Here is a 55,875-nt window from a genome sequence, read left to right on the forward strand (position 1 = left end):
CGCGCGCTGAACGCCTCCGGCCCCCTCCCCCCGCTGCTCCTGTGCCACGCGGCCGGCGGCACCGGTGACGTCTACCGCCCGCTCGCCGAACGCCTGGGCGCCGACCGGCCGGTGTACGCGCTGGAGCGGATCGAGGACGCCCGTACCGTCGCCGACAAGGCGCGCCGCCATGCCGACGCCGTGCGTGACCGGTGGCCCGACGGGCCCGTGCTGCTGGGCGGTTGGTCCTTCGGCGGGTTCGTCGCCCAGGAGACCGCCCGCCTGCTCGCCGCGGCCGGGCGCCCGGTGGAGCTGGTCGTCCTCATCGACGCCGTACGGCCGTTGCTGCCGGCCGGTGCGGGCGCCGACCGCGTCCGCGGCCATCTCGAAGGCTTCGCGGCGCATGTCGCCGAGACCTACGGGGTGCGGCTGCGGCTGCCGTACGACGAACTCGTCGCGCTCGAGGACGACGGCGCGCGGGTGGACGCCGTGCTGCGGCCGCTGCGCGAGTCCGGCGTCGTACCGCACGCGGCGCTCGCGCATCAGCGCGCCTCCTACCTGGACCTGCGGGCGGGCGAGGCCCATCGGCCGGGTCGGTACGACGGGCGGGTGGTGCTGTACCGGGCGGCCGAGCCCGCGCCGCACACCGTGCGCGACCCGGCCTACGAACGGCACGACGGCGCGCTCGGCTGGGACGGGCTCTGCCCGCGCCTGGAGGTCGTCGAGGTCCCGGGCCACCATCTGTCCCTGCTCGACCCGCCGCACGTGGACACCCTCGCCGCCCGTCTGCGCCAGGCACTGGGCACCACGGCCACCTTCTAGACCCCCACTGGAGCCGCCATGTCCGAGCCCACCCCCGCCGTGTCCCGCCGCGCCGTCACCCGGACCGCGGCCGCCACCGGTCTCGCGCTGCTGTTCGGCGCGGCCGCCACGGGCCGCGCGGGAGCCGCCACGCGGATCGACGCGCGGACCGTGGACGTGTCCGTGCCGTCGGCCGCGCTGGGCGCCGCCGCCCCGGTCCGGCTGATCCTGCCGTCCACCTACGACGACCACCCCGAGCGGACCTACCCCGTGCTGTACCTGCTGCACGGCGCCCACGACGACTACACCTCCTGGACCCGGGAGACGGACATCGAGGCGCTCACCGAGGGCCGCGACCTGATCGTGGCGATGCCCGACGGCGGCCCCACCGGGATCCCCACCACCTGGCGCAGCGGCCCCGACTACGAGACCTTCCAGCTCACCGAGGTGCCGGCGGTCCTCGCCCGGGACTGGCGCGCCTCCTCGGTGCGGGCCGTCGCGGGGATCTCGACCGGCGGCTACGGCGCCATGGCCCACGCGGCGCGCCACCCCGGCCTGTTCACCGCCGCCGCCTCCTACAGCGGGATCCTCGACACCACCGCCGCGGGCGTGCCCGCCGTGGTGGACGCGATCGTGGCCCGGGAGGACCTGCTGCCGTACTCGCTGTGGGGCAGCGCTGTCCTCGACTTCCTCACCTGGAACGACCACAACCCGAGGGCTCGCGCCACCGGCCTGCGCGGCACCCCGCTGTACCTCTCCAGCGGCAGCGGACTGGCCGGAGGCACCGGCTCGCTGCTGCCCGAGGCGCTGGAGAGCACCCTGTGGCTGTCCGCACACACTTTCGCCGCGACGCTGGCCGTGCTAGGCATCTCCGCGACCACCCATTTCTATGCGGGAGGTGAGCACAGCTGGGCGTACTGGACGCGGGAGTTCACCACGTCATGGCCGATGCTCGCCCACGCGCTGGGGGTGCCCGAGTGATGCCGGTGCCGCCGGGGCGCGGAACGGAGCGCACGGGTCGTGCGTCCCACCCCAGGACCCTCCCGCGCCGCACGGGCGGCGGTTCGCGGACGAGCCGCCCCGGGGCGAAAGGAGTGCCTGTGACGGCCTTGCCCACACCGCGCGGGGGAGCGGACGCGTCCGGTGGGGCGCCGCTGCTGCCGCCCGCGCTCGCCGCGCTGCTGCGCGAGCGGATCGAGCCGGTCGCCGACGAGGTGGAGGCGGTGGTGCGCGGGCAGGTGCCCGAGTACGCCCGCCCGGACAACGAGACCTACGGACGCAATCTGCGGGCGGGGGTGGTGCAGGCCCTGACCCTCTTCGTCGACCACATCGCCGACGCGCACGGACGGGGCGACGCGATCACGACGACGTACTACGAACTCGGCCGCGGAGAGGCGCTGGTGGGCCGCAGCCTGGACGCCCTCCAGTCGGCGGTGCGGATCGGCGGGCTGCACGCCTGGCGGGCCATGAGCCGTACGGCGGAGGAACTGGGCCTGGACTCCGGGGTGGTCGCCGCGCTGGGCGAACTGGCCTTCCGCACCGTGCACGAGGTCGCGGAGGCCGCCGCGGCCGGCTACGCGGAGACCCAGCTGCGCAGCACGCAGGAGCTGGAGCGGCGCCGGCGGCGGCTGCTGCACCTGCTGCTCGACGACCCTCCGGTCGCCCGGGAGGTCGTACGGGACCTGGCGCACAGCGCGCGGTGGACGGTGCCGCGCCAGGTGGCCGTGGTGGCGCTCGTGGCCACGACGCGGCAGGGCGCGCAGGACCGGCCGCTCGTGGCGGCCGGTGTGCTCGTCGACATGGACTCCCGGCCGCCGCGGATGCTGCTGCCCGACCCGGACGGCACCGGTCCGACCGGCGGACGCACCCTCGCGCTCGCGCTGCGCGGCCGTCCGGCGGCCGTCGGGCCGACCGTGCCGCTCGCCGAGGCCGCGCAGTCGCTGCGCTGGGCGACCCGGGCGCTGGGCCTGATGGGCCGCGGCGTCCTGCCCCGGCACGGGGTGGTGCGCTGCGCGGACCACCTGGCGACGCTGCTGCTGTACGGCGACGAGCCGTTGCACGGTCAGTTGTCGGCGCGTGCCCTGGCGCCGCTGGAGACGGTCACCGAGGGGCAGCGGGCGCGGCTGGCGGAGACGCTGCTCGCGTGGCTGCTCGGTGGCAGCAACGTGCCCGAGGTGGCCGCGCGGCTGGCGGTCCACCCGCAGACGGTGCGCTACCGGCTGCGCCAGCTGGAGCGGCTGTTCGGGGACGCGCTGCACGACCCCGGCGCCCGCCTCGATCTCATCCTGGCCTTGCGGGCCAGGGAGTTGAGGGAGGGCGCCGGGGAGGAGGGCTGAGGCACGGGGCCCCGGGTCAGCCGGTGGGGGAGGCGTGACGAGGGGCCGGGCGTCCGGTCACTGCCAGTCGTGCGGGCGGGGCGCGCCCGCGGACTGGTGCTGCCCGTAGCCGGCGTCGGGGGCCGGCGCGTAGGTGCCGGTCGCGGCGTCGGAGGGGTGGGCGGCCGGCGGGAACGGGTCGTTCGCGGCGCCGCCGGCGTTCGGGGCCGGGGCGTACCGCCCGGTGCCGAGACCGACGGACGGGGCGGACGGCGGGTACTGGCCGATGGTCGGCCGGGTCACCGGGGCGTCGAAGACGTCGAGGGCGGGCATGACCGGCCGGGCGGGCGCCTGGTCCTGCCAGTCGTCGTGGCCCAGCACGGTGTCCGGGTCGAACATGACGACCACGGCCGCGACGATCAGCACGACCACCGGGCCGGCGAGCATGACGAGCAGGAAGGAGAGCTGGTCGGCGGAGGACTGCCGGGCCAGCGAGACGTGGTCGACGTCGACGCTCACGGCGGCCATGCCGGTGTAGTGCATGAGCGACACGGCGGCACCCATCACGAGGCTCGCGCCGATGCTCGCCCAGAGGCCGTTGATGGACACGGCGGCCCACAGGGCGGCGGTCGCCGCGACGACGGCGATCACCACGGAGACCGCGACGACCGCGACGCTGTAGTGCAGGGTGGCGTCGATCCGGAGGGCGGCCATGCCGAGGTAGTGCATGGCGGCGACGCCGATGCCCGTGAGGGTGCCGGCCAGGGCGAGGTTCTTGGTGCCGGAGCCGCGGTAGCCCACCAGGAAGACGCCGACGGCGACCACGACGATGGCGACCAGGAGGCTCAACAGCGTCTCGGCGGTGTCGTAGTTGACGGCGGCGCCCTCGACGTTGAACCCGATCATCGCGATGAAGTGCATGGTCCAGATGCCGCAGCCCAGCGCCACGGAGCCGAGGGCGAGCCAGCCCGCGCGCCGCTGGCCGGAGCCGCGGCGCAGGGAACGGGTGGTGCAGCGCAGGCCGAGGGCGGCACCCATGCACGCCATGGCGAAGGCGGCTATGGGCGTGACCGCCCCATAGTGGAATTCGGACACGGTTGCGGACAAGACGACGCCCTTCTGCATAAGGATCGGACCGACCCGGCTACCGCCGTCGGCGGAGGCCGGATCATCAGGGGAGGCGGTGGGGGGCGTCACCCGAGGTCCGTGCGTCGTACACCGGGAGAGGCGGGCCGAATGCGTCGGCCTGTCCCGGAAACCGGGCCCTGCTGATAGTGAAAGCGAGCCACTTTGCTGGCTTCTTCACCAATAAATCACACGCGTTTCGCTGCCCCTCTCCAAAGGGGTGGCGATTCGAACCTTCCGTGATCGAATCGAGACGCCCTGGTCCCGATTCGATCACGGAAGGCAGTACTCCGGACGGTTGTTCCGGATAGCCTCCGAGCTGGGGTGATTTGGCCCTTCGGCCGGGTGCGCTACTCCGCCGGTCCGGTCTCCACCGGCTCGCTCTCCACCGGCTCGTTCCCCGCCGACGGGGCTTCCGTCGGCTGGGCGAGGTCGAGGTCGACGCCCGGGCTCTCGGAACCGCCGAGGGTGACGGTCCTCGACACCGGCGGATAGCCCACGGCGACGACGGTGTAGTCACCCGGCGTCAGGTCCGTCAGCGTGTACGTGCCGTCGGACGACGTGGTGGCCGTGGCCGCGGGCGTGCCGTCGGCCGACAGCAGGGTGATCCGGGCCTCGGCGACCGGCAGGCCGGTGGTGCCGTGCCGGACCGTGCCGGTGAGCGCGCCGGCCGGCTGGAGCGTCACGTCGTACCGGGTGACACCGTCGTCCCCGACCTCCACCGACGTGGCGTCCGGGCGGTGCCCGTCGGCGCTCACCTGCACGGTGAAGCGGCCGGGCGGCACGACGGGCAGCGAGTAGGAGCCGTCCGCGCCGCTCGTCGCGGAGGCGACGACCTCGCCGCGCGCGTCGATGACCACGACCGCCGCCTCGGCGGGCGTCGACCCGTCCGCCGCCCGCACCGTGCCGCGCAGACCCGGCGCGCCCGCGAGCGTCACCGTGCGCACAGCCGGCTCGTCGCCGACCTGGAGGTCGAGCGCCTGCGGCTGATGTCCTACGGCCGAGACGACGAGGATGTACGACCCCGGGGCGGGCCGCGGCAGGGTGTAGGAGCCGTCGTCCCTGGTGCGGGCGCGGGCCGTCTGGTGACCGCTCTGGTCGATGAGGGTGAGCGTGGCGCGGGCGACGGGGCCGTGCGCGGAGTTCTCGACCCGGCCGGACAGGACGGGCCCGTCGGGGGCCGCCCCGGTGGTGCCGGCCTCCTCGTCCACGGCCGCGGTGGCACCGGCGGTGGTGCCGCCGGAGACGGTGGCGCCGGCCGCGGTGGCGGCGGGCGTCGTGCCCGCGGCGGAGCCGGAAGCGGGGGACGCGCCGGCGAGCGCCACGGCCCCCGCCCGCGTGCGGCCGCGGATCAGCGAGGCGGCCGCCGCGGCCAGGGACATCGCGATCGCCAGCGAGAACACGACCATCAGGCCGTCGTGGAAGGGCTGCGAGATCAGGTGCGGGAAGAACTCCCGGCCGGTGAGCCTCGCGGCGTTGGCCGACGGAAGATGGCTGAGGATGTCCGAGCCCAGCAGGTGCTGGATCGGGTTGTAGCCGAGGAACGCGGCGAACAGGACACCGACCGGCGGGATCGCGGCGACCGCGTGCGCCGCCTGCGCCGGGACGCCCTGCGCGGTGAGGCCCGTGGTGAGGGTGGAGGGCAGCGAGCCGGAGAGGCCCGCGACCATGAGCGAGAAGAACACGCCCATGGACAGCACCATGCCCGCGTTCTGGAAGGTGGCCCGCATCCCGGACGCGGCGCCGCGGGCGTCCGCCGGGACGCTCGACATGATGATCGACGTGTTGGGCGCGGCGAACAGGCCGCCGCCCAGGCCGTTGAGGAAGATCAGCCCCGCGAAGATCCAGTAGTTGAAGTCGGTGGGCAGCACGAGCAGGCCCGCGAACGACAGGCCCATCACCAGGAATCCCGCGGCGGCGAACAGCCGCGCCCCGTACTTGTCCGACAGATGGCCCGAGACGGGCCCGGCGACCAGGAAGCCGACGGTCAGCGGAAGCATGTAGATGCCCGCCCACAGCGGGGTGTCCGCGTAGTCGTAGCCGTGCAGCGGCAGCCAGATGCCCTGGAGCCAGATGATGAGCATGAACTGGAGGCCACCACGGGCGATGGCGCCGAGCAGGGTGGCCGCGTTGCCGCCCGCGAAGGCCGGATCGCGGAACAGCCGCATCGGGAACATCGGTTCACTGATCTTCGACTCGATCACGCAGAAGGCGGCGAGGACGAGCGTGCCGCCGATCAGCCCGGCGAGCACCCAGGGATTGGTCCAGCCCATGGTGTGGCCGCCGTAGGGCTGGATGCCGTAGGTGATGCCCGCCAGCAGCGCGGTCAGGCCGACGGCGAAGGTCAGGTTGCCCCACCAGTCCATCCTGCCGGGCCTGCGCACCCCGGTCTCGTGCAGCGACTTGTACGCCCACACCGTGCCGATCAGGCCGATCGGCACGTTCACCCAGAACACCGAGCGCCAGTTCCACGTCACCAGCGCGCCGCCGAGGACCAGGCCGATGAACGAGCCCGCGATGCCCGCGACCATGTTGACGCCGAGCGCCATGCCGCGCTGCCGGGCCGGGAACGCGTCGGTCAGGATGGCCGCGGAGTTCGCCATCAGCATGGCGCCGCCGACGGCCTGCGGTATCCGCCAGCCGATCAGCCACAGCGCTCCCGCGCCCCCGTGGAAGGGGTCGAGGGAGAGGATCACCGAGGTGACCGTGAAGATCATGAAGCCCGCGTTGTAGATGCGCACGCGGCCCCACATGTCGCCGAGCCGGCCGAGCGCGACCACCAGCACGGCGGTGACGAGCATGTAGCCCATCAGCATCCACAGCAGATAGCTGACGTTGGACGGTTCGAGCGGGTCGAGCCGGATGCCGGTGAAGATGCCCGGCAGGGAGATCAGGACGATCGAGCTGTTGATCGTCGCGAGCAGGATGCCGAGCGTGGTGTTGGTCAGCGCCACCCACTTGTAGCGGGGGTGATCGACGCCGATCCACACGCTGCGCCCGCGTCGGCGGGCGCCGCCCGGATCGGCTGCGCGGTGGGTGGTTTCCTCGGTGGCCATGAAGTGCTCTCTCTGGTGCCTTTACGGGAGCGTGGGGCTGGTGCCTGTCACAGGGGTGTGGGGCCGGTGTCTGTCACAGGGGTGTGGGGGCTGGTGCCTGTCACAGGGGTGCGGGAGCCGGCGTCGCTCACGCGGGCCGGGACGCGGCGCGGCCGGCGCCGGTGCGGGCCGGTTCCTGGACCATCCGCCGCACCAGCGGCAGGGCGGTGTCCACGGCGGATCCGAGCGCCTGGCGCTCGTCCTCGGTCAGGGCGGCCATGAACTGGACGAGCCGTTCCTTACGGGCGTGACGCAGTTCTGTCAGCACCTCCCGACCGGCGTCGGTGACGGCGACGAGGGTGACCCGTCCGTCGTCGGGGTCGCTGATCCGCGCGGCCAGGCCCTGGTTCTCCAGGCGCTGGACCAGCTGTGTCATCGAGGGCTGCGCGACGCCCTCGGCCGCCGCCAGCGCGGTGATGCGCACGGGACCCTCGCGCTCCAGGCGGCCCAGCGTGGCGGCGGCGGTGAAGCTCATCCCGCGCCGGTCCGCAAGGCTGCGGACCACGATCCCCGCCACTTCGGCCAATGCCTGGGCGATCTCACCCGGCTCCATCTCGGACACATGTCCTGTGTATCACGCGCCTATATAGTTGACCTATTAAAAATTGAGTAAGAGCCACCCGTGACACCCGCCCGCACATGGCCGCACACGGCCGGTCCCCCCGGGCGGGCGGGTGTCCGAGGTCGGCGTCAGTCCGCGGCGCGCACCGCGGGGTCGGGCAGGGCGACGAGGCCGCCGGCGCTCTTGCAGGAGTCGTGACAGTCCTTCTCCAGGCTGCAGCACAGCGAGCACACGGCACCCGAGTGGAACGTGCAGTTCGCCACGTCGGGCCGCTCGAACTCGGTGACGCACACCGTGCAGTTCAGGGTCACCGCCGAGGGCAGGCCGTCCGCGGTCAGCAGGGGTTCCGCCAGGTCGTCCGTTCGCGCGATGTAGTAGCGGCCCTTGGTGGCCTTGGCGAACAGCGGTGACAGCACCATGGCCAGGAACAGGGCGATGAAGGGGGAGTACGCCTTGCCGTAGTCCCCGAACGCCTTGAAGTACGCCGCGATGGAGACGGCCGACGCGATCAGCATCGAGCCGAAGCCGACCGGGTTGAAGTTGTGGAGGTGTGCGCGCTTGAACTCGATGTACGAAGGGCTCAGCCCCAGCGGCTTGTTGACGACGAGGTCGGCCACGACCGCGCCGATCCACGCGATCGCCACATTGGAGTAGAAGCCGAGCACGGTGTTCAGGAAGCCGAAGACGCCCCCCTCCATCAGGGCCAGCGCGATGCCGACGTTCAGGAAGATGTAGACCACCCGCCCGGGGTGACGGTGGGTCAGTCGGGAGAAGAAGTTCGACCAGGACAGCGAACCGGAGTACGCGTTCGTCGAGTTGATCTTCACCTGCGACAGGATCACGAAGAAGGTCGCCAGGCCCAGGGCGACCGGCGCGGCGAACGTCTTGAAGCCCTGGACGTACTGCTGGATGGGCTCGTTGGCCTTGGTCAGGCCCACGCTGCCGGCGATGTAGAAGGCCAGGAACGCGCCGCCGATCTGCTTGGCCGCGCCGAGCACCACCCAGCCGGGGCCCGCGGAGAGCACGGCTCCCCACCACTTCCGCGCGTTCTCCGGGGTCTTGTCCGGCATGAAGCGCAGGTAGTCGACCTGCTCACCGATCTGCGCGATCAACGACAGGGCCACGCCCGCGCCCGCGCCCACACCGAGCATGCTGATGCCCGACCCGGTGGGGGAGTTGCCCGCGAAGTGCGTGAACTGCGAGAACGTGCCGGGCTCCTGGACGGCGATGGAGACGAAGGGCGCGACCATCAGCACCAGCCAGACCGGCTGGGTCCACACCTGCATCTTCGACAGCGCGGTCATGCCGTAGATCACCAGCGGCAGGATGATCAGGGAGCAGATCAGGTAGCCGACGGCCAGCGGGATGTGCAGGCCCAGTTCGAGGGCCTGGGCCATGATCGAGCCCTCCAGGGCGAAGAAGATGAACGTGAAGCTGGCGTAGATCACCGACGTGAGCGTCGAGCCCAGGTAGCCGAAGCCTGCTCCCCGGGTCAACAGGTCCATGTCGATGGAGTACTTGGCCGAGTAGTACGAGATCGGGATGCCGGTCAGGAAGATGACGACCGCCGCGGCGAGGATGGCCACCATGGCGCTGGAGAAGCCGTTGGAGATCGCGATCGAACCTCCGATGGCGAAGTCCGCGAGATAGGCGATGCCGCCGAGGGCGGTGGTGGCGACCACGTAGGGGGTCCAGCGCCGGAACGACTTGGGCGCGTACCGCAGCGAATAGTCCTCCAGGGTGTCGTTCTTGGTCCAGCCGTTGTACGTCCGTCCGGTCGCCGCGGTGTCCGGCGCCTCCGTGTCGACGATGTCCGTCACGACGCTTCCCTTCTCCGTGCGCAGGGTCACCGTCGGGTGACTCCCGGTGTGTACACGGAAGGGTCGCGGCGGGCTGTTTCCCGGCCGTTTCCCGGCTTTTACGGGACCCGCCCTTCACAGAACCCGTCCTTGGCGAACCCGGCCTTCGCGGGAACCCGGTTGCACCGCCCGCACCCGTGTGGAACTCTCATCGGGTCCCCCTGTCGGCGCGTCCACGCCGGCCGACACGTTCACGATGCAAGGACTGAGGTCCATGACCCCGGCGTCCCGAAGCGGCCGCCGACCGCGCTGAACCGCCCCCGCTCCGACGGGTGCCCGTCCTCGCGACGGCGACGGTTCGGCACGCGACGCCTCTCCTCACGGCGGCCCGACGATCCGGTGCCCACCGCACCGCTCCCGCCACCCGTGCGCCGGAACAAGCGCACCCTCTCATCGACGTGAGGTCATCACCATCGTGGACATCGCCGTCCAGAGCTTCACCGCCGCCCATCTGCGCCGCCGCCCCGCGGCCCTGGAGATCGGCGGATTCGTCGCGGGCTTCGACCCGACGACGACCAGTCCGTACGTCAACTACGCGACCCCCGTGCCCGGAGCCCGCCTCGACGACAGGGACGTACGCGCCCTGGTGGCGGCGTTCCGCGAGCGCGGGCTCGTCCCCCGGCTGGAGTTCGCCCCCGACGCCGCGCCCGGCGCGGAAGCGGCCCTGCGCCGGGCCGGATTCACCACCGAGGCCGAGCACACGTATCTGGTGTGCACTCCGGCCACGCTCACCGCGCCGACGCCGCGGAGCCCGGCCGGCCGCGAGACGTGCGTCGAAATCCCCTCCACGGACGCGGAGTTCGCCGCGATCGACGCCGCCCTGGCCGAGGCGTTCGGCGGCGAGTTCCCGGCGTCCACCGAGGGCGCCGCCCGCCTGCGCCGCATCCAGGACGGCGGCGGCGCGGTGCGCTACGTCCGCGCGCCCGGGGGCGGTTGCGCGGGGGCGGCCACCTGCTCCGCGCCCGCCGCCGGCACGTCGGAGCTGGCGGGGGTCGGCACCCGCCCCGCCTTCCGCGGCCGGGGCATCGCCGGCGCCGTGACCGCCGCGCTGGCGCGGGCCGCATTCACGCGGGGGGCGGAGTCGGTCTGGCTGGAGTACTCGGGCGAGGGCTCACGCCGGGTGTACGAACGCGTCGGCTTCACGCCCCGCGGGACCCGGCTGTACGTACGGCTCACCGAGTAGCGGGCGGCCGTCGAGGCGGCGAGCGCGTCCGGTCACTCGTACCAGACACCGCCCAGTGGGCCTCGTTCGGTGACCGCCTTGGCACCCGAGGGCAGTCGGGCCAGGTCCGGGTCCCCGCGCACGTGCTGGTACAGCGTCGGGGTGGGCAGACCGGCGGTCTGGATCCAGCCACGGCCGTGCACATGCCCCGCCGCGATCATCGCCTCGTGCAGTCCGGGTGGCGCGAGCTTGCGCGCGTACGTCTGGCTGATGGTCTGGTCGGTGTCCGCGAACGCGAAGCGCGCCGCGTAGGCGTAGCTCTCGTCGTTGAGCCAGACGTACAGCACGACAGGTTTGCGCAGGACGGCCTCGAACCACCGCGCGGACCGCTCGGCCAGCTCCTCGACCGTGCCGCTCGCCTCCAGCGCCCAGGGCGACGGCCGGTCGGTCAGCGTCTGGGACTGGTTGTGCAGGCGGTCCCCGTGCACGCGGTCGCCGTAGAAGTGCACACCGACGTCGATGAGATGACGGGGCGCCTCCGGGTCGGAGATGTCCAGGTAGGCCACGATCGAGTCCCACTCGTCCGCGCGCCAGGCGAAACTGTCCACCCGGGCGTCGGCGGCCCACGAGGCCGCCCGCTCCCGCAGAGCGCTCACGAACTCCCGGTCCGCGGCGGTGTATTCCCAGGTCTCGTCCTCGTCAGGCTCGTCCGTCTCGAACCATGTGTGCTCGGGCATGGTGGAAGGCTAGGGACGGAACCGCAGCACGGACCAGCGAATATCGTCGCCACGAGCCTGCCGTACGGTTGCCTGGTGGATGCGCGCACTCCCGACCGCCGATCCGTCGACCGAGCCGTGGCCGGGATGCTGGAGGTGCTCGGGCCGCACGCCGGCGCGGACTGGTCGGTTCCGGCCGGTTCGCTGGAGTGGGACTGCCGGGCGACGGCGGCCCATGTCGCGCACGATCTGCTGGCGTACGCGGCGCAGGTGGCCGGGCGGCCCGACGACGCCTATCTGCCGCTCGACCTGGTCGTACGGCCGGGGACCGGGCCCGCCGACGTGCTGCGGGTCGTCGCCGCCTGCGGGGGACTGCTGAGCGGTGCCCTCGCCGCGGCCGGGCCCGGGATGCGGGCCTGGCACTGGGGGCCGTGCGACGCGGCGGGGTTCGCCGCGATGGGCACGGCCGAGACGCTGGTGCACACCTACGACATCACGCGGGGACTCGGCGTGCCCTGGCTGCCGTCCGGCCCGCTGAGCGCGGGCGTGCTGCGGCGCCTGTTCCCCGACGCCCCACCGGGCGATCCCGCCCGTGTGCTGCTGTGGTGCACCGGGCGCGGAGACCTCGCGGGGCACCGCCGGGTCACGTCCTGGCACTGGACGGCGGCCGTCGCGGACTGAAGGGCGGCGAGGGCGAGCAGGACGGGCCCTCGCCCGGCGCCCCGCCCGCCGCCCCCCGTCCGCCGGTCACTTGAGGTGTGCGAACACCACCAGGTTGTCCGTGTAGTCGCGGACCGCGTGGTCGTAGGTTCCCGCGCAGGTGATCAGGCGGACCTCGGCCCGTGGCGTGTCGTCGTACACGAGATCGCTCGGGAAGGCGCTCTTGCTGTAGGTCTCCGCGTCGTCGACGACGAAGGTCGGCCTGCGCCCGTCGGCCCGCACGATCTGGAAGGTGTCGCCCTTGCGGAGTTCGTCGAGCTCGGCGAAGACCGCGGCGGACGTGGTGGTGTCGACGTGCCCGGCGACGATCGCCGTGCCCGACTCGCCGGGGGAGGCGCCCTTGGCGTACCAGCCGACGAGGTTGGTGTCACCGGCGGGCGGCGGGTCGAGCTGGCCCTTGGCGCCGATGGCGAGGTCCGTGAACGGGGCGTCGACCGAGATCTTCGGGATGAGCAGGCGCAGGGGGCGCGAGCGCGGCAGATGCGGCCCCACCGACGAGGGAGTGGCGGACGCGTCCGACGACGTCGATCTCGGCGTCGGCATCACCCGGGACGGCGCGGCCTCGGGCGCCGGGGCGCCTTCGTTCGGCGTCTTGTGGCCGCCGTTGAGGAACAGCGCGACGACCACCAGCGCGGCGGCGCACAGCATGGTCACGCCGGTACGGCCGCCCTGGCCGGAGGCCGGCGACGGGCCGCCGGCTGAAGGGGGAGAAGGGGGTACTGCCATCGGGGAACTACCTCACTGGTGCACGGCGAGAACAGCGGGCGTGGCCGTGAGCCGGGGCGGGTCCGGGGCGAGGAGCCTGGAACAGGTCGGGGCCGGGGGCCTGGAGCCGGTCGGGGCCGGGGAAGCCGGGCGGCCGCCACACGATGCACCGGTGGCGGCCGCGGCTCTATCGCGTCCGGCATGGGTCAGACCAGACCGGGGGCCGACTTCTTGCGGCGAACGACGAACAGACCGGCTCCGGCGACCGCCAGAACCGCCAGACCGCCCGCGGTGACGGTGGGCGTGGCAAGCCCGCCGCCTCCGGTGTGCATCCCGCCGCTGGGCTTGGCATGGTCACCGCTCCAGGAGTCCGACGACGAGTCCGACTGGTCCTTGGTCCAGCCGGAGTCGCTGCCCTGGTCGCTGCTGCTGTCGGTCGAGTTCGAGTCCTGGCCCTGCGACCAGGACGGGTCCTTGCCCTGCTTGGAACCGTGGGAGTCCGATCCCTGCTTCGAGCCGTGGGAACTGTCGTCGGACTTCACGAGCGACAGTGCGCCACCACCGGTGTGCATGCCGCCGTGCGGGCTCCACTGGCTGTCGCCACCGCCCTGGTCCGAGCTGTACGACGAGTCGTCATGACCCCAGTCGCTGCCGGCCGCGTAGGCACCGGGTGCCGTGACCGCGAGCACGGCCGATGCCGCCGCGGCGGCCATCATGATGCGAGCAGAACGCATATGGGAAATTCCTTTCGCCCCGGCCGGGCAGCTGGCACCTCGTCAGCTGAGACGACCCGGCCTTGACGTGATCCACCGTCAGCCCGCGGCCCGGCTCCCACCACTCGGGGCCTTCAGGCGGGTGACGGATCAGGTCCTGCCGGGTGTACGGCGGGGCCGTCCGGCGGCAGCACGGCGAAGGCGGCCGGACCGACCGTGAGGACGCCGTCGGTCAGCGGCGTGCAGCGCACCCCGCCCTTGCCGCGCAGGGCCCGCTGCGCCCCGGGCCCGATGACGGCGTCCATCCAGGCGCAGGGCCGGGCGGCGCGGTTGAGGGCGAACTCGACCGGGCCGGTGCCGCAGTCGAGGGAGACGCGCGAGCCGATCAGGGAGTCGATGTCGACGCCCCGCAGCAGGATGTTGCGGCGGGTGCCGCGCAGGTCGACGGCGGGATCGATGCCGACGGGGAGGTTCTCCGCCGCCATGATCGTCACGGCGGCGTCCCGATGCGCCGGCCGGGCGAAGTAGCGGTCCCCGACCAGTCCGAGTCCGGCCCGCACCGTCACCCGTTCGACGCGTTCGTCCTCGGGGCCGGGGGAGGGGCCGTCGCCGGGCCGTCCGGCGTACCGGTGAGCGGCCGACACCAGCAGCTGTACGACCTCCACCTCTGTCATGCGCTCACCATAGGCGCAGCTCGGGCGGGGGGTCGGCCGTTTCGCCGAGGGCCGCGGCGACGGGGGTGCGAGTCGGTTCGCCGGTCGCCGCGGACGGGAGACGTCAGCCGGTTCGGCGGTCGTACCGCAGGGCCCGGCGGCGCCGGATCACGCACGGGCGCAGCTCCGCCCGCTCCGGGGGCGGCTCGTCGCCGTCCGTCGCGCCCGCGGGCTGGTACGGCAGCCACCGCGGCGCCCGGGTCGTACGGCCGGTCGGGTGATCCTGAAGTTCTGCCGCGGCCACGGCCCCTTCGGGTGACCCGGCCCAGGCGTGGGCGCCCCGGAGCCGTACCTGGGCCGTCAGTGTCCGGCCGTCCTCGCGAACTCCTGGAGGAACAGCGCCTCCACGTGCGCCATGTGCTCGATCTCGGACGGATCGACGCTCTCGTTCGGCGCGTGGATCAGGCAGCGCGGCTCCTCGACGCCCATGAGGACGATCTCGGCGCGCGGGACGGCCGCGCCGAGGACGTTGCACAGCGGGATCGAGCCGCCCTGGCCGAGGAAGGCGAGGGGCTTGCCGTACACCTCGTGCATCGCCCTGCCGAGCGCCGCGTACGCGGGGCCGTCCGTCGCGGCCCGGAACGGCGCGCCCGTGCCCTCCGTCTCGAAGCCGACCCGCGCGCCCCAGGGCGCCGCCGCGGTCAGATGCCGTTGGAGGGCCTCGCGGGCCGCGTCGGGGTCGGTGCCCGGGGGGACGCGCAGGCTGACCCGGGCGCGGGCGGTGGGCGGCACCGCGGCCGCCGAGCCGACGACGGGCGGGCAGTCGATGCCGAGCACGGTCACCGCGGGCCGCGCCCACAGCCGGTCGGCGACCGTGCCGGTACCGGTCAGGCCGACACCGTCCAGCACCCCGGCGTCGCCGCGGAACTGCCCCTCGTCGTAGCCGACGCCGTCCCAGGTGCCCTCGCAGTCCAGGCCCTCGATGCGGGTCGCGCCGGTGGCCGGGTCGCGCAGCGAGGCCAGCATCTGGACCAGGGCCGCGAGCGCGTCGGGCGCGGGGCCGCCGAACATCCCGGAGTGGATCTCGCCCTGGAGGGTGTCGACGGTGACGACGAGGTTGGCCAGGCCGCGCAGGGTGATCGTGGCGGTGCCGGTGCCGACCTCGGCGTTGCCGGTGTCGCACACCAGCAGCGCGTCCGCGAGGAACTGGTCCGTGTGCTGGGTGACGTAGCTCTCCAGGCCGCCCGTGCCCTGCTCCTCGGAGCCCTCCGCGACGAACTTCAGGCCGACGGGTATGTCCTCGCCGAGCGCGCGCAGCGCGGTGAGGTGCATGACGATGTTGCCCTTGCAGTCGGCGGTGCCGCGGCCGTACCAGCGGCCGTCCCGCTCGGTGAGGGTGAACGGCGGTGTGGTCCAGGCGGATTCGTCGAGCGGCGGCTGGACGTCGTAGTGGCAGTAGAGCAGCACGGTCGGCGCGCCGGGCGGCGGCGGGCGGTGGCCGAGCACGGCGTAGCTGCCGTCGGGGGTGCGTTCCAGGTGGACGTCGTGCAGGCCCGCCTCGGTGAACGCGCCGACCAGCCAGTGCGCGGCCTTGTCGCACTCCTCGGGCGGGTACTGGCGCGGGTCGGCGACGGAGGGGATGGCGACGAGTTCGGCGAGGTCGGCCTTGGCCCGGTCCATCAACGCGGCTATTCGGGATGCGAGTTCCGGCATCGTCGTCACTGCCTCACCGTCGTGTCGGTCTTCAGGTCGTCGATCTTGTCCTGGAGGTCGTGCAGTTTGTCGGGGCAGTACACCTTGAGGACCAGCGCCCCGGCCTCCACCACGCGCTTGTCGGCGATGACGGGCCGGATGCCCGGTCCCGCGGCGCCGTTCGACATGTTGATCTTCCACAGGGCCGAACGCAGCGCGCTCGTCGGGTCGCTGCACGCGAGGCCGCCGTCGTCGCCGAGGGCGCGGACGAGGTTGTCGGTGTTCGGGGCGGGGAAGCCGGCCGCGATCAGCTCCCCGGAGAGCTCGTTGGCCTTGTTGTGGGCCTCGTTGGTGGTCCGCACCCGCTCGTAGCGGATCAGGCCGATCACGGCGAGCGCCACCAGCAGGACGATCGCGCCGATGTAGAGCCAGCGGTGCTCGGAGGCGAAGCGGGTCGGGCTCATCCGGACTCACCGCCCGTCGTGCGCCAACTGGGCTTGCGCAGCTTCAGGAAGAGCCAGGGGATCAGGAAGCCGAGGAGCAGCAGCCCGCCGCCGACGATCGCGATGTACGCGCCGGTGCTGCTGCTGCCGAACTGGGAGGGCGGCACGAAGCCGATGACCAGCGCGGCCGCGGAGGCCAGCCAGCCGACCACGCAGACGAGGGTCAGGGCGGGGACGCGGTAGCCGCGCGGGTGGTCGGGCTGGTTCTTGCGCAGCCTGATGGCGGCGACGAACATCAGCAGGTAGACGATGAGATACACCTGCGTGGTGATCGTCGAGAAGATCCAGTACACGCTGGAGACGCCGGGGATGAAGGCGTACATCAGGGCGATCAGGGTGGTGACGATGCCCTGGGTGACGAGGATGTTCTGCTGGATGCCGTGCTTGTTGAGCTGCTGCAGGTACGGCGGGAGGTAGCCCTCCTGGCGGGAGATCTCCAGCAGGCCCTTGGAGGGGCCGGCGAGCCAGGTGAGCATGCCGGCCAGTGACGCCGAGATCAGCATCACGGCGGCGATGGGGGTCATCCAGCCGATGTGGAAGTACGCGAAGAACGCGTCGAACGCCTGCATCACGCCCGCGGTCAGGCTCAACTGCCCGGACGGCACGACCCAGCTGATGGCGAGCGCCGGCAGGATGAAGATCAGCAGTACCAGGCCCATCGCCAGGAACATCGACTTCGGGTACTCCTTCGCCGGGTTCTTCAGCGACGACACGTGGACCGCGTTCATCTCCATGCCCGAGTAGGAGAGGAAGTTGTTGACGATGAGCACCAGGCTGGCGAGACCCGTCCACTCCGGCAGCAGATGACTGGCCGTCATGGGCGCGGCGGACGGGTTGCCCTGGGCCAGGAAGATCATGCCAAGCACGACAAGGAGCGTGCCCGGCACCAGGGTTCCGATGACCAGGCCCCAACTGGACAGTCCGGCGAGGGCCTTGGTGCCCTGGGAGGAGACCCATACGCCGGTCCAGTACAGGACCATGATGACGATCGCGGTGTAGAGGCCGTTGGAGGCCAGCGCCGGATTGATGATGTACGAGATGGTGCTGGCCACGAACGCCAGCAGGCTCGGGTAGTAGAAGATCGTCATCGCGAACTGGCACCACACGGCGAGGAATCCGAGCGGCTTGGACAGGCCCTCGCTGACCCACTTGTAGACACCGCCGGACCAGCCGGACGCGAGTTCCGCCGAGACCAGCGCGGTCGGCAGCAGGAACACGATCGCCGGCACCAGGTAGAGGAACACGCAGGCGAGGCCGTACACGGCCATCGTCGGAGCGGCGCGCAGACTGGCCACGGAGGCCGTCGTCATCAGCGCCAGCGTCATCCATGTCAGTCTCGGTGGTGCCGCGGCCCTGGCGGCCGTCTCGGCCGCCTGTTTCTTCGGCATGTCTGCGGGGACGTCCATGGATGCCATCGGCCCTCCTCGAGTGACGCACCTCGGTCGCTGCCAGACTGCGGCCCTTCGGGCGGGGTCCGCAGTCTGGGCTGAGCCGATCGGATGACATGATATGCCCGAGATGTCTGTTTCGCCTTGACGGGGCACGCTGGTGGTGTTCCCGGGCGCCGCACGGGAGTCGGCCGCCACGGAGTCCCGGCCACCGCGCGGGAGCCGGCCGTCGAGAGCGAGGGGAGCGGGCCGTGGACCAGCAGGCGACCTCGGACCCCGGCACGACCGCGGGCCCGGAGGCGCTCAGCGCGTTCCTCACCCGGCTGACCGGTCTGCTGCTGCGCACCAGCGGCGAGGGCGCCCAGAGCATCGAGCGGTCCGTGCGCACCGCCGCCCGCGCCCTGGGAGGCGAGGCGTCGCTGCTGCTCGTGCCCGACGCGGCCGCGCTCACCGTCACGGTGGACGGCCGCGCCGTCACCACGACCGTGCGGGGCTTCCCCGAGGTGTTCCGCCTCGACCAGGTCATCTCCCTGCGGTCCCTGCTGGAGGAGGTCCGGGCGGGCGGCGTGGGCCTCGCGCAGGCGGAGCGGCGGCTGGCGCGGATCGAGAACGCCCGGCCGCCGTACCCGTGGTGGCTGAAGTTCCTGGGCATCGTGCTGTTCTCGCTCGGCTTCGCGCCGCTCATGCAGCCGACCTGGTACGAGATCGGCACCACGGCCGTGCTGGCCTCGATCGCCGGAGCCCTCGCGGTCGCCGCGGACCGGCTGCCCCGGCTGGCCAAGGTGCTGCCGCTGGTGGTGTCCGTGGCGGTCTCGCTCGTCACCATCGAGGCGTTCGCCGGCGACATCGACCGCGGCGGGCCGGTGCTGCTGATGCTCCCGGCGCTGTTCTACTTCGTGCCCGGCGACTACCTCAGCGCCGCCTCCGCCGAACTCGCCGCCGGAGCGCTCACCACCGGCGCGATCCGCCTGGTCTACTCCGTCTTCCTGCTCGTCCAGCTGTACGTCGGCGTGCTGCTCGGCGTGCTCGTCACGGGAACCTCGACGCGGGAGCTGTTCGACGTGACGGCGGAGCAGAACATGCCGCGCTGGGCGCTGTTCCTCGGGTGGATCGTGTTCACCGTCGGCACCCTGCTGGCGTTCGCGATCCCGCTGCGCTTCTTCTGGCCGCTGCTGCTGCTCGTGTATCTCACGGTGGGCGTGCAGTCGTTGGTGACCAAGGCGCTGGGCGAGGTGATGGGCACCTTCGTGGCCGCGGTGGTGCTCGGTGCGGCGGCCGGCGTGCTGGCGCGGCCCCCGCACCGGCCGCCCCGCCTGGTCCTGGTGCTGCCCGGCTTCTTCACCCTCACGGTCGGCTCGCTCGGTATGCGCGGCCTGACGACCCTGGCGGGCGGCCATGTGATCCGCGGTTTCGAGGACCTGCTGAAGCTGGTCACCATCGTGACGACCCTCGCGCTGGGCCTGCTCCTCGGCGCGACCCTCGGCATGTCGCGAGCGGAACGGCGCGCGGAGCGGGAGGGCTAGCCAGGGCCCGTCCGGAGGATCGGTAGCACGCGAGTCGATCCGGACGCGTGCCGTTCAGGGGCTCGCCGCGTGCTTGGTGCGCCAGGTCTGCTTCTTGGACTGGTTGCCGCAGGTCTCCATCGAGCACCAGCGCCGGTTCCCCGGGCGGGACGTGTCGAGGAACCAGGCGGCACAGTGCGCTCCGGAGCAGGCCCGCACCCGGTCCAGGGCGGGCGAGGTCGCCAGCGCGAGCGCGTCGCGCGCGACGTCGGCGAGGACCGCGCCCACGGGGTCCCCGGCGGTCCAGGCCAACGTGCCGTCCGCGACGAGCACCGGCACCGGGGGCGCCACGGCGGCGGCCCGGTTCAGCAACTCCCGCTCCCCGGGCGGACACCCGGCCGGACCGGCGGGGGAGCGGGCCGCGGTCAGCAGTGCGTGCACCGCCTCCCGTACCGCCCGCGCCTCCCGGAGGGCGTCCGGGGCCGGGACCGGCACGGCCGTGCCGTCGGGATAGGGGCCGAGCTGGGCGACCCAGGCGGCCAGCGCCTCGCCGGTGTCCAGTTCCTCGGTGGCGCCGTCCGTGCCGCGCAGCCGGAGCGTGCGCAGGAAGTCCAGGCAGATCCGCCCCGCACCGCTGCGGAAGCGGGGGGCGGCGGGCGCGGAGGCGTCGGGCATGAAGGCCACCCTACTGCGGAACCGGTTTTACTGGTACCGTCGGGAACCGGTTAAAGCGGTTCTCGCTCTCCCGTCCTCTCCTCCCTTCCCGCCTGAGGTGTGCCGTGTCCGCTGGACCTCCCGTCGCTCCGTCGCCGACGCTCGGCCCGCGCCTGACCCTGCTGCTCTCCGTCGCCTGCGGCGTCGCCGTGGCCACCATCTACTTCCCCCAGGCGATCAGCCCGCTCATCGCCGACGACCTGCGCGTCTCCCCGGAATCGGCCGCCCTCGTCGTCACCTGCGCCCAGCTCGGCTACGCGGCCGGCATCTTCCTGCTGGTCCCGCTCGGCGACCGGCTGCGCCACCGCGGCCTGGTCACCACCCTGCTGCTGACGACCTGCGCCGCCCTGGTGCTCGCGGGCACCGCCACCACCCTGCCCGTCCTCGCCGCCGCCGGCGCGCTCGCCGGGACGACCACCGTGGTCCCGCAGATCCTCATCCCCATGGCGGCCGGCCTGGCCGCCCCGGAGCGGCGCGGCGCGGTCACCGGCACCCTGCTGTCGGGCCTGCTCGGCGGCATCCTGCTGGCCCGCACCTTCTCCGGCACCCTCGGCGCATGGCTCGGCTGGCGGGCCCCCTATCTGGTCGCCGCCGGCCTGATGCTCGCCCTCGCCGCGGCCCTGGCCGCCGCGCTCCCCACCACCGCACCGAGCACCGACCAGCCCTACCCGGCCCTGCTCGCGACCCCCCTGAGACTGCTGCGCACCGAGCCGTCGCTGCGCCGCTCGGCCCTCAACCAGGTGCTGACGTTCGCCGCCTTCAGCGCCGCCTGGACGGCCGTCGCGCTCTGTCTCACCGGCCCGGTCTACGGCCTCGGCACCCCGGCCGTCGGCGTGCTCGCCCTGGTGGGCGCGGCCGGCATGTTCGCCACGCCGGTCGCCGGGCGGCGCACCGACCGCCGGGGCCCGGACGCGGTGAACCTGGTGTGCACGGTGGGCGCCGTCGCGGCCGGTGCCCTGCTGCTGACCGGTCGGCTCGGCGGCGCCGTCGGCCTGGCCGGCCTCGGGGCCGGAATGCTCCTGCTCGACGTCGCCGTCCAGTCCGGCCAGGTCGCCAACCAGGCGCGCATCTTCGCGCTGCGTCCCGAGGCCCGCGCCCGCCTCAACACCGCCTACATGACCTGCGCGTTCCTCGGCGGCAGCGCGGGCTCCTGGCTGGGTGTGCGCGCGTACTCCGCCTTCGGCTGGAACGGGGTCTGCGGCCTGGTCATGGCGGCGCCCGGCCTCGCCCTGCTGCGGACCGCGCTGCGCGCCCGCCCGTCCGCGACCGCCCCGGAGACGGCCTCGGAAGCGGACCCGGCGGACGCTGCCGCCCCCGCGTCCGCCACGGACCCGGACGACGTCCCCACCGCCCGCTGAGGGTCGTACGAAGTCGCCGGCAGGGTCGTACGCGATCGTCGGCAGGGTCGTACGCGATCGCAGGCGGGGTCGTACGAGGTCGCCGGCAGGGTCGTGCGAGATCGCCGACGGGCTCCTACGAGATCGCCCGCAGGCCTCCGCGGGCGGCGTGCCGCAGCCGTTCCACGGCCTCGGCCGTCGCCTGGTCGGCGGGCAGCAGCACCACCAACTGCTGTGCGTCCGCGCTCAGTTCCAGCGTCTCGCGGAGCAGCGTCAGCTCCCCTCCCACCGGGTGGCGCAGCCGCAGCGGCCCGCGCTGCGGCACCTGGTGGCGGTTGAGGCGGCGGGTGAAACCGGGTCCCGCGGCGGCGGACAGCTCGGCGGTCAGCCATGCCGAGTTCTCCACCGACGGCCCCCGCCACAGGTCGAAGGCCAGCTCGTCGGCGACGGCCTCCCAGTCCGGCAGCAGCGACCGGGCGCGCGGGTCGGTGAAGACGTAGCGCGTGAGGTTCGGGGCGTCACCGTCGAGCAGGCCCGTGCCGCCGAGGACCGCGTCGTAGCCGCTCGTGCGGGCGAGGAGGTCGCCGAGCCGGTTGGTCACCACGGCGAGGCCCGGCTCGAGCAGCCGCAGCGTCGTGAGGACCGTCGGGCGGACGTCACGCGCGGCCGGTACGGGCCGTGCGTGCGCCGTGCACTCCCCGCCGGTGATCTTCGCCAGATAGCGCAGATGCTCCCGCTCGGCGAGGTCGAGACTGAGCGCGTCGGCCAGCGCGTTGACCACCGACACGGACGGATTGCGGTCCCGGCCCTGTTCGATGCGGGTCAGGTACTCGACGCTGATCCCGGCCCGCGCCGCGAGCTCCGACCGGCGCAGCCCCGGCGACCGGCGGCGGCCGTGCACCGGCAGCCCCAGCGAGGCGGGCTGGATGCTGTCCCGCCTGGCCCGGACGAAATCCCCCAGTGGCGAACCCATACGTCGAGCCTACGACGCCCACCGGCCCCTCGCGGAGCGCTCAGCGTGGCCCTGCGGGGGCCAGCCTGAGCCCGGCCTGGCTGGGGCCGCGATCCGGTCCGAGGGTGGTGGCCATGGAGAACACGAACACCACACATCGGCTGCTGATCGTCGTCGCGAGCGTCCGGGAGGGCCGGTTCGGCCCCGTCGTGGGCGACTGGGTCGCGCAACGGGCGCGAGAACACGGCGGGTTCGCGGTGGAGGTCGCCGATCTCGCCGCGTACGACATCCCGTTGGCCCTGCCCGCGGCCTCACCGAAGTACGCCGGCGCCGACTACCCCCGGCCGGCCGGGATGGCCGCGCTGACCGAGGCGCTGGAGCGGGCCGACGCGTACGTCGTCGTCACGCCGGAGTACAACCACAGCTACCCCGCCTCGCTCAAGGCGGCCATCGACTGGCACTTCACCCAGTGGACGGCCAAGCCCGTCGCGTTCGTCAGCTACGGCGGTGCCGCGGGCGGCCGGCACGCGGTGCTGCACCTGGAGAACGTGCTCACCGAACTGCACGCGGTGACGATCCGCGACGGCCTCGCCTTCCCGAACTACTTCACCGCGTGGCGGGACGGCAGCCCCCTCGACACGGAGGCCCCCGCCTATGCCAAGACCCTGCTGGACCAACTGGCCTGGTGGGCCGGTGCGTTGCGCACAGCACGCGAGACGGCGCCCTATCCGGGCTGACCCGCGCCCCGCGACCCGCGGCAGGAGCCACCCACGCGCCGGGCGCCGCTCACCGCGCCTCCCGCCGGGCCTCCTTCAGCTCGCGCGAGACCGCCCATGCGTCCGCCACCGGACCCATGTGCTCCAGCTTGTCGGGGTTGATCACCGTGCGGACCGCCTGGATCCGCCCCTCCAGCACGTCGAGCACCAGGGTGTGCAGCACCCTGCCGTCCCGGTCGCGGAAGATCGCGCCCGGCTGCCCGTTGATCTCGTGCCGCTCCAGGGTCACCTCGATCCTGGCCATCCACGGGTAGACGGACGCCAGCAGCCGGGCCACGTTGTCGGCGCCCGCGACGGCCCGCGCCAGCTGCGGGGCCTTGCCGCCGCCGTCGCCGACCAACTGCACGTCGGCGGCGAGCAGCTGCCGCAGCGCGGCCACGTCGCCCGCGATCAGCGCGTCGAAGAACCGGGCCGCCAGCTCCTGGCGCTCGTGCCGGTCGGCCTCGAACCGGGGCCGGCCGTCCCGCATGTGCCGCCGCGCCCGCACCAGCAGCTGGCGGCACGCGGCCTCCGAGCGGCCCACCGCCGACGCGATGTCGTCGAACCCGAAGGCGAACACCTCGCGCAGGACGAACACCGCCCGCTCCAGCGGGCTGAGCCGCTCCAGCAGCATCAGCGCCGCCATCGACACCGAGTCGGCCAGCTCCACCGAGCGCTCCGGGTCCTGGTACGGGTCGCTCAGCAGCGGCTCCGGGAACCATGGGCCGACATACTCCTCCCGCCTTACCCGGGCCGAGCGCAGCACGTCGATCGCGACGCGGGTCACCGTGGCCGACAGGTACGCCTTGGTGGACACCGGGCGGGTCGACGAGGCGTCGAAGCGCAGCCAGGTCTCCTGCACCGCGTCCTCGGCCTCGCTCACGCTGCCCAGGACGCGATAGGCGATGGAGAACAGCAGCGGCCGCAGTTCCTCGAACTCCTCGACCTCGGTCACGGCACGATCCTTCCCTGTTCGCGGCGGATACGACACGGTCGGCGCGGTCTCAGTGCAGCGCACCGGCCTCGTAGTCCCCGGCGGAGGGCTGCCGGGTGATGACGTTGAGCCGGTTCACCGAGTTCATGAAGGAGATCAGGATGACCAGCGCGGTCAGCTGCTCCTCGTCGTAGTGCTTGGCGGCGGCCCGCCACACCTCGTCGCCGACCCCGCCCGCCGCGTCGGCGATCCGGGTGCCCTCCTCGGCGAGCTCCAGCGCCGCCCGCTCGGCCTCGGTGAAGACCGTGGCCTCGCGCCAGGCCGCGACCAGGTGCAGCCGCACCGCGCTCTCACCGGCCGCCGCGGCCTCCTTGGTGTGCATGTCGATGCAGACCGCGCAGCCGTTGATCTGGCTGACCCGCAGCGCCACCAGCTCCTGCGTGGTGACGGGCACCGACGACTCCTTGAAGGCCCTGCCGACCGCCATGAAGTGCTTGATCGCCTTGCCCGCGGTCTGGCTGCCGAAGTAGTTCAGTCGCGCGCTCATGGAATGCTCCCGTGGGGTCGTCGTAGGTGCTGACACCCCTTGGGACGAGACGGCCCGCCCGCCTGTGACACGCCCCGTCGTGATCTGGATCACCAGGCTGTCGGGCCGGGTGCCGGGGCGGCCGACTCAGGCCCGCTTGAGTGCGCGTACTCATGCCCGGCCGGCTGGTGCGCGGCGAGGATCGGTGCAGCGGCGCCGCCCGGTGCGCCGGCCCGATCCAGCCGAGACCCTTACGGAGAATCCGTCATGTCCCGACGTACTGCTGTTGCCCTGGCCGCCGGTGTCGTCGCCCTCGGAGGCGCGAGCGCCTTCGCCTTCGCGCACGGCGGGGACCAGTCACCGGCCCTGGCACACACCACGGCCCGCTACACCGCCCCCGACGGCGACCGGGCCGGCTCGTTGACCTTCGCCACCGACGCCACGGCCTCGTCCGGCGTCAAGAAGGTCAACGTTCTTCCCTGGCCGAAGAGTTCGTCCTTCGCGAAGATGGGGCTGACCGCCAAGGACATGGCCGATGCCGACCAGGCCGTCTGCAAGCCCGCCGGCGGGCACACCGTGCACTGCACCTTCTCCGTGAAGGTGACGGCCGCCGATGCCGCGTCGTCCCCGCACGGGGCCTGGCACATGGCCGTGCTCGTGACCGCGAAGGACGGCACGACGACCCTGGACACCAAGGCGGCCGACTTCAGCGTCCGTTGACCCGGACGGGCCACGACCCGAGCGAGTACGGTCGTCACCTGACGGCGGCCGGGCGGGCACGGTGGTCCTCTGGCGACGGCGAGGCGGGCACGGGGAGGCGGGGACATGTCGTGGGCCGTGGTGGTCTCCACCGTGGGCGGGGTGCTGACGACCCTCGCCGGGGTGGCCGCGGGCGCCCTGCTCTCCCGCCGGGCACAGGAACGGCACTGGCTCAAGGACGCGCAGGCCCAGGCGTACGCCGGGGTGCTGCGCGCCTACACCCGGGTCGAGTTCGACCTGCGCGGCGCCCACCTGGGGAAACACCCGGTGACCCAGGTGGACTGGGCGCCGTGGGGCGGCGCCCTCGCGGCGCTGAGCCTGGTGGCGGACGAGGAGGTCGTCGCGGCCGCGGGACGGCTGGGCGAGGTCCTCAACGCGCTGGAGCGGGTCGTGCACGAGGGCGAGGCGGGGCGGCCCCGCTGGACCCGCCTGCAGACCGAACTGGCGGCGGCGCAGATGGACTTCGTCAACACCGCCCGCCGCGGCCTCGACCGCCGGCAGCCGGCGGTCCGCACACGGATCGGCGGTCCGCTGATCGAGGCCCCGGAGTGAGACGCAGGGCCCTGCCGCTCAGCCGGGGCGGGACAAGTCCGTGAACCAGGCGCCGAGTTCGTTCGCGGCATCGGCGAGCGGGAAGCGCGCCCCGAGGTAGCCGTCCGGCCGTACGACAAGACCGGTCGGCCCGTCCGGACGGTACAGGGCGGCGAACTGCCCCTCGGAGTCGTGGAATCCGGGAACCGGCAGGCTGTCCGCCAGCTCACGGGCGGCCCTCGCGGCGAGTACGGCGACGAGGTGCACCTCGGCCCCCGGCCGCGGCAGCCCCTGCGACGCCCGTGCCGCCTCGGCGAGTTCGGCCGGATCGGCGCCGTACAGCAGCACGACGTGCCCGGGGCGGCCGCGCGTCACGTCGAGCAGCCGCAGTGGATAGCGGGCGAGGGTGGCGGTCAGCCCGCCGCAGTCGGGGGCCCGGTCGCCGGGCTGGGGTGCGTCCAGCGGTCCGTGGACGGTGCCCGTGAGCGGTCCGCCGCAGTAGCCGAGCAGCAGTTGCGCCTCCCGCATGATCAGCGTCGCCGGGTCGTCGGGGTCGGCCTCCATGCCCTGGCGGGCGTGCTGCACCGTGCGGCCCACGACCTCCTCGCCGATCGGGCGGCGTTCGGCGTCGTAGCTGCCGAGCAGTCCCTCGCCCGCCTCGCCGCGCAGGACGAGGGCGATCTTCCAGGCGAGGTTGTGGGCGTCCTGGATGCCGGTGTTCATGCCCTGGGCGCCGGTGGGCGGGTGGATGTGGGCCGCGTCGCCCGCGACGAAGACGCGGCCCGCGCCGTAGCGGTCGACGATGCGGTGGCTGATCCGGAACACCGACGACCAGCGCAGGTCGGAGACGGTGGTGGGCATGGGGGCGAGACGGTCCACGACGGCCTGGATGTGCCCCAGTTCGGGCACGTTGCGCTCGCCGCCCGTCAGCCCGTGCGTCACCCCGTCGGCCGGCGCGGCCTCATGGCCCCGTGCGGGGGTGGCGAGTTCGGGCGGGACCAGCATCGACATGCGGTAGCGCGGGCCGCCGGGCAGCGGGATGCACACCAGCAGGTCGTCGGTGGCGCCGTCGGCGGTGCGGTGCAGCGAGCGCACCGCGTACTTGTGTGGGAGGTCCCAGTCGGCCTCGACGTCGGCCAGCATGTACTCCTCGGCGAAGGCGCCGCCCTCGAAGGAGAGGCCGAGCCCCTTGCGGACCGTGCTGTGCGCGCCGTCGCAGCCGATCAGATAGCGGACGCGCTGCTCCTCCTCGGCCCCGTCCGCGGTGCGCAGCAGGGCCGTGACGCCGTCCTCGTCCTGCGTGAACGAGAGCAGTTGCGTGCCGCGCTCGATGACCGTGCCGAGCCCGGCGACGTACTCCTCCAGGAGACGTTCGGTCTCGTACTGCGGCAGCGCGGCGAAGGCGTACGGCACCTCGGGCGGCAGCTCCAGATCGATCCGGGCGGCCTCCCGCCCGTTGACGTAGACCAACTGCCCGCGCATCCGCACCGCCGACTCCAGCACGGACCGGACCAGCCCCATGCGGTCCCATATCTCCAGGGTGCGCGGCTGGATGCCGACGGCCTTCGCGTACGGCAGCCGGGCCGGGAGCCGGTCGACGAGCCGGCAGCCGATCCCGTGCGCGCGCAGCTCCGCCGCGGCGCTCAGGCCGACCGGGCCGGCTCCGGCGATCAGTACGTCCGTCGTCGGGGTGTGCGCCACGGTGCCTCCCGTACGTGCCTGCTCGCTGTGCCTGCCCGCTGTGCCCGAGCCGGGACCGGTCCCCGTTCCATGGTCGCCCTGAGCGGTCCCGGCGTCGATTCGGGACGGGAGCACGCGCTTACCGCGCCGGGTGCGGGAGGCCGCGGCCGCGGGGGCCGGCCGGGCCCGGCACGGGAGCGCGCGGGCGGGAGACCGCGGCGGGCGCGGACCCCGGAGCTGCACGAACCGGTCCCCGCCAGCGGAGATTCCCTTTTGCTCCGGCTCGTCCGTTCGTCGTCTGACGGTCCGATAACGGTTTCCCTCTGCACGCACAATGCACAGGCGGCACATACGTACGATCCAGTTCATGAACAGAGCTGCGAAGGTGGGCGTGGCCGGTGCGTGTACAACTCTGCTCGTGCTCGGGGGATTCGGGACCTACAACCTCCTGCACGGACTGACCTCCGCGACGGGCGGCGACGGGGCGGGACAGGGCTTCAGCCAGACGGCGGTGTCGAAGTCGCCGCCCTCCGCGGAGAAGGCCGAGAAGCTCACCCGGGCCTTCCTCGACAGCTGGTCCCAGCAGCGTCTCGACGGCGCGGCGAGCGACACCGACCAGCCGGGCGCGGCGAGTTCGGCGCTCGCGGACTACAAGACGGGCCTCGGCCTGACAAAGCTCTCGTTCACCGACGTCCGCTCCGCGGGCCCCTCGACGGCCACCGTCGGCGCCACGAAGGTCACCTTCGACGTCACCGCCCATGTGAAGGGCGGCACGTGGAGCTATCCGAGCGCGGTCGCCGTCCTCCAGGACACCGACGGCGACGCCGCGGTGCACTGGAACAACTCGGTGCTCTACCCCGGCCTCCAGGGCGACCAGGCGCTCACCGCGGGCGAGTTGCCGGCCGGGGCCGGCTCGGCGAAGGTCGTCGCGAGCGACGGGAAGACCGACCTCTCCACGTTCCCCTCGCTCACCGACATCGTCGCCTCCATCCGCAAGAACGGCACCCCCAAGGGCGGCACCACCGGGACGGGCGTGGCGGTGGTCGACGGCGACGGCACGGGCGTCGAGACGCTCAAGGTGTTCGTCAAGGGCAAGTCCCCGGTCGTCAGGACCACGATCGACGCGCATCTGCAGGAGGTCGCCGAGAGCGCCGTGAAGGACGCCCACCTCCAGCAGAAGCCCGCCGGCACCGTGGCGCTGGACTGGCGCACCGGACACATCCTGGCGATCGCGCACACCGGCGACGACGGCGACATCGCCATCAACGGCATCAAGTCGCCCGGTTCCACGATGAAGATCATCACCTCGGCCGCGCTCTTCGACCAGGCGGGTCTCACCATGAACAGCCCGGCGCCCTGCACGGACTCCCTCATGGCCAACAGCCAGCTGTTCCACAACGACGCCGGGGTCAAGCCCAACGAGAAGGCCACGATCGCCCAGGCGTTCACCGTCTCCTGCAACACCGCCTTCATCAAGGACGGTTTCCACTACCTCGTGAACGGCGGGGACGCCTCGGCCCTGCACAACGAGGCCGTCAACGTGTTCGGCATGGGCAGCTGGTCGATCGGCGGCGGCGTCGCCACCACCGACCCGAGCATCCCCGACGACGTTCAAGGCGGCGACCAGGCGGCCCAGTTCATCGGGCAGGGCCGGGTCACGGCGACGCCCCTGTTCATGGCGTCCGTGGCGGCCACCGTCCGCAACGTCGGGTTCCGGCAGCCGGTCATCCTGCCGGACCAGCACCAGCAGACCGCGCCCCGCGCCATCTCCGCGCGCACGGCCGGGTACCTGCAGACGATGATGCGCTCCGTCGCCACCAGCGGCACGGCCGCGCCGCGGCTCGGCGGCCTGGCCGGCGTCGGCGCCAAGACGGGCACCGCGGAGGAGGGCGACCACACCAACGGCTGGCTGACCGCGTACAACTCGCAGATCGCGGTGGCGGCCCTGGTCGAGGGCGGCAGCTCGGGCGTGGACTCGGCCGGTTACGTCGTACGGGAACTGCTCACGCGGAGCTGAGGCGCGGGCGCGCTGAGGCGCGGGCGCGCTGAGGCGCGTGCCCGGCCGCGGGTCGCCTGAGCGGCGGGGCGGCGGGCCGGCGGGCGGCCGCCGTCGGGGACCCGGACAACGGACTCCGTCCACCGAGTGCCCGCCCGGTGGCTTAGAGTGACTGTCGCCCCGATTCCGGAGACCCAGGTACCTGTGAGGGACACGCCAGACATGCCGACCGAAACGTTTGAGTTCCAGGTAGAGGCCCGTCAGCTGCTGCAGTTGATGATCCACTCGGTCTACTCGAACAAGGACGTCTTCCTGCGGGAGCTCGTCTCCAACGCCTCCGACGCGCTCGACAAGCTGCGGCTGGCCGCGCTGCGGGACGACGCGCTCGACGCCGACACCGCCGACCCGCACATCGAGATCGCCCTCGACGCCGACGCCCGCACGCTGACCGTGCGGGACAACGGCATCGGGATGTCGTACGACGAGGTCGGCAAGCTCATCGGCACCATCGCCAACTCGGGTACGGCCGACTTCCTGCGGGAGTTGAAGGAGGCGCAGGACGCGTCCGGCGCCGAGGGCCTCATCGGCCAGTTCGGCGTGGGCTTCTACTCCGGCTTCATGGTGGCCGACGAGATGACCCTGCTGACCCGGCGGGCCGGGGAGGACACCGGGACCCGCTGGTCCTCCCGCGGCGAGGGCACGTACACCCTGGAGAAGGTCGACGACGCGCCGCAGGGCACCTCCGTCACGCTCCACCTCAAGCCGGCCGACCCCGACAACCAGCTGCACGACTACACCTCCGACCGGACGATCAAGCAGATCGTCAAGCGCTACTCCGACTTCATCACCTGGCCGATCCGGCTCGTGCCGCAGCGGGGCGAGGGCCCGGCCGAAGGGGACGGCGACGGCGAGGGCGGGTCCGGACCCGAGACGCTGAACTCGATGAAGGCCCTGTGGGCCCGCCCGCGCGACGAGGTCTCCGACGACGAGTACCACGAGCTGTACAAGCACGTCAGCCACGACTGGCGGGACCCGCTGGAGACGATCCGCCTCCAGGCCGAGGGCACCTTCGAGTACCAGGCCCTGCTGTTCCTGCCCGCGCACGCGCCGCACGACCTGTTCACCCGGGACGCCGCACGCGGCCTCCAGCTGTACGTCAAGCGCGTGCTGATCATGGACGACTGCGAGGCACTGCTGCCGCCGTACCTCCGCTTCGTCAAGGGAGTCGTCGACGCGCAGGACCTCTCGCTCAACGTCTCGCGCGAGATCCTCCAGCAGGACCGGCACATCCGCATGATCCAGCGCCGGCTGACCAAGAAGGTGCTCTCCTCGCTCAAGGAGATGAAGACCAAGGAGCCCGCCGACTTCGCCTCGTTCTGGCGGGAGTTCGGCGCCGTCCTGAAGGAGGGCCTGCTCGGCGACGCCGACAACCAGGACGCCCTGCTCGCCGTCGCGACCTTCGCCACCACGCACTCCGACGACGAACCGGCCACCCTCGCGCAGTACGTGGAGCGGGCGAAGGACGGCCAGGACGCCGTCTACTACATGACCGGCGAGTCCCGTGAGGCACTGGAGAGCTCCCCGCACCTGGAGGCGTTCCGGGCCCGCGGCATCGAGGTGCTGCTGCTCACCGACCCCGTCGACGAGCTGTGGGTCGACGCCGTGGGCGAGTTCGACGGCAAGCGGCTGCGGTCCGTCGCCAAGGGCGAGATCGACCTCGACCCGCAGGACGGCGAACAGGGCGACGAACAGCGGGAGAAGCAGGCCGAGGAGTACGCCGGGCTGCTCGGCTGGATGAAGGAGCGGCTCGGCGAGGACGTCAAGGACGTGCGCCTGTCCTCCCGGCTGACGGTCTCTCCGGCCTGCGTGGTCTCCGACGCCCACGACCTGACCCCGGCGCTGGAGAACATGTACCGCGCGATGGGCCAGGAAGTCCCGCGCAGCAAGCGGATCCTGGAACTCAACCCCGGCCACCCCCTCGTGCAGAGCCTGAACCGGGAGTACCAGGAGCGCGACGACCACACCGGGCTCGCCGACAGCGCCGAACTGCTGCACGGCCTCGCGGTGCTCGCCGAGGGCGGCCAGCCGAAGGAACCGGCGCGGTTCGTCAAGCTCGTGGCGGAGCGGCTGGAGCGCACGCTGTGACCCGCCGGCCCGCCACCCTCTGATGCTGCTCAAGTCGCTTGGTAGGGGGCCCGGACGGCTGGCAGGCTGAGGCCATGTCAGTCATCGCGGGTCTCAACAGGAAGCACAACGCCGTGATCACGGTCCGGGACGCGGACGTGGTCGCGGCGGCCCTGCGGCGGGCCCTGGCCGAGGCCCCGCCCGAGGACCGCGCGGCGCTGGAACGCGCCGTCGCGCTCGTCGAGTCCACGGCGGAGGCCACCGACGCCCAGATCCGCGCCCGTTGGGCCCGCGACCTGCTGACCGCCGCGGGCTACACCGGCGACCTCGCCTCGGTCGCCGCGGTCAAGGCCCTGCGTCAGGCGGACCCACGCCTGAGCCTGCTGGCCGCCGTACAACTCCAGAAGGAGGCGATCGCCCATCCGGAGTGAGCGACGGACGCCCGGCGCGTCCGCGGGCGGGGCGATCACACCGACGTACGGCTCCGGTGGCGAGGAGGATCACGGCGAGCGGGTGCTCGCTCATGTCGGTGTGGGGACGCGGCTGTCGTTGATGAGTGACCGGCGGCTCGCGGACGTCGTCGCCGGCGCGCGGGGTCTCGGTGGGGGGATCGGGGGGAGGACGGCCGAGCTGGACGTCGACGGCGTGCGGGTCTTCGTCAAGCGCGTGCCGCTGACCTCCGTCGAGCAGCGGCCGGACAACGTGCGTTCCACCGCCAACCTGTTCGGGCTTCCGCTCTTCTACCAGTACGGCATCGGCTCCGCGGGATTCGGCGCCTGGCGGGAGCTGGCCGCGCACCTCATGACCACCGGGTGGGTGCTGAGCGGGCAGTACCCGGGCTTTCCGCTGCTCCACCACTGGCGGGTCCTGCCGGACGACGCGCCCACCGGTTTCGCGGACGCGTTCGGCGGCGTCGACGGCGCCGTCGCGCACTGGGACGGCTCCGCGGCCGTGCGTCACAGGCTCGAGGAGATCGGGCGGTCGTCGGCCGCTCTGGTGCTCTTTCTGGAGCATGTGCCGCACACCCTGGGCGAGTTGCTCGCCGAGGACGCCGACGGCGACCGTCATCGCTGGGCCGAGGAGGAGCTGCGGCGCGGAACGGAGTTCATGAGCGCGCGCGGACTGGTCCACTTCGACGCCCACTTCGCCAACGTGCTCACGGACGGGCGGCGGATCTACTTCGCCGACCTCGGCCTGGCCCTGAGCCGGGACTTCGAACTCTCCCGGCAGGAGCGCGACTTCCTCACCGCCCACCTTCTCTACGACCGCTCCTACGCGCCCTCCCACCTGCTCCGCCACCATCTGCCCGCGGGGCTGGGATCCGCCACCGACCCGGGCGCCCTGCTCCGGGCCTGGGCCGACGGCCGGCGGCCCGCCGCCGTACCGTGCGCGATCGCGACGCTGCTCGACCGGCACGCCGCCCACGCCACGGTCCTCGACGACTTCTTCCGGCGGCTGTTCGAGGAGAGCAAGCTGACGCCCTTCCCCGCGGACGCGCTGCGGCGGGCCATGGCGGATGGTGCGGGGCAGGGGCGACGAGAGCCCGTGGCAGACGGCTGACCCGGACCCGGACCGGGCGGGATCAGGTGCGGTCCGGGTGCGGTCCGGGTCAGGCGCGGTCCGCCAGGGCCGCGTCGATCAGGACCGCCGCCGCCGCGCGGGCGGCCGTGGCGGCCGAGGGGTCGCGGTCCATCCGCGCGGACAGCCCGGCGCCGTCGTACAAGAGGTGCAACTGCCGTGCGAGCGTCTCCGGTTGCGGCACACCGGCGTCGCGCGCGAGGTCGGTGAACAGCGTCCGCACCCACGCCCGGTAGGCGTCGGACGCCTCCTCGATCGCGCTGCCGTGCCGGGCCTCAGCGCTGGCCGCGACGAACGCGCAGCCGTGGTAGTCGCGCCGGGTGAACAGCTCGCCCTGCGCGTCGAACACCGCCAGCAGCCGCTCGCGCGGGGACCCGGCCCCCTCGACGCCGCGCAGCAGCCGCTCCCTCATCCGGGCGTGCCGGGAGTCGAGATAGGCACGGATGAGCTGTTCCTTGCCGCCGAAGGTGTTGTACAGCGACGCCTTCGCGACCCCCGCGTGCTCGATGATCCGGTCGATGCCGACCGTCTGCACGCCCTCCGCGTAGAACAGCTCGTCCGCGGCCGAGAGCAGCCGCTCGCGGGCCGTGGGGGCCTTCGCACTCGGGGTCCTGGTCATGACGCTCACCTTCTCGGACGGTTCATCAGTGTAGGGGCTGTCAGGCCACCCGCTCCGGCTGTTCCGCCGCGGCCACGGGCGCGCGCCGCCCGGTGCCGCCGGAGGCGACGAGCACTCCCGCAGCGGCCTGCGGGCGGCCCCGCAGCAGCAGCGCGGCGAGCGCGAGCAGGGCCAGGGCGATCACCACGGCGCCGTACTCCTCCGAGGTGGCCACCAGACCGCCGCCGTGCACCACCAGCGCGCCGGCCGCGACGGAAGGGACGCCCATGCCGAGGTAGGAGACGACGAACAGCAGGGACAGCACGCCCGAGCTCTCGTGCGGCTCGGTCAGCGGCAAAACCGTGCGGATGCCGCCCTGGAAGCCGCTGCCGAAGCCGAGGCCGGAGACGGCCGTGCCGACGAAGAACAGCCACGGCGTGCCCGAGCCGATGGCGAGCAGGGTGAGCGCGACGCCCGCGACGAGCGCGCCGATGCCGGTGTACATCACCGTGCGGGCCTCGGCCCTGCGCAGGGCGAGCACGGAGGTGGCGGCGACGATCGCGAGCACGAACAGGCCGAGCCCGCCGTAGACCGCGGACGTCGAGCCGACCAGGCCGCGGACCAGGGACGGACCGAGGGAGCCGTAGAACCCGGCGAGCGCCCAGACGGCGAAGACGACGGGCGCCGCCGCCAGCACGGGGCCGCGGACGCGGCGCGGCAGCGCGATCTCGGGTACGAGCGAGGTCCACGCGCCGGGTGCCCTGGTGACGGTCTCGTCGATCAGGGCGACGGCGACCGCCTGGACGGCGAACACCGCGAGCAGGCCGAGATAGATCGTGTGGGACGGCGCCGGGAGGTACTGCACGACGAAGCCGCTGACCAGCGAGCCCGTCGCGGTGCCGAGGCCGGGGGTGAAGGCGTTCGCCAGCGTGCCGCGCGCACGGTCGAGGTCCATCATCGCGGCGCCCACCGCGCCGAGGGCGGCACCGGTGGACAGGCCCTGCACGACGCGTGCGGTCAGCAGCTCACCGACGCCGGTCGCCGAGGAGAACAGCAGCATCGCGGCCGCCTGCGCCACGATCGCCGCGATCAGCACGGGGCGGCGGCCGACGTGGTCGGACAGCTTGCCGAGGACGAGCAGCCCGGACAGGACGGCGATGGCGTAGACACCGAAGACGACGGTGGTGGTGATGGGGGTGAAGCCCCATTCGGCCTGGTAGGTCGCGTACAGGGGAGTGGGCGCGCTGGAGGCGGCGAGGAAGGAGACCACGATCGAGGCGAGCACGTAGAACGCCGCGCGCGGCGGTATCGGCCGGCGCTGCGCCGTCGTGCCGGGTGCGTGCGGGGCGAGGAGGTTCATCGGAATCCTTGGCATCCTTCGCGGGGCCGGAGCCGGGGCGGCCGCCGTAGGGAGGCCACTCGCTGGCTGAGTAGACCGGTCTGTCTACCTGGGCTGGTCAACCGGTGGACAGGTCTGTCTATTCCCCGGTTCTCGAAGTCGGCGGGATCGGGTCCGGCGAGGGATCGGGTCCGGCGCGGGCCCGCCATCGGGTCCGGTGCAGGCCTGCGATCAAGCTCGCGATCAGGTCCGGCGCAGGCCCGCGATCAGCAGGGCGACCAGGCGCCGGGCGTCGTAGGCGGGGTCGCTCTCGGCGCCCACGCACAGGTTCCCGACCCCGCGCATGAGGGTGTACGCGTCCAGGTCCGGGAGGATCTCGCCGCCGTCGGCCGCGGCCCGCAGCAACGCGGCGCAGACGGGGACCAGCTGGTCCAGGAAGTAGGCGTGCAGGGTCTCGAAACCCGCGGTGTCCGACTGGAGGACCGCGGCGAGGCCGTGCTTGGTGACCAGGAAGTCGACGAACAGGCCGATCCAGCGTTCCAGCGCGGCATACGGCGTCGCGGCCTCCGTCAGGAGTGCGGGGCCGGCCTCGGCGCACGCGTCGACCTGGTGCCGGTAGACCGCGATGATCAGGTCGGCCCGGGTGGGGAAGTGGCGGTAGATCGTGCCGAGTCCGACGCCGGCGCGGGCGGCGATGTCGCGCACGGGGGCGTCGACGCCTGAGGTCACGAAGACCGCGGCGGCGGCGTCGAGGAGCGCCTCCTTGTTCCGCCGGGCGTCCTTGCGGCGGGCGGGAGCGGCCGGTGGTGCGCCCCCGGCGTCCGCCGCGCGCCCCGAGTTCTTGCCCGCGCCCGCCGTCGCGCCCTCGCCGTCGTTCATGCCCACGCCGTGCCTCCGTGTCCGCTTGATAAACGGAACCGTGTTCCGTATCGTCGTACCGGAACGTTGTTCCGCTTACTTGCCCATGATGCCAGGACAGCACGGCCTGGTCACCTGTGCCGTCACAGGTGACGTGTCACGGCACCTCTCACGGCACCTCTCACGGCACCCATGACGTCACCTCGACGGAGGCATCCCATGCAGTACCGCATCCTCGGCCGCACCGGTGTGCGCGTCAGCTCGCTGGCGCTCGGCGCCATGAACTTCGGCCGGATCGGACGCACCACCCAGGACGAGGCGACCGCCCTCGTCGACGCCGCCCTCGAAGGCGGCATCAACCTCATCGACACCGCCGACATGTACGGCGAAGGCGAATCGGAGGAGATGGTCGGCAAGGCCGTCGCCGGGCGCCGCGACGACATCGTCCTCGCCACCAAGGCGACCATGCCGATGGGCGAGGAACGCAACCACCGCGGCAGCTCCCGCCGTTGGCTGGTCACTGCGCTCGACGACAGCCTGCGCCGCCTCGGTGTGGACCACGTCGACCTCTACCAGATCCACCGCTGGGACCCCGACACCGGCGACGAGGAGACGCTGTCCGCTCTGACGGACCTTCAGCGTGCGGGAAAAATCCGATACTTCGGCTCCTCCACCTTCCCCGCCCACTGCATCGTCCAGGCCCAGTGGGCCGCCCGTGAGCACCACCTGAGCCGCTACGTCACCGAGCAGCCCAGCTACTCCATCCTTCAACGCGGCATCGAGGCCCATGTGTTGCCCGTGACGCAGGAGTACGGGCTCGGGGTGCTCGCGTGGAGCCCGCTCGCCTCCGGGTGGCTGTCCGGCGCCGTCCGCGCGGACCGGGCCATCACCACCCACCGCTCCACCTTCCTGTCGGACCGCTTCGACCTCGGCGTCCCGGCCAACCGCGCCAGGCTCGACGCGGTCGAGCAACTGGCCGTGGTCGCCGACGAATCCGGCCTGACCCTGATCCAGCTCGCCCTCGGATTCGTCACCGCGCACCCGGCCGTGACCGCCGCGCTCATCGGCCCCCGCACACCGGACCACCTGCGCGCGCAGCTCGCCGCCGCGGACACGGTGCTCCCCGCCGACGTCCTGGACGCGATCGACGAGATCGTCGCACCGGGCACGGACCTCGCCCCCCACGAGAAGTTCGACACGCCGCCCGCACTGCTCGACCCGGCGCTCCGCCGCCGATGACGCGTGTCGCTCTCCGCCGCCTTTCGTCCGTCGTCCGTCGTCCGTCGTCCTTCGTCCGCTGTCCTTCGACGGCCGCCGTAGGGGAAAGGATCCACGCCTCCCAGGACCTCCCTGCCCACCACCCGGCCGAGCATCGGCATCATGACCGCGCCCGCACAGGTGCGTTACGACGACGTCCTGCGCGTCTGGCGCGAGGCGGACGAGATCCCCGCGATCGAACACGCCTGGCTGTACGACCACCTCATGCCGATCTTCGGCGACCCCGACGGGCCGGCGTTCGAAGGGTGGACCCTGCTCGCCGCCCTCGCCGCGAGCACGCGCCGGCTGCGCCTGGGCGTCATGGTGACCAGCAACCGGTTCCGGCCGCCCGCCCTGCTCGCCAAGATCGCCACGACCGTCGACCATGTCTCCGGCGGACGGCTCGACTTCGGCATCGGCGTCGGGTCCCGGCCCGGCCATCCGCTCGCCCGGCGCGAGTACGCCGCCCACGGCCTGCCCTTCGCCGACTCCGCCGACGCGGTGGCGAGCCTCGCCGAGGCCTGCACGGTCGTCCGGCGGCTGTGGACGGAGCGCGAGCCGTTCGACTTCCACGGCGCCCACCACCGACTCACCGGAGCGTTCGGCAGCCCCGAGCCCGTCCAGCGTCCGCACCCGCCCCTCCTCATCGGCGGACGCTCCTCCGCGACGCTGCGCGTGGTCGCCGAGCACGCCGATCTGTGGAACATCCCGGGCGGCGACATCGACGACGCCGTCAGCCGCAGCGCACTGCTCGACCGGTACTGCGCGGAGATCGGCCGCGATCCCGCCGCCATCACGCGCTCCATCCACCTGCCCGTGTCCTACGACGCCCCGGGCGCCGGGCGTGCCGCCGTCGCGGAGGCCGTCGGCGCGGGGTTCCGGCACATCGTCCTCGGCCTGCCCGCCCCCTGGCCGCCGGGCGTGGCGCGATGGGTGAGCGACGAGGTGATCGGCGCGGCGGCGGCGTGACGATGGCGTGACGGTCGCGCCGGGGAAGGTTCCCTCACGCTCCGGAGCCCCGGGGGAGAACCGCCCCCGCAGCGGAGCCCCCGCGGGGATCAGGCTCCGTACACTCGTCGCAACGCGGAGCGCGAGGCGGAGCGCAAGGGGGTGCCGGTTGACGGACCCGGCGGCGGTACGGCGGCCCACGGGCCTGTTCGTCGGCCTGTGCACGCTCGACGTCATCCATCTGGTGGACCATGTCCCCGCCCCCGACGAGAAGCAGACGGCCCGCCGGCAGGTCGCCGCCGCGGGCGGACCGGCCGCCAACGCCGCCGCGGTCTTCAGCCACCTGGGCGGCACGGCCACCCTGCTCACCGCGATCGGCGCCCATCCGCTGAGTCATGGAGTCCGCGCCGACCTCGACCGCCTCGGCGTGGCGGTCACCGACCTGGCCGCCGACCGCGACGAGCCGCCCGCGGTCTCCGCGATCCTCGTCACCGAGCGGACCGGCGAACGCGCCGTGACCTCCACCAACGCCACCGGCCACCGGCTCACCCCGCCCGCCGGCCTCGCCGCGCTGGTCGCGGACCACGACATCGTCGAGTTCGACGGCCACCACATGGACGTCGCCGTGGCGGCGGGCCGCGCCGCGCGCGCCGTCCGCCGCCCGACCGTCCTGGACGGCGGCAGCTGGAAGGACGGCACGGAGCGTTTGCTGCCGTACGTCGACGTGGCCGTCTGTTCCGCCGACTTCCGTCCGCCGGGTACGAGCACGCCCGAGGAGACGCTGCGCCGGCTGCGCGAGCACGGGGTGACCTGGGCGGCGGTGAGCCGGGGAGCGCGGCCGATCCTGTGGGCGGGGCCCGACGGCGGCGGCACCGTCGAGGTGCCCCTCACCCGTGTGGTGGACACGCTCGGCGCCGGTGACGTCCTGCACGGTGCCCTCACCCTCGACCTCGCCGGCCGGGGCCCGCTCACCGCGCGGGGCTTCGCCGACGCGCTGCGCGGCGCGTCGGCGGTGGCGTCGCGGGCCTGTGCTTCGTTCGGCACGCGGGCGTGGATGCGGGCCGGAAGCTGAGTGGTTGGCCGGGGCGGCCCGGCGTACGTTTGAGCAGAGCGCGACCGCAGTCCCGGGCGGCCGACGCGGTCCGAGGTGCCCGGCACCGTTCCGCCGAGCCGCTTCGACGCCCCACCCGGCGAGGTGAGAGCGAGGACGAGAGGTTCCATGCACAGCACCAGTCCCCCCTCCGGCGGCAGCGGGGAGGGGCGTGTGCCCGAGGAGCCGTCGATCGTCGTCGACGCCGGAGGGACGGTACTGCTGTGGAGCGCGGGGGCGCAGCGCGTGCTCGGCCACGAACCGGGCGACATCGTGGGCAGACCCGCCGAGGGCCTGCTCGCGGCGCGGCTGCCCGACTCGGCCAGGCGCCATGTCGACGAGGGCCGTCGGTGGGCGGGCGCGGCCACGCTCCGCCACCGCGACGGACGTCCGGTCACCGTCGCGCTGCGCGCGACCCCGCTGACGGACGCCGGGGGGAAGACGTCGTGGCTGGTGAGCATGGTTCCGCTGGGCGGTCCCGACGAGCCGGACGCCCCGGCCGCGCAGGCCCCGTACACGCGGGAGCCGGCCACGCGGCCGCAGGACTCGCGGCCGCAGGACTCGCGACCCCACGACCCGCGACCTCAGGACTCGCGACCCCACGACACGCGACCCCGGGACTCGCGGCTCCACGACACGCGACCCCGGTCCGCGTGGGAGTCGGCGAGGCGGGAGGCGGTCACGCGGCCCCACGACCCGCGCCGGACACCGCCCCTGAACCCCCGGCCCGCACTCGGCGTCCTGCCCGACCACGTCCCCGACCGGGAGCACCGCTCCGCCCCCGGCACGCGCGTCCTGTGGGATCTGGCGCTGGAGCAACTGCCCATGCCGGTCGCGATCTACGACGACGACAACCGCCTCGTCGCCGCCAACGCGGCCATGACCGGTCTGATGGGCCGGCCCGAGGCGGTGATGCGCGGCCGGACCCTGGCCGAGATCGAACCGAGCTGGCCCTTCGACACGTACGACGCGATGCAGCGCCAGGTGCTGCGGACCGGGCGCGCCGTGTTCCACGAGGAGCACTCCCAGGCGCCCGGCGAGAGCCGCGAACACGCCTGGGCGATGTTCTTCTCGCCGCTGACGGACGACACCGGCAGGGTCGTCGGGCTGTCCGCGGCCGTCTTCGACAACACCGAGCAGTACTGGGCCCGCCGCCGGCTCGCCGTGCTCAACGACGCCGGGATGCGCATCGGCAGCACGCTCGACGTGCCCCGGACCGCCGAGGAGCTCGCCGAGGTGGCCCTGTCCGGCCTGGCCGACTTCGTGACCGTGGACCTGCTGGAGTCGGTCCTGGTCGGCGACGAGCCGTACCCGGTGCGGCCGGACGTGCCGCTCGTCGTACGCCGTGTGGCACATCAGTCGGTCCTGCCGGGCGTCCCGGAGGCCGTGATTTCCGTCGGCCACCGGACGGAGTACCCGGTGGGGACCCTGCCGCTGCGCACCCTCATCGCGGGCCGCGGCATCCGCCCCATGGCCGGTGACCCGGGGCTGTGGGACTGGATCCTGTCCTCCGAGGCCCGCGCCGAATCGGTCGCCGAGCACGGCGCCCACACCGTGATGATGGTGCCCGTCCAGGCCCGCGGCGTGACCCTGGGCCTGGTGCACTTCCTGCGGCACCGGACCGCCGACGCCTTCACCGACGACGACCTGCTGCTCGCGGAGGAGATCGTCGCCCGAGCCGCCGTGTGCCTGGACAACGCGCGCCGCTACACCGGTGAGCGCCGTACCGCGCTCGCCCTCCAGCGCAGCCTGCTCCCCCAGCGGCCGCCTGGCCTCGCGGCCATGGAGGTCGCCTACCGGTATCTCCCGGCGGGGCTGGGGGCGGAGGTCGGCGGGGACTGGTTCGACGTGATCCCGCTGTCCGGCGCGCGGGTCGCCCTGGTGGTGGGCGACGTGGTCGGGCACGGCATTCACGCGTCCGCCACGATGGGCCGCCTGCGCACCGCCGTACGCACCCTCGCCGACGTCGACCTGGCCCCCGACGAACTGCTGACGCAGCTCGACGACCTGGTCCTGCGGCTCGACCGCGAGGAGGGCCCCGAGGGGCGGGGCCTGGCGGGCGACGCGACGGGGGAGATGGGCGCCACCTGCCTGTACGCCGTGTACGACCCGGTCACCCGCCGCTGCACCATGGCACGCGCGGGCCACCCGCCGCCCGCCCTGGTCAGCCCCGACGGCGAGGCACGGTTCCTGGACCTGCCGGCGGGGCCGCCGCTGGGCCTGGGCGGTCTGCCCTTCGAGTCGGTCGAGCTGGAGCTGGAGGAGGGCAGTCTGCTCGCCCTCTACACGGACGGCCTCGTCGAGGCGGCGGGCCGCGACATCGACAACGGGCTCGTGCTGCTGCGGCAGGCCCTGCCGGACCCCGCGGCGCCGCTGGAGGAGGCGTGCGACCGGGTGCTGCACACGGTGCTGGACGGGCGGCGCGCCGACGACATCGTGCTGATGCTGGCCAGGACCGGCGTGTTCGACGGCGCGCAGGTGCGCACCTGGCAGCTGCCGCGCGATCCCGCCGCCGTGTCCGGGGCCCGCAAGGCGGCGACCGACCAGCTGACCGAGTGGGGGCTCACCGAGGCCGCGTTCGCGACGGAGCTCATCGTCAGCGAACTCGTCACGAACGCCGTCCGCTACGGCAGCGGCCCGATCGTGCTGCGGCTGATCCGCGACGCGGCCCTGATCTGCGAGGTCTCCGACGGCAGCAGCACCGCGCCCCATCTGCGCCGGGCCCGCGTGTTCGACGAGGGCGGGCGGGGCCTGCTGCTCGTCGCCCAGATCGCGGAGCGCTGGGGCAGCCGTCAGACACCCACCGGCAAGACCATCTGGGCCGAGCAGCCCCTGCCGGACACGCCACTGGGCGAGCGGCCGCCGGACGACGAACTCCCGCCCACCGAGCCGCCGCCGGACGAACTCCCTTCCGCGGAACGGCCGTCGGACGAACTCCCGCCCGCGGAGCGGCCGTCGGCCGGGCTGCCGCCGGGTGCGTCGGACGGCGGTCCGGTCGCGGACGACTGAGACCTGTACGGCCGTTGACCGCTCGGTGCGGTGTCAGCCGACGGACTGCGCGATGTTGACCATCCAGGCGATGCCGAAGCGGTCCACGCACATGCCGAAGACGTCGCCCCACATCTGCTTCTCCAGCGGCACGCTCACCGAGCCGCCGGTGGAGAGCTTCTCCCAGTAGCCGCGCAGCTCGCCGTCGTCGTCACCGCTGAGGCTGACGGCGAAGGTGTTGCCCGGGTGGTGCTCCATCCCGGGCGGCACGTCCGCGCCCATGAGGGTGAAGCCGCCGGGCGTCTCCAGCATCCCGTGCATGATCTTGTCGGCGACGGCGTCGTCCGACTGGCCGAACTCTCCGAACGTGCTGAGGTTGAGCGTCCCGCCGAAGACGTCCTTGTAGAACTCGAGGGCCGGCTTGGCGTTGCCGTCGAAGCTGAGGTACGGATTCAGTCGTGAAGGCATGAAAACCTCCCTGATCAGGGCAAATGGTCGGACGGGTGCAGAGTAGCGCCGGGCGCTGACAACGGCGCGACGGACACGGTCACGCCGTGCCGCGCTGGGCGAGCGTGTGGGCGACGAGGGCGTTCGCGTGGCCGTGTCCCAGGCCGTGCTCGGACTTGAGCCAGCCGACGAGTTCCATGTGCCGGGTCAGCGGCGAGGCGTCGATCAGGTCGATCCACTCCGGGATCGGACGGCCGTACTTCTTCTCGATGGAGGGAAAGTAGGAGGCCGGGCCCTTCACGGTGGCGGTCATGTCGGCGATCCCCTCGTCGTCCGGCGTGGCGTCCGCCGGAGCCGCTTCGCCGCCACGTCCGGTCGGCCGCGGTGGCGCTGTCGAGGTGTTGACGGCCGGGAGCGCGCGAACTCATCGGCGTCCCGCGGGCGGGCGAATGTGACTCACGCCACATCATTCGGGCCGGGTGTGGACCGCGGTGTGGAACCGCCGGAGCAGCGCGCCATGCCGCCGTTTGGCCGCGCCGGGCGGGCCGACGGCGGCGGCGGACCGCAAGCTGACAGGGCTCGCGGCTGACGTGCCCCTGACGGCATCGGCGGCGGGCACCCTACTCGACCGGCATGGATGCCGTCCGGCCCCCGGGCGGCGACCGTCGGTCCGCACCGAACCGAAAGGGTTGTCGCATGCGCTTCGTCCGTACCGGGTTCGCCGCCCTCGCCACCACCGCCATCGTCCTGGGGACGGCCGGCGCCGCGAGCGCCGACGTGACCGTCACCGTCTCCGACACGCCGGCCACGTACAACATCGTCTTCGGCGACTGGAACCAGATCGCCGGGGACGACGTGTTCAACGCGGGCCAGAACAACACGGTCGGCTCGAACAACTGACGCACCGGCACGGTCACGACGGCGGGGCCGCCCGATCGCGGGGCGCCCCGCCGTCGTCCGTCACTAACTCGGTGGGGTGAACCTCTCCCCGTGCCACCGCAGTTGCCCGCGACCTGGTGATTCGAGCCGCCGGATCGGCACTAGGCTCCGGGCCCATGTCGCTCTGGCTGCTCAACCACTTCAGCACCTCGACGCTGGCCGTCGTCACCGTCGGCGGTACGGTCCTGCTGGCCATCGCCGGCAGCGTGCTGATGCGCCGCACATACCCCTCGCTGTCCGGCGGGGAGCACAACGACATGGTCGGCGTGACGCTGGGGATGTTCGGTGCCATCTACGGGATCATTCTCGCGTTCGTGATCGTCACCCTCTGGACGCAACTGGAGGACACCCAGACCATCGTGGCCTCCGAGGCCACCGACGCGGCGCTCATCACCCGTGACGCCGCCGCGTTCCCCGCGACGGTCCGGGACCGTCTCGACTCCGCCATGAGCGGCTATGTCCATGCGGTCGTCGAGGACCAGTGGCCCCGGATGCGCGCGGGCCATCCCAGCTACGGGGCCACGGAGACACATCTCAGGGCGGCCTTCCAGGTGCTCCAGACGTACGACCCGAAGAGCGAGCGGGAGCAGGTCTTCTACGAGCAGACCGTCGGCCATCTCGACGACGTGGCCTCCCAGCGCCGCGCCCGCATCACCATGGCGCGTCAGGAACTTCCGCCGCTGCTGAAGGCGTTGGCCATCGGCGGGGCGCTGGTCCTGGTGCCGCTCACGTTCCTCTTCGGCATGCGCAAGCTGCGGGTGCAGATCCTGTTCGTCGCCTCGGTCGCCGGGCTCGTCGGATTCAGCCTGCTCCTGGTCTTCGTCCTGGACCGGCCCTTCTCCGGAGACCTCAGCGTCAGCCCCGCCCCCTACCGCGAGGGCGCCCTCGCCCAGTACTGGACGCGCTGACCGGCCCCGGGCCTTCGCGCCCGGACGGGGCGGCGCGCGCGGTGCGGCCCACTGGCCGGGCCGCACCGGCGCGCCTGAGGCGGGTCAGCTGGGCAGGGTCCACTTCTGGGCGTTGCTGCTGTTGCAGGTGTAGAGCTGGAGCTGGGTGGCTGTCGTCGTCGTGGAGTTGGGGTCGTCCAGGCAGAGCCCGGAGTGCGTGTTGACCAGCGAGTTGTTGGTCCCTGAGGTCCACTGCTGGGCGCCGGTGCCGTTGCAGGTCCACAGCTGCACGTGGGTGCCGTTGGTGGTGCCGCTGTTGGCGGCGTCCAGGCATTTGCCGAGGGCGCGGACCGTGCCGTCCGAGGCGATCGTCCAGTCCTGCGCGTAGGTGCCGTTGCAGGTGTAGAGCTGGGCGTGCGTGCCGTCGGACGTGCCGGAGTCGGCGACGTCGACGCACAGCGTGGACGAGACGCCCGAGACGACGGGCCCGACCTTCGGCTTGGCGGGGGCGCTGAGACTTCCGCCGTAGGACGGGGGCGCCTGGTTCGCCGCCGATGCCCAGGAGGTGTTGGCCGTGGTGCCGAGGGTGTAGGTGAGGGTGCCGCCGTCGGTGAGCGCGGTGGTCGGGGCATAGGCGTTGTTCCAGGCGGAGCCGTTGAACGTGGCCGACTGGACGTACGGGGCGTTGTTCGCCGCGCCGTTGCCGTTCACGGTCAGGGTGTTGCCGGACGGCAGGGTGAGCGTGGCCTGGGTGAACACGGGTGAGCCGAGGGCCAGGTCCGAAGTGCCGGGCGTCATCGGGTACATGCCGAGCGCGGAGAAGACGTACCAGGCGCTCATCGCGCCGAGGTCGTCGTTGCCGTCGGCCAGCCCGCCGGGGGTGTTGGCCCAGATGCTGTTCTGGATGGACCGCACGGTGGCCTGCGTCTTGTACGGCTGCCCGGTGTAGTCGTATTCCCAGGGCAGTTCGATGCTGGGCTCGTTGCCCACCCAGGCGTAGCCGCGGTCCCCGGTGTAGCTGCGCAGCACGGTGTCCAGGTAGTCGTTCATCGCCTTGTTGCCGCCCTTGGCGGTGGCCAGACCGGCCACGTCGAACGGCACCATGCCCGTGTAGATCCACGAGTCCGCTTCCACCATGTCGGTGCCGCTGGTGGGGTCGAAACCGCCGGTCCACGAGCCGTCGGCGTTACGGGGCTGGACGAAACCGGACGCCGGGTTCAGGACGTTGCGCCAGTCCTGCGCGCGATCGGTGTACGTCTTCTGGGTCGCGCTGTCGCCGAGCGCCCCGGCGAACGAGGCGAGGGCGAAGTCGGCGGTGTCGTACTCCAGGGTGGTGGCCACGGGGCCGTAGAAGTTGCAGCAGCCGTAACTGCCGTCGTGCGGCAGATAGCCCGGCGAGCCGAGGTAGTTGAGCCCCGGGCGGTTGTTGTTGGTCTTGCTCGCCTCGGCGATCATGTCCTTGAGCGCGGTGGCGGTGTCGAAGTCGCGGGCCCCGAAGGCGTAGTAGTCGGCGATGATGGCGTCGGCGGGGTCGCCGACCATGACGTACGACTCGCCGTTGTTCTCGGACCACTTGGGGAACTGGCCGGTCTGCGTGTAGTCGTCGACCATCGACTGGGCGGTGTCCGAGGCCACCTGCGGCGCGATGAGCGCCTCCAGTTGGGCCTGCGAGCGGTAGATGTCCCAGCCGGAGTAGTTGGCGTACACCGCCGAGTGGCCGGAGTCGACGCTGTGCACGGTGCCGTCGAACCCGGGGTAGCGGCCGTCGCTGTCGCTGATGACGTTCGGGTGCAGCAGCGAGTGGTAGAGCGCCGTGTAGAACTGGGTCTGCTGGTCGGTGGTGCCGCCGGTGATCTGCGCCCGGCCGAGGAGCTTGTTCCACGCGGCCTTGGCGGCGTCGCGGGTGGTGTCGTAGCCCCAACCGGAGTTCTCGGCGGTGCGGTTGGCGACCGCGTTCGCCACCGACACGTAGGAGATGCCGACCTTGGCCTGGACGACGGGGTTGGAGGTCGTGTCGAAGGTGACGTAGCCGTTGTTGGCCGCCGCGTCCGGGGCCGCGCTCGGCGTCTTCGACGCCTGCGCCTTGGGCTCCGCGCCGTGCAGCCGCGGCTTGTTGGCGGGCTCGGCCGCGTTCTTCGAGGCCGGCGCCGGGGTGGACGGGGCCTTGGCCGCGGGGACGGCCGCGGTGCCCTGGGTGCTGAACGAACGGTCGAAGACCATGTCGAAGTAGACGGTGTAGGTGTTGCCCGCGCCGCAGAAGTGCCCGCTGGTGACCTGTCCGCTCACCTCGGTGCTCGACACTTTGGTGAACTGGGTGTTGGAGGCCGAGTTCTGACTGCCGGTCAGCTTGAAGATCAGGTTGGACTGCGTGCTGGACGGGAACGTGAAGCGGGCCATGCCGCTGCGGGTCGTGGCCGTCAGCTCGGTGGTCACGCCGTTGTTCAGGGCGACCTTGTAGGAGCCCGCGTAGGCGGACTCGTTGCCGTGCGAGAAGGCGTCCGTCGCACCGGTGTTGACGGCGCCGACCGTGGGCAGCACGGGCACGTCACCGGCCGCCCCGCAGCCGGGGCCCGCGATGTGGGTCAGGCTGAACCCGGTGATCGAGGAGTCGTTGTACTCGTAGCCGCCGCCGTCCGGACGCGAGGGGGTGTCCGGACTCCACTGGACCATCCCGAACGGGACGTCCGCGCCGGGGAAGTCGTCCGCCGCGTTCGACGTACCGAGGAAGGGGTTGACCAGGGAGGCGGGGTCCGAGACGGCCGCGGCGCGCGCCGCGCCCGCGCCCGCCGCACCGGCCGGTGCGGCCTGGGCCGGGAACGCGGCGACGCAGGCCAGCGCCGTACCGATGCCCAGCGCCGCGGTGAGCAGGCGTCCTCTTCTTCGGCCGGGGCGGCCGGGGCGGCCGGGGCTGCCTGGGAGGCCACGGCCGGTCGGTGGTCTGGTCGTGGGCATGACAAAGCGATCCATGTGCGTGTCCTTCCGGGTTCGCAGGGGGGTGCCGGCGGGAGAGGGGCGTACCGGCTGCGACGTCCGTGCCGCACGGCGCGCGGTCAGTGAGGGGGTGACATCGTTGTCAGGGCGGGGGTTCGTGCGGTGGTGCGGACGCGCGGTGCATCCATGGAAGCTAGCCATGGCCCGCTGAGGCGTCAATGGCCCGTGCGTAGGCTTGAGTCACTTCTGACCCGGGGCGGGTGCGACGGGGGATCCGCCGTCATGACACACCGTCAACACCGACGATCGCCGCCGGAGTGTGCCTATCGTGGCTTGCTGCCGCGTACCACCGACCCCAAGGGATGCAAGGAATGGCGAAGTCCCACCAGGTCCCGGTCGGCTCCGGCCGTCCGTGGTACGTCGTCGCGGCGGTCGTGTTCGCGGTGGGCATGGCCGGCACGACGCTGCCGACCCCGCTCTACGGGCTGTACCGCGAGGAGATCGGCTTCTCCCAGTTCATGATCACGGTGATCTTCGCGGTCTACGCGATCGGCGTCATCACCGCGCTGCTGCTGGCGGGCAACTTCTCCGACGTGCTCGGCCGCCGCCCGGTGATCTTCGCCGCGCTCGTGCTGTCGATGCTCTCCGCGGTCTGCTTCGTCTTCGAGGACGGGCTGCCCCTGCTGTTCGTGGGGCGCCTGCTGTCCGGGTTCGCGGCGGGGCTGCTCAGCGGCGCCGCCACCGCCGCCGTCACCGAACTGGCCGAACCCGCCAAGCGGCAGCGGGCCGCCTTCACCGCCACCGCCGCCAACATGGGCGGCCTGGGCTGCGGGCCGCTGCTGTCCGGAGTCCTCGCCGAATACGCCCCCTACCCCCTGCGACTGCCCTACCTCGTGCACCTCGGGCTGCTGGCCGGGTGCGTGGTCCTGGTCGCGATCCTGCCGGAGTCGGTCGAGCGCCCGGTGCCCCGGCCGCCGCTGCGTCCGCAGGGCATGGTCGTACCGGCGCGCGCCCGCGCGGTGTTCGTGCCCGCCGCGCTGGCCTCCTTCGCCGGCTTCTCGGTGCTGGGCCTCTTCACGGCCGTGGCACCGTCGTTCGCCGCGGAGTACCTGGGCGTGGACAACCTCGCCGCGGTGGGCGTGATGGTGCTCGTCGTGTTCCTGGCCTCCACCGCCGGACAGCTGCTCATGGAGCGGGTCGGACCGGTCCGGGCCCTGCCGCTCGGCTGCGCGGTGCTGGTCGTCGGCCTGGTCCTGATCGGCTGCGCGCTGCTGGCGGAGTCCCTGGAGGTGCTGATCGCGGGCGCGGTCGTGGCCGGCATCGGGCAGGGCCTGTCCTTCCGCGCCTCGGTCGCCGAGGTCGCCCGCGTCGCGCCGGAGCGGCAGCGGGGCGCGACGATCTCCGCGCTCTTCGTCGCCGCCTACGTCGGCATCTCCATCCCCGTCGTCGGCGTCGGCGCCCTCGGCGCGGCCCTCGGCCTGCGCACCGCGGGCATCGTCTTCGTCGGCTGCGTGATCGTCGTGTCGACGGCGGTCGGACTCCACCTGGCCCGCCGTCCGGCTCCCGCGGAAGCCACCTGATGCAGCTCGGTGGTAGCGGCCTGACTCCCCTCGGATGGAAGCGGTCTGACTCCCCCCGGGTGCAAGCGGCCTGATTCCGTCGGCCGCAGGCACCGGATTCCGTCGGCCGCGAACCGCTGATCCCGTCGGCCGGAACGGGCCTGATCCCGTCAGCCGGGGCGTCGGGACCTGGGTGCCCGGCTCCCGGGTGCCCGGCTCCGGCCAACGGGGTGCTCGCTCAGGTGCAGGCCCGTGACGGTGACGCTCGTGCCGCTGCCCTTGTCGTCGACCGAGGCTGATCAGGTCTCGCTCTCCGCCGAGGCGCCGGTCGTCACGCCGAGCACCAGCGCCGCGGCGCCCGCACTCGTGATCATGACGTTTCTCATCGCACGTGAACGCGGGGTCGACCCCTGGCTCAGTTCCGGCGATGCGTACGACCGCGGCATCGCGGTCCGCGGTCGGGGTCGCAAAGATCTTCCGTCCGTCTGTCACATCCTCGTGAGCCGCTCCGTCAGTGCAGTGATCGCAGCGATCGCAGTGATCGCCGAACAGGCCGATACGAAGGAGCGCAGTCATGACGAAGACCTCGATCTCGCGGATGCCGAACCCGGGTGAACTCGTGCCGGAGCTGAGTGACATCAGCGCCGCGCTGTTCAGGGCCACGGGCAACCGCTCGGTGCCGCGCACCACGATCAACCTCGTCCATCTGCGGGCCGGGCAGATCGTCGGCAACACCTACCTGACGATCCTGAACACCGGGTTCCTGCGGAAGTCGGGGGAGTCGGAGGAGCGGATCACCGCCGTCTCGTCGTGGCAGGACGCGCCGTATTTCACGGACGCCGAACGCGCCGCCCTCGCCCTGGTGGAGGCCACCCTCCAGCCCGCGCCGCACGGCAAGGAGCGCGTCCCCGACGAGCTCTACGCCGAGGCGGCCCGGCACTACGACGAGAAGGCGATGGCCACGCTCACCATCGCGATCGGCCAGATCAACTTCTTCATCGCCCTGGCCGTCATCGGCAAGCCGCAGCCGGTCACTTCGCTCACGGACCAGCAGTGGGACTGAGCGGAGCCCGCCGAGCCCGCGGGTCGGCTCAGTACCGGCTCCTGAACAGGGCGCGCTCGGCCGGAGAATCGCCCGTCGTGGCCGCCTGCGCCAACCGGTTCGCGAAGCGGTCGTAGGCGGCGTACTCCTGCGGCGACAGATCGAGGCGACGGCCCGCGCCCGTGCCCGCTCCCTCGTCCGCGCCCGCTCCCTCGTCCGCGCCCTCGCCGAGACGGGCGGGGGCGAGGGCGGCGGCCAGGAGATCGGCGTCCTCGTCGGGGGCCAGGGTCAGGACGGCCAGCGTCCGGTCGAGGGTGCCGACGTAGTCGGCGGGCCCCGGGAGGTGCTGCATCTGCGGCCGTCCGTCCGGGAGTTGGGTGACGGCGTACGACGGCCGGACCTTCGCGGCGCCGCGCACGGCCCGGCGGAGGCGGTCCAGGGTCCGCAGGTCCCGCTCCTCCACGGCGACGGGGTGGAGCGGAACCAGGCGCCTGCCGCTCGGGGCGCGCAGCCTGCTGCCGTGGGCGGGGTCCTGGTCGGTGCCGTACAGGAACCGGCGACTGCGCAAGGGGGCCGGGAACGCGCGGTGGACGGCGCTCCACGCGTCCAGGGCGCCCGGGGCGTCCAGCCCGGTGAGGCCGTCCAGGCCCGGCGGCCAGGCCGGTGCGATGTTCTCGGCCACGCCGTTCCGCCGCGCCGCCCAGGCCGCGTGGTACGGCGCGAGGAGAAGGTCGGCGGTCATGTAGAAGTCGTGCAGCCACTGGGGGTCCTGCGGGACCAGGCGGACCGGCGGGATCGGGGAGACCCGGGGGACCGGGGAGGCCGGGGAGACCGGGGAGGCCTGACGGGCCGGGCGGGGGAGCGCGGTGGGCATCTGAGTTCCTCGGATCTGCTCGACGTCCGCTCGACGGAAAGCCGTCGCCGACCCGGCGGATCCGGGCGACTCTCGCAGCATATCGTCAACTCGACGTTAAATGGCGTCGATTCGACGAAAATCAAGGGTCGAGTCACGCCCCGCGTGGCGGCCGCAGACCGGACAGCGTGACGTCGACCAGGCGCTGGACCGCAGCCTGCGAGGGCAGTCCGCCGGCGGCGGACAGTGCGTGCAGGCAGTAGTCCGCCAGCTCGCCGGGGGAGACGTCGTCGCGGACCGTGCCCGCCGCCGCGGCCGCCGCGAGGACATCGCGCACCAGGTCGCGAAGCCGGTCCTGGGCCCGGACGACGTGCTGGTCCCGGTGGACGAACGCGGCGATCTCGCCGTCCTGCGGACGTTCGTGCGTGATGTGCGCGTACCCGCGCAGCACCGCTTCGAGTTGCTGCTCGGGGGAGCCGGCGTGGTCCCGGGCCCGCGCGAGCCCGCCCAGGTGGGCGATGACGTGGCGCTCGTGCCAGGCGAGCAGGATCGACTGGACGTCCGGGAAGTACTTGTACAGCGTCGCGCGCCCGATCCCGGCTTCCTTCGCGATCTGCGACATCGTCACGGACGCCAGGCCGTGCTCGTGCACGAGGGCGAAGGTGGTCTCCAGGACCGCTTCCTGTACCGCGCGGCGATGCGCGTCGATCGTCTCGTCCCACAGCTTCGGCATGGCTCCAGGATACGTAACGACGTCGTCGCGACACTCTGTCTTGACGTAGACAGTGTGTATCGATAAAGCTGGAGGGGTCGATCCGCCCCGACGCGACAGACGGCCCGGCGCGGCAGCCGCCCCGGCCGGGAAGGAGAGGTTCCCGTGCGCGACGCGACACGCGGCCACGCCGCCGCTCAGGCCGGAGCGGGTGCAGCTGCGGCTGCGGCTGCACGTACGGGTGCGAGTACGGGTGCGGGGTCCGCGGGAGGCCTGAACGCCGTCACGGGCCCGGACGCCGTGGCCGGTCCGGATGGCCTGTATGCCACCCCGCCCCCGTGGGACATCGGCCGTCCCCAACCCGCCCTGCTCGCCCTCGCGCGGAGCGGGGAACTCCGTGGCCGGGTGCTCGACGTGGGCTGCGGCACCGGCGAACACGCCCTCATGGCGGCCGAGTCGGGACTCGTCGCGACCGGAGTCGACCTGGCCGCCGCGGCGTTGGCGGCGGCCGTCCGCAAGGGCCGTGAACGCGGTCTTGCAGTGCGCTTCCTGCCTTACGACGTACGGGAGTTGGGTGCGCTGGGGGAGGAGTTCGACACCGTCCTCGACTCGTTGGTGTTCCACGGGTTCCAAGGCCCTGACCGGGCCCGCTACGTCGCCGGCCTGCGTGCGGTGACGGTGCCGGGCGGGCGGTGCTTCCTGCTCTCCTTCCGCGACGAACCCCCGAACCGCTCCGGGCGCGTGCACCGCGTGACCCCGGACGAGATCCGTTCCGCCTTCGCCGACGGCTGGCGGGTCGACTCGGTCGACCCCGTGACGGTCGACAGCTCCCTGCCCGCCCTCACCGACGGGATCCGAGGCTGGCGCACCAGCCTGACCCGGCTGTGATTCCGTACCCGTCCCCGAGAAGGGAGCGGTCATGCCGACCGCCGAAGCCCACGTCGCGACCGACCGCGCCGGTCGCTACCTCGTTCAACTCTGCCGCCACCTGGGCTGGATGACCCGCCTCAGTCATGGCCCGGCCGACGGCCGCGACGGCCGCGACGGCCGCGACGGCCGCGACGGCCACGGCGGGCCCGGCGAGCCTGGCGGTCACGGCGAGCCCGGCGGTCACGGCGGGCCCGGTGGTCATGGTGAGGGCCGGTCGATGCCCGAGGTCCGGCACGTCGCGTACGACGACACCCATGGCACCGTCCGCTTCGCCGACGGCTGTTGGACCCTGGACGCCACCGAGGGCGCGCTCACGCTGCGGGTCGACGCCGACGACGAGCAGGCCCTCGGGCGCCTTCAGGGCGCGTTCACCGCGCGGATCGAGAAGATCGGGCGGCGCGACGGGCTGCGGGTGGACTGGCGGCGGGCGGGGCACGGACCCCGGGCGCGACGGGCCGAGCGCGAGGGTCGGATCCCAGGTGGGGACGGCACTCCGGCCACGACCCGCCCCCGGACCCGTCACTCACGAGCAACTGTCCTGTCCCTGGCGGCAGTCGGGGTGGCGATGGTCGCACTGCACCTCGGACTGGGCGGCGTCGCGCTGTCCGGGGGCCACTGGGGCGGCCTGGCCGTCGACGCCGTACTCGCCCTCCTGCTGGTGAAGTCGGTGGTCGTGGGCGGCCATCTGCTGCTCAGTCCTGGCAGCCGCATCCGGCGGCGCTCTTGGCCTCACCGACGGTGACCGACGGGTCGGTGGCCTGCTCCGCCGGGGTGCAGCAGGCACTGACCCCGCAGCAGGAGCCGGCCGCGACAACACCGGGCTCCGGCACGTGGACGACCGGCTTGCGGGCGCGGACCACCGCGGAGTGCATCCCCTCGGCGACGGCGTGCGTGGGCGTGATCTCCACGTCGGTGAAACCGGCCGCGGCCAGCCCCGCGCGGTACTCGGCGAAGGAGAGCGCCCCGGCGATGCAGCCGACGTAACTGCCGCGCTCGGCCCGCTGTCCGGCGGAGAGACCGTCGTCGGCGACCACGTCGGAGACGCCCACGCGGCCGCCGGGCCTGAGCACGCGGAAGGTCTCGGCGAACACGGCCGCCTTGTCCGTCGACAGGTTGATCACGCAGTTGGAGATCACGACGTCGATGGTGTCGGCGGGCAGCGGGATCGCCTCGATCGTGCCCTTGAGGAACTCGACGTTGGTCGCGCCCGCCTTGGCCGCGTTCGCCAGGGCGAGCGCGAGCATCTCGTCCGTCATGTCCAGGCCGTACGCCTTGCCGCTCGGCCCGACGCGGCGGGCGGAGAGCAGGACGTCGATGCCGCCGCCCGAGCCGAGGTCGAGGACCCGCTCACCCTCGCGCAGTTCGGCCACGGCGGTCGGGTTGCCGCAGCCCAGCGAGGCGGCGACGGCCTCCGCGGGCAGCGCGTCGCGCTCGGCGGTGGCGTAGAGGGGCGAGCCGAAGTTCGCGTCGACCTCCACCGGCTCGGGTCCGCAACACGCGCCGCGCCCCTCGGTGACCTGCACGGCGGCCGCGGCGTACCGGCGGCGGACGGTCTCACGCAGATCGGTGGACGGCTCGCTCATGTGCTGGTTCATGAGTCACTCCCCACGGACGGGCCCAGGGAACGGGTGGGCCCGGAACGGCTTGTATTGACGTTCGTTGATCCAACCTTGTGCTCTGATTCGAAAAACGTCAACATAGAAGCATGTCGAAGCAAGGGCTCAAGGTGATCGGCCAGACCACGGACGCCGGTTGCTGTCCGAGCCTGTCCGCCGCGCCGCTGGACGAGGACCGGGCCGCCGACCTGGCCAAGCTGTTCAAGGCCCTCGGTGACCCGGTGCGGTTGCGGCTGATGTCGATGATCGCCTCGCGCGGGGACGGCGGCGAGGTCTGCGTGTGCGAGCTGACCCCGGCGTTCGACCTGTCCCAGCCGACGATCTCCCACCACCTCAAGCTGCTGCGCCAGGCCGGACTCATCGACTGCGAACGCCGCGGGACCTGGGTGTACTACTGGGCGCTGCCCCAGGCGCTCGACCGGCTCGCCGCGTTCCTGACCTCGGCGCGGCCCGCCGGAGCCGAGGCGTGACGTCCCCGGCAAGCCCTACCTCGACTGGCAGTCGGCGGACCCGGCCGGTCAGGGCGTCGCGGTCGTACGCCCCATCCGGGAAGCGATCGCGGCACATGTCCGGGCCCTGATCCCGGAGATCACGGGCACCTGAGGGACAGGCCGTCTTTTCGGCCGCCGGTGGCGACCCCCGCCGTCACGGCAGATCCCGCCGTACGAGCGCGTCGGCGGCGGGCGTGCCGGTCCGCCGCGCGTAGCTCATCCGCTCCCGCACCTCGCGCAGCGTGCGGGGCCGGTAGCCCGGGCCGCCGCAGCAGGACTGGTGGAACCCCACGCCCGCGTTGAGCAGCACGCCGAGGGCGCGCCACGCGGCGACATCACGCCGCCGGGGCGCGGCGAACGCCGATCCCGCGTGGATCATCGGCTCCGCACAGCGGGGACAGAGCCGCTGCCGCGCCCTGTCGTGGGGCTGCTTGTAGGAGGCCCGGCAGGGCAGACAGACGTACGAGGTCTTCGTGTGGGCCATGCGCCGAGCGTAGAGATCCGTCGCCCGGACCGGCCAGCGGTTTTCCGTGCGCCAGTCGGCGTGCACCACTCATACGACGGTCAAGACCGTGACGACCGACGCGGCGGGCAAGCTGAAGGCCGGCGTCAAGGCCGCCTCGGACGGCTGGTGTCACGCGGGGCCAGGATCAGCCCTGTGCAGCATCTGGGCCAGCAGCAGGGCGCCGCCGGCCGCGGCCCCTACCGCCCCCGCGGCCAGGAAGGCGCGAGAGGAACGCCAGGACAGCACCGACCAGCGGGACTGCGCGGAAAGCACCGATCCTGTGCTCAGCCACGACCCGGCGGAGATCAGTGACAGGGAGGAGCCGATCGAGCCGACCGACAGGGCGCTGCCGATCGAGCCCACCGACAGGGCCGAACCGACGGAGCCCACGGACAGCACCGATCCGACCGAGCCGATCGACAGCACGGAGTCCTGTGACCACAACGACAGCACGGAACCAGAGGAGACGGGGGAGGCAGAGGAAGTACGACGGACCGACCGTGCGGGCA

Annotated in this window: 54 protein-coding genes (1 of these 54 only partly in view); 26 read left to right on the forward strand and 28 right to left on the reverse strand. The window is 72.8% G+C overall.

The window, feature by feature from the left end; genetic code table 11:
- The 3 genes from WN71_RS29105 to WN71_RS29115 form a co-directional block, all read left to right on the forward strand.
- The coding region (locus WN71_RS29105; protein WP_143074887.1) for a thioesterase domain-containing protein at positions 1 to 801 on the forward strand (801 nt) is incomplete at its 5' end.
- Between the two features lie 18 nt (positions 802 to 819).
- A complete protein-coding gene (locus tag WN71_RS29110; RefSeq protein WP_046592657.1) occupies positions 820 to 1,761 on the forward strand; it encodes an alpha/beta hydrolase in 942 nt (313 codons plus the stop codon).
- A gap of 113 nt (positions 1,762 to 1,874) precedes the next feature.
- Positions 1,875 to 3,116, forward strand: a complete 1,242-nt coding sequence (locus tag WN71_RS29115; RefSeq protein ID WP_420856540.1) for a PucR family transcriptional regulator — start codon at positions 1,875 to 1,877, stop codon at positions 3,114 to 3,116.
- Between the two features lie 57 nt (positions 3,117 to 3,173).
- Here the strand turns inward: WN71_RS29115 and WN71_RS29120 are convergent, their stop codons facing one another.
- The 4 genes from WN71_RS29120 to WN71_RS29135 form a co-directional block, all read right to left on the reverse strand.
- Entirely contained in the window at positions 3,174 to 4,202 is a 1,029-nt protein-coding gene (locus tag WN71_RS29120) for an MHYT domain-containing protein (protein WP_079178213.1), read from the reverse strand.
- 368 nt (positions 4,203 to 4,570) lie between these two features.
- Complete coding sequence (locus tag WN71_RS43520; RefSeq protein WP_079178194.1) at positions 4,571 to 7,276, reverse strand: MFS transporter; 2,706 nt, start codon at positions 7,274 to 7,276, stop codon at positions 4,571 to 4,573.
- 127 nt (positions 7,277 to 7,403) lie between these two features.
- The gene (locus tag WN71_RS29130) at positions 7,404 to 7,868 is read right to left on the reverse strand and encodes a MarR family winged helix-turn-helix transcriptional regulator (protein ID WP_046592658.1); all 465 of its coding nucleotides are present in this window, start codon (positions 7,866 to 7,868) and stop codon (positions 7,404 to 7,406) included.
- 137 nt (positions 7,869 to 8,005) lie between these two features.
- Positions 8,006 to 9,697, reverse strand: coding sequence for a purine-cytosine permease family protein (locus WN71_RS29135; protein WP_046592683.1), 1,692 nt, complete (start codon positions 9,695 to 9,697; stop codon positions 8,006 to 8,008).
- A 454-nt stretch (positions 9,698 to 10,151) separates the two neighbouring features.
- Here WN71_RS29135 and WN71_RS29140 point away from each other — a divergent pair, with 454 nt between their 5' ends.
- Positions 10,152 to 10,919, forward strand: a complete 768-nt coding sequence (locus WN71_RS29140) for a GNAT family N-acetyltransferase (protein ID WP_046592659.1) — start codon at positions 10,152 to 10,154, stop codon at positions 10,917 to 10,919.
- 32 nt (positions 10,920 to 10,951) lie between these two features.
- Here WN71_RS29140 and WN71_RS29145 read toward each other — a convergent pair whose 3' ends face one another.
- A complete protein-coding gene (locus tag WN71_RS29145; RefSeq protein ID WP_052743246.1) occupies positions 10,952 to 11,635 on the reverse strand; it encodes a hypothetical protein in 684 nt (227 codons plus the stop codon).
- A gap of 75 nt (positions 11,636 to 11,710) precedes the next feature.
- Here WN71_RS29145 and WN71_RS29150 point away from each other — a divergent pair, with 75 nt between their 5' ends.
- A complete protein-coding gene (locus WN71_RS29150) occupies positions 11,711 to 12,295 on the forward strand; it encodes a maleylpyruvate isomerase N-terminal domain-containing protein (protein ID WP_240529806.1) in 585 nt (194 codons plus the stop codon).
- Between the two features lie 66 nt (positions 12,296 to 12,361).
- Here the strand turns inward: WN71_RS29150 and WN71_RS29155 are convergent, their stop codons facing one another.
- From WN71_RS29155 to gadC, 7 genes are all read right to left on the reverse strand, one after another.
- Positions 12,362 to 13,060, reverse strand: coding sequence for a class F sortase (locus WN71_RS29155; RefSeq protein WP_079178195.1), 699 nt, complete (start codon positions 13,058 to 13,060; stop codon positions 12,362 to 12,364).
- A gap of 185 nt (positions 13,061 to 13,245) precedes the next feature.
- A complete protein-coding gene (locus WN71_RS29160) occupies positions 13,246 to 13,773 on the reverse strand; it encodes a hypothetical protein (protein ID WP_046592662.1) in 528 nt (175 codons plus the stop codon).
- Between the two features lie 113 nt (positions 13,774 to 13,886).
- Positions 13,887 to 14,426, reverse strand: coding sequence for a hypothetical protein (locus tag WN71_RS29165; protein ID WP_046592663.1), 540 nt, complete (start codon positions 14,424 to 14,426; stop codon positions 13,887 to 13,889).
- Positions 14,427 to 14,529: 103 nt separating this feature from the next.
- Positions 14,530 to 14,709 (reverse strand): hypothetical protein, encoded by a 180-nt coding sequence (locus WN71_RS29170; protein ID WP_046592664.1) that lies wholly within the window; start codon positions 14,707 to 14,709, stop codon positions 14,530 to 14,532.
- Positions 14,710 to 14,765: 56 nt separating this feature from the next.
- Positions 14,766 to 16,118 carry a dipeptidase gene (locus tag WN71_RS29175; RefSeq protein WP_046592685.1) on the reverse strand — a complete coding sequence of 451 codons (1,353 nt, stop codon included), beginning with the start codon at positions 16,116 to 16,118 and terminating at the stop codon, positions 14,766 to 14,768.
- Between the two features lie 5 nt (positions 16,119 to 16,123).
- Positions 16,124 to 16,561: a hypothetical protein gene (locus WN71_RS29180; protein WP_046592665.1), complete on the reverse strand. Its 438-nt coding sequence runs from the start codon at positions 16,559 to 16,561 to the stop codon at positions 16,124 to 16,126.
- Positions 16,558 to 18,015 (reverse strand): glutamate/gamma-aminobutyrate antiporter GadC, encoded by a 1,458-nt coding sequence (gadC, locus tag WN71_RS29185; protein WP_046592666.1) that lies wholly within the window; start codon positions 18,013 to 18,015, stop codon positions 16,558 to 16,560. The genes WN71_RS29180 and gadC overlap by 4 nt, the downstream gene beginning before the upstream one ends.
- Before the next feature lie 224 nt (positions 18,016 to 18,239).
- Between gadC and WN71_RS29190 the strand changes: the two genes are divergently transcribed.
- Positions 18,240 to 19,511, forward strand: a complete 1,272-nt coding sequence (locus tag WN71_RS29190) for a threonine/serine exporter family protein (RefSeq protein WP_046592667.1) — start codon at positions 18,240 to 18,242, stop codon at positions 19,509 to 19,511.
- 54 nt (positions 19,512 to 19,565) lie between these two features.
- On the opposite strand, the gene WN71_RS29195 is transcribed toward WN71_RS29190, so the two are convergent.
- Positions 19,566 to 20,165 carry a CGNR zinc finger domain-containing protein gene (locus WN71_RS29195; protein ID WP_046592686.1) on the reverse strand — a complete coding sequence of 200 codons (600 nt, stop codon included), beginning with the start codon at positions 20,163 to 20,165 and terminating at the stop codon, positions 19,566 to 19,568.
- Between the two features lie 104 nt (positions 20,166 to 20,269).
- Between WN71_RS29195 and WN71_RS29200 the strand changes: the two genes are divergently transcribed.
- A complete protein-coding gene (locus WN71_RS29200; RefSeq protein ID WP_046592668.1) occupies positions 20,270 to 21,562 on the forward strand; it encodes an MFS transporter in 1,293 nt (430 codons plus the stop codon).
- Between the two features lie 115 nt (positions 21,563 to 21,677).
- Here WN71_RS29200 and WN71_RS29205 read toward each other — a convergent pair whose 3' ends face one another.
- A complete protein-coding gene (locus tag WN71_RS29205) occupies positions 21,678 to 22,514 on the reverse strand; it encodes a helix-turn-helix domain-containing protein (RefSeq protein ID WP_046592669.1) in 837 nt (278 codons plus the stop codon).
- 113 nt (positions 22,515 to 22,627) lie between these two features.
- On the opposite strand from WN71_RS29205, the gene WN71_RS29210 reads away from it, so the two are divergent.
- Positions 22,628 to 23,230 (forward strand): NADPH-dependent FMN reductase, encoded by a 603-nt coding sequence (locus tag WN71_RS29210; protein ID WP_046592670.1) that lies wholly within the window; start codon positions 22,628 to 22,630, stop codon positions 23,228 to 23,230.
- Between the two features lie 49 nt (positions 23,231 to 23,279).
- Here the strand turns inward: WN71_RS29210 and WN71_RS29215 are convergent, their stop codons facing one another.
- The gene (locus WN71_RS29215) at positions 23,280 to 24,203 is read right to left on the reverse strand and encodes an RNA polymerase sigma-70 factor (protein ID WP_046592671.1); all 924 of its coding nucleotides are present in this window, start codon (positions 24,201 to 24,203) and stop codon (positions 23,280 to 23,282) included.
- A 49-nt stretch (positions 24,204 to 24,252) separates the two neighbouring features.
- Positions 24,253 to 24,729, reverse strand: coding sequence for a carboxymuconolactone decarboxylase family protein (locus WN71_RS29220; RefSeq protein WP_046592672.1), 477 nt, complete (start codon positions 24,727 to 24,729; stop codon positions 24,253 to 24,255).
- Between the two features lie 246 nt (positions 24,730 to 24,975).
- On the opposite strand from WN71_RS29220, the gene WN71_RS29225 reads away from it, so the two are divergent.
- Complete coding sequence (locus WN71_RS29225) at positions 24,976 to 25,428, forward strand: DUF5707 domain-containing protein (RefSeq protein ID WP_046592673.1); 453 nt, start codon at positions 24,976 to 24,978, stop codon at positions 25,426 to 25,428.
- Between the two features lie 105 nt (positions 25,429 to 25,533).
- Positions 25,534 to 26,019, forward strand: a complete 486-nt coding sequence (locus tag WN71_RS29230; RefSeq protein ID WP_071369892.1) for a hypothetical protein — start codon at positions 25,534 to 25,536, stop codon at positions 26,017 to 26,019.
- 18 nt (positions 26,020 to 26,037) lie between these two features.
- Here the strand turns inward: WN71_RS29230 and WN71_RS29235 are convergent, their stop codons facing one another.
- Positions 26,038 to 27,699, reverse strand: a complete 1,662-nt coding sequence (locus WN71_RS29235; RefSeq protein WP_071369893.1) for an FAD-dependent monooxygenase — start codon at positions 27,697 to 27,699, stop codon at positions 26,038 to 26,040.
- A 346-nt stretch (positions 27,700 to 28,045) separates the two neighbouring features.
- Between WN71_RS29235 and WN71_RS29240 the strand changes: the two genes are divergently transcribed.
- The 4 genes from WN71_RS29240 (at position 28,046) to WN71_RS29255 (ending at position 33,358) form a co-directional block, all read left to right on the forward strand.
- Positions 28,046 to 29,695: a penicillin-binding transpeptidase domain-containing protein gene (locus WN71_RS29240; protein ID WP_046589509.1), complete on the forward strand. Its 1,650-nt coding sequence runs from the start codon at positions 28,046 to 28,048 to the stop codon at positions 29,693 to 29,695.
- 201 nt (positions 29,696 to 29,896) lie between these two features.
- Positions 29,897 to 31,819 (forward strand): molecular chaperone HtpG, encoded by a 1,923-nt coding sequence (gene htpG, locus WN71_RS29245; protein WP_046589507.1) that lies wholly within the window; start codon positions 29,897 to 29,899, stop codon positions 31,817 to 31,819.
- Positions 31,820 to 31,893: 74 nt separating this feature from the next.
- Positions 31,894 to 32,229: a hypothetical protein gene (locus WN71_RS29250; protein ID WP_046589504.1), complete on the forward strand. Its 336-nt coding sequence runs from the start codon at positions 31,894 to 31,896 to the stop codon at positions 32,227 to 32,229.
- A 121-nt stretch (positions 32,230 to 32,350) separates the two neighbouring features.
- On the forward strand, positions 32,351 to 33,358 hold the full coding sequence (locus WN71_RS29255) for a BUD32 family EKC/KEOPS complex subunit (protein ID WP_240529807.1): 1,008 nt from the start codon (positions 32,351 to 32,353) through the stop codon (positions 33,356 to 33,358).
- A gap of 49 nt (positions 33,359 to 33,407) precedes the next feature.
- On the opposite strand, the gene WN71_RS29260 is transcribed toward WN71_RS29255, so the two are convergent.
- The 3 genes from WN71_RS29260 to WN71_RS29270 form a co-directional block, all read right to left on the reverse strand.
- Positions 33,408 to 33,995: a TetR/AcrR family transcriptional regulator gene (locus WN71_RS29260; RefSeq protein ID WP_046589500.1), complete on the reverse strand. Its 588-nt coding sequence runs from the start codon at positions 33,993 to 33,995 to the stop codon at positions 33,408 to 33,410.
- Between the two features lie 40 nt (positions 33,996 to 34,035).
- Positions 34,036 to 35,334 carry an MFS transporter gene (locus tag WN71_RS29265; protein ID WP_079178198.1) on the reverse strand — a complete coding sequence of 433 codons (1,299 nt, stop codon included), beginning with the start codon at positions 35,332 to 35,334 and terminating at the stop codon, positions 34,036 to 34,038.
- A 222-nt stretch (positions 35,335 to 35,556) separates the two neighbouring features.
- Positions 35,557 to 36,192: a TetR/AcrR family transcriptional regulator gene (locus WN71_RS29270; RefSeq protein WP_046589532.1), complete on the reverse strand. Its 636-nt coding sequence runs from the start codon at positions 36,190 to 36,192 to the stop codon at positions 35,557 to 35,559.
- A gap of 198 nt (positions 36,193 to 36,390) precedes the next feature.
- On the opposite strand from WN71_RS29270, the gene WN71_RS29275 reads away from it, so the two are divergent.
- The 4 genes from WN71_RS29275 (at position 36,391) to WN71_RS29290 (ending at position 42,475) form a co-directional block, all read left to right on the forward strand.
- Positions 36,391 to 37,410, forward strand: a complete 1,020-nt coding sequence (locus tag WN71_RS29275; protein WP_046589498.1) for an aldo/keto reductase — start codon at positions 36,391 to 36,393, stop codon at positions 37,408 to 37,410.
- Positions 37,411 to 37,551: 141 nt separating this feature from the next.
- Positions 37,552 to 38,397 (forward strand): LLM class flavin-dependent oxidoreductase, encoded by an 846-nt coding sequence (locus tag WN71_RS29280; protein ID WP_046589496.1) that lies wholly within the window; start codon positions 37,552 to 37,554, stop codon positions 38,395 to 38,397.
- 148 nt (positions 38,398 to 38,545) lie between these two features.
- Entirely contained in the window at positions 38,546 to 39,448 is a 903-nt protein-coding gene (locus tag WN71_RS29285) for a PfkB family carbohydrate kinase (RefSeq protein ID WP_046589494.1), read from the forward strand.
- 147 nt (positions 39,449 to 39,595) lie between these two features.
- Positions 39,596 to 42,475: a SpoIIE family protein phosphatase gene (locus tag WN71_RS29290; protein ID WP_079178199.1), complete on the forward strand. Its 2,880-nt coding sequence runs from the start codon at positions 39,596 to 39,598 to the stop codon at positions 42,473 to 42,475.
- A gap of 33 nt (positions 42,476 to 42,508) precedes the next feature.
- Here the strand turns inward: WN71_RS29290 and WN71_RS29295 are convergent, their stop codons facing one another.
- A complete protein-coding gene (locus tag WN71_RS29295) occupies positions 42,509 to 42,922 on the reverse strand; it encodes a VOC family protein (protein WP_046589493.1) in 414 nt (137 codons plus the stop codon).
- 79 nt (positions 42,923 to 43,001) lie between these two features.
- A complete protein-coding gene (locus WN71_RS29300; protein ID WP_046589491.1) occupies positions 43,002 to 43,214 on the reverse strand; it encodes a DUF4287 domain-containing protein in 213 nt (70 codons plus the stop codon).
- A gap of 383 nt (positions 43,215 to 43,597) precedes the next feature.
- On the opposite strand from WN71_RS29300, the gene WN71_RS29305 reads away from it, so the two are divergent.
- Entirely contained in the window at positions 43,598 to 43,801 is a 204-nt protein-coding gene (locus WN71_RS29305) for a hypothetical protein (protein ID WP_046589489.1), read from the forward strand.
- A gap of 155 nt (positions 43,802 to 43,956) precedes the next feature.
- The gene (locus WN71_RS29310; RefSeq protein WP_046589486.1) at positions 43,957 to 44,748 is read left to right on the forward strand and encodes a bestrophin-like domain; all 792 of its coding nucleotides are present in this window, start codon (positions 43,957 to 43,959) and stop codon (positions 44,746 to 44,748) included.
- A gap of 84 nt (positions 44,749 to 44,832) precedes the next feature.
- Here WN71_RS29310 and WN71_RS29315 read toward each other — a convergent pair whose 3' ends face one another.
- Positions 44,833 to 47,679 carry a lectin gene (locus WN71_RS29315; RefSeq protein ID WP_079178200.1) on the reverse strand — a complete coding sequence of 949 codons (2,847 nt, stop codon included), beginning with the start codon at positions 47,677 to 47,679 and terminating at the stop codon, positions 44,833 to 44,835.
- A 350-nt stretch (positions 47,680 to 48,029) separates the two neighbouring features.
- On the opposite strand from WN71_RS29315, the gene WN71_RS29320 reads away from it, so the two are divergent.
- From WN71_RS29320 to WN71_RS29330, 3 genes are all read left to right on the forward strand, one after another.
- Positions 48,030 to 49,238 (forward strand): MFS transporter, encoded by a 1,209-nt coding sequence (locus WN71_RS29320; protein ID WP_046589484.1) that lies wholly within the window; start codon positions 48,030 to 48,032, stop codon positions 49,236 to 49,238.
- A gap of 231 nt (positions 49,239 to 49,469) precedes the next feature.
- A complete protein-coding gene (locus WN71_RS29325) occupies positions 49,470 to 49,832 on the forward strand; it encodes a hypothetical protein (protein ID WP_046589483.1) in 363 nt (120 codons plus the stop codon).
- Positions 49,792 to 50,280 carry a carboxymuconolactone decarboxylase family protein gene (locus tag WN71_RS29330; protein WP_046589481.1) on the forward strand — a complete coding sequence of 163 codons (489 nt, stop codon included), beginning with the start codon at positions 49,792 to 49,794 and terminating at the stop codon, positions 50,278 to 50,280. Before WN71_RS29325 ends, WN71_RS29330 begins: the two co-directional genes overlap by 41 nt.
- A gap of 28 nt (positions 50,281 to 50,308) precedes the next feature.
- Here WN71_RS29330 and WN71_RS42330 read toward each other — a convergent pair whose 3' ends face one another.
- Complete coding sequence (locus WN71_RS42330) at positions 50,309 to 51,133, reverse strand: hypothetical protein (protein ID WP_046589480.1); 825 nt, start codon at positions 51,131 to 51,133, stop codon at positions 50,309 to 50,311.
- 133 nt (positions 51,134 to 51,266) lie between these two features.
- Positions 51,267 to 51,845, reverse strand: coding sequence for a TetR/AcrR family transcriptional regulator (locus WN71_RS29340; protein ID WP_046589478.1), 579 nt, complete (start codon positions 51,843 to 51,845; stop codon positions 51,267 to 51,269).
- 279 nt (positions 51,846 to 52,124) lie between these two features.
- Between WN71_RS29340 and WN71_RS29345 the strand changes: the two genes are divergently transcribed.
- Both WN71_RS29345 and WN71_RS41580 read left to right on the forward strand, forming a co-directional pair.
- Positions 52,125 to 52,712 carry a class I SAM-dependent methyltransferase gene (locus WN71_RS29345; RefSeq protein WP_240529808.1) on the forward strand — a complete coding sequence of 196 codons (588 nt, stop codon included), beginning with the start codon at positions 52,125 to 52,127 and terminating at the stop codon, positions 52,710 to 52,712.
- 31 nt (positions 52,713 to 52,743) lie between these two features.
- Positions 52,744 to 53,496 carry a DUF2218 domain-containing protein gene (locus WN71_RS41580; protein WP_046589477.1) on the forward strand — a complete coding sequence of 251 codons (753 nt, stop codon included), beginning with the start codon at positions 52,744 to 52,746 and terminating at the stop codon, positions 53,494 to 53,496.
- Here WN71_RS41580 and arsM read toward each other — a convergent pair.
- Positions 53,447 to 54,337: an arsenite methyltransferase gene (arsM, locus tag WN71_RS29355; RefSeq protein ID WP_046589522.1), complete on the reverse strand. Its 891-nt coding sequence runs from the start codon at positions 54,335 to 54,337 to the stop codon at positions 53,447 to 53,449. The genes WN71_RS41580 and arsM overlap by 50 nt on opposite strands.
- Positions 54,338 to 54,459: 122 nt before the next feature.
- Between arsM and WN71_RS29360 the strand changes: the two genes are divergently transcribed.
- Positions 54,460 to 54,840, forward strand: a complete 381-nt coding sequence (locus tag WN71_RS29360; protein WP_046589475.1) for an ArsR/SmtB family transcription factor — start codon at positions 54,460 to 54,462, stop codon at positions 54,838 to 54,840.
- Positions 54,841 to 55,015: 175 nt separating this feature from the next.
- Here the strand turns inward: WN71_RS29360 and WN71_RS29365 are convergent, their stop codons facing one another.
- The gene (locus tag WN71_RS29365; RefSeq protein WP_046589520.1) at positions 55,016 to 55,345 is read right to left on the reverse strand and encodes a deoxyxylulose-5-phosphate synthase; all 330 of its coding nucleotides are present in this window, start codon (positions 55,343 to 55,345) and stop codon (positions 55,016 to 55,018) included.
- Between the two features lie 150 nt (positions 55,346 to 55,495).
- Positions 55,496 to 55,875 carry the 3' portion of a hypothetical protein gene (locus WN71_RS29370; RefSeq protein ID WP_046589474.1) on the reverse strand. 10 nt of this gene lie beyond the right edge of the window, so only the last 380 of its 390 coding nucleotides appear in the window; its start codon lies beyond the right edge, outside the window — the gene reads right to left on this strand; it ends in the stop codon at positions 55,496 to 55,498.

Source organism: Streptomyces mangrovisoli (genome assembly GCF_000974985.2).
Taxonomy (GTDB): Bacteria; Actinomycetota; Actinomycetes; order Streptomycetales; family Streptomycetaceae; genus Streptomyces; species Streptomyces mangrovisoli.

Coding starts and splice junctions, on each gene's coding strand:
- WN71_RS29110 (WP_046592657.1), top strand. CDS start 820: ATGTCCGAGCCCACCCCCGCCGTGTCCCGCCGCGCCGTCACCCGGACC.
- WN71_RS43520 (WP_079178194.1), bottom strand. CDS start 7,276: ATGGCCACCGAGGAAACCACCCACCGCGCAGCCGATCCGGGCGGCGCC.
- WN71_RS29130 (WP_046592658.1), bottom strand. CDS start 7,868: ATGGAGCCGGGTGAGATCGCCCAGGCATTGGCCGAAGTGGCGGGGATC.
- WN71_RS29145 (WP_052743246.1), bottom strand. CDS start 11,635: ATGCCCGAGCACACATGGTTCGAGACGGACGAGCCTGACGAGGACGAG.
- WN71_RS29155 (WP_079178195.1), bottom strand. CDS start 13,060: ATGGCAGTACCCCCTTCTCCCCCTTCAGCCGGCGGCCCGTCGCCGGCC.
- WN71_RS29160 (WP_046592662.1), bottom strand. CDS start 13,773: ATGCGTTCTGCTCGCATCATGATGGCCGCCGCGGCGGCATCGGCCGTG.
- WN71_RS29165 (WP_046592663.1), bottom strand. CDS start 14,426: ATGACAGAGGTGGAGGTCGTACAGCTGCTGGTGTCGGCCGCTCACCGG.
- WN71_RS29175 (WP_046592685.1), bottom strand. CDS start 16,118: ATGCCGGAACTCGCATCCCGAATAGCCGCGTTGATGGACCGGGCCAAG.
- WN71_RS29180 (WP_046592665.1), bottom strand. CDS start 16,561: ATGAGCCCGACCCGCTTCGCCTCCGAGCACCGCTGGCTCTACATCGGC.
- gadC (WP_046592666.1), bottom strand. CDS start 18,015: ATGGCATCCATGGACGTCCCCGCAGACATGCCGAAGAAACAGGCGGCC.
- WN71_RS29195 (WP_046592686.1), bottom strand. CDS start 20,165: ATGCCCGACGCCTCCGCGCCCGCCGCCCCCCGCTTCCGCAGCGGTGCG.
- WN71_RS29205 (WP_046592669.1), bottom strand. CDS start 22,514: ATGGGTTCGCCACTGGGGGATTTCGTCCGGGCCAGGCGGGACAGCATC.
- WN71_RS29210 (WP_046592670.1), top strand. CDS start 22,628: ATGGAGAACACGAACACCACACATCGGCTGCTGATCGTCGTCGCGAGC.
- WN71_RS29220 (WP_046592672.1), bottom strand. CDS start 24,729: ATGAGCGCGCGACTGAACTACTTCGGCAGCCAGACCGCGGGCAAGGCG.
- WN71_RS29225 (WP_046592673.1), top strand. CDS start 24,976: ATGTCCCGACGTACTGCTGTTGCCCTGGCCGCCGGTGTCGTCGCCCTC.
- WN71_RS29230 (WP_071369892.1), top strand. CDS start 25,534: ATGTCGTGGGCCGTGGTGGTCTCCACCGTGGGCGGGGTGCTGACGACC.
- WN71_RS29240 (WP_046589509.1), top strand. CDS start 28,046: ATGAACAGAGCTGCGAAGGTGGGCGTGGCCGGTGCGTGTACAACTCTG.
- htpG (WP_046589507.1), top strand. CDS start 29,897: ATGCCGACCGAAACGTTTGAGTTCCAGGTAGAGGCCCGTCAGCTGCTG.
- WN71_RS29250 (WP_046589504.1), top strand. CDS start 31,894: ATGTCAGTCATCGCGGGTCTCAACAGGAAGCACAACGCCGTGATCACG.
- WN71_RS29255 (WP_240529807.1), top strand. CDS start 32,351: ATGAGTGACCGGCGGCTCGCGGACGTCGTCGCCGGCGCGCGGGGTCTC.
- WN71_RS29260 (WP_046589500.1), bottom strand. CDS start 33,995: ATGACCAGGACCCCGAGTGCGAAGGCCCCCACGGCCCGCGAGCGGCTG.
- WN71_RS29265 (WP_079178198.1), bottom strand. CDS start 35,334: ATGAACCTCCTCGCCCCGCACGCACCCGGCACGACGGCGCAGCGCCGG.
- WN71_RS29270 (WP_046589532.1), bottom strand. CDS start 36,192: ATGAACGACGGCGAGGGCGCGACGGCGGGCGCGGGCAAGAACTCGGGG.
- WN71_RS29275 (WP_046589498.1), top strand. CDS start 36,391: ATGCAGTACCGCATCCTCGGCCGCACCGGTGTGCGCGTCAGCTCGCTG.
- WN71_RS29280 (WP_046589496.1), top strand. CDS start 37,552: ATGACCGCGCCCGCACAGGTGCGTTACGACGACGTCCTGCGCGTCTGG.
- WN71_RS29290 (WP_079178199.1), top strand. CDS start 39,596: ATGCACAGCACCAGTCCCCCCTCCGGCGGCAGCGGGGAGGGGCGTGTG.
- WN71_RS29295 (WP_046589493.1), bottom strand. CDS start 42,922: ATGCCTTCACGACTGAATCCGTACCTCAGCTTCGACGGCAACGCCAAG.
- WN71_RS29300 (WP_046589491.1), bottom strand. CDS start 43,214: ATGACCGCCACCGTGAAGGGCCCGGCCTCCTACTTTCCCTCCATCGAG.
- WN71_RS29305 (WP_046589489.1), top strand. CDS start 43,598: ATGCGCTTCGTCCGTACCGGGTTCGCCGCCCTCGCCACCACCGCCATC.
- WN71_RS29310 (WP_046589486.1), top strand. CDS start 43,957: ATGTCGCTCTGGCTGCTCAACCACTTCAGCACCTCGACGCTGGCCGTC.
- WN71_RS29315 (WP_079178200.1), bottom strand. CDS start 47,679: ATGCCCACGACCAGACCACCGACCGGCCGTGGCCTCCCAGGCAGCCCC.
- WN71_RS29320 (WP_046589484.1), top strand. CDS start 48,030: ATGGCGAAGTCCCACCAGGTCCCGGTCGGCTCCGGCCGTCCGTGGTAC.
- WN71_RS29330 (WP_046589481.1), top strand. CDS start 49,792: ATGACGAAGACCTCGATCTCGCGGATGCCGAACCCGGGTGAACTCGTG.
- WN71_RS42330 (WP_046589480.1), bottom strand. CDS start 51,133: ATGCCCACCGCGCTCCCCCGCCCGGCCCGTCAGGCCTCCCCGGTCTCC.
- WN71_RS29340 (WP_046589478.1), bottom strand. CDS start 51,845: ATGCCGAAGCTGTGGGACGAGACGATCGACGCGCATCGCCGCGCGGTA.
- WN71_RS41580 (WP_046589477.1), top strand. CDS start 52,744: ATGCCGACCGCCGAAGCCCACGTCGCGACCGACCGCGCCGGTCGCTAC.
- arsM (WP_046589522.1), bottom strand. CDS start 54,337: ATGAGCGAGCCGTCCACCGATCTGCGTGAGACCGTCCGCCGCCGGTAC.
- WN71_RS29360 (WP_046589475.1), top strand. CDS start 54,460: ATGTCGAAGCAAGGGCTCAAGGTGATCGGCCAGACCACGGACGCCGGT.
- WN71_RS29365 (WP_046589520.1), bottom strand. CDS start 55,345: ATGGCCCACACGAAGACCTCGTACGTCTGTCTGCCCTGCCGGGCCTCC.